Source organism: Acinetobacter sp. IRS14 (genome assembly GCF_034650275.1).
Taxonomy (GTDB): Bacteria; Pseudomonadota; Gammaproteobacteria; order Pseudomonadales; family Moraxellaceae; genus Acinetobacter; species Acinetobacter oleivorans.
In genome coordinates this window covers 1-57671 of sequence record NZ_JAOVFN010000010.1, presented here as the reverse complement: position 1 = coordinate 57671, position 57671 = coordinate 1, and the positions used below count along the sequence as shown (strand labels likewise).

Sequence of the window (57671 nt, the reverse complement as noted above, 5' to 3'; positions counted from 1 at the left end):
AAACTTTCACAGTGGAACAATGTCATTCCATCGGATGTGCTGGGACAAGTTCAAGAAGGCGCCAATCAAACCATACATGACGGTATAAACCGCTTTCCAGATTATGCGAATCTGACCATTGAAGATCAGGTTGTGCGCCCTTCTATTTCAGTCGTTATGCCACTCTATACAGGCGGCTTAACCAGTAGTGCAAAAAAACTAGCAAATATTCAAGCACAGCGTTCAGAGCTTTCAAGCCAGCAACAACAAGATATACAGCGGTTTGAAGTGGTACAAAGTTACTTTAATGTTCAATTACAGCAGCAGCTGGTCGCAAGTAGCTTATTTAACTTTAATGCAATGCAAAAACATTACGGCAATGCCCTAAAGCTCGAACAACAGGGATTTATTAGTAAAGGGCAACGCATGCAATTTGAAGTCGCACGTAATAATGCAGAACGTACTTTACAAAATACTCAAGCCAACTTAAATGCCAGTCGCTTTAGCCTTAATAATCTTTTACATCAACAAAATAATGTAGATTTAAGTACACCTTTATTTGTAAACAACACTCCAAGCCAGTCTCTAGAATCACTTTTAACCAGTTATTCACAAAAATCTAGCCTTGTACAAAAAATGCAGATGGATACTCAACTGGCTAATGTAAATATTCAAGCTCAAGAAGCTGCAAAAAAACCAAGTCTTTTTGCATTTGGTGAATATGCTCTCGATAAAAATGAAAACTGGATTGTCGGTGTAATGGCAAAATACAACTTATTTTCAGGTGTAGATAAAAATAAGAATATTCACGCTGCCGAATTGAAGCGCTATGCCTCTGAACTCATGACTGAGCGAACTAAACAAGAGATTGAAGCTCTTTTGAATAAGTCATATAACGAACTTAACTCTGCTCAACAAAGTCATCAGCTCTTACAAAGAAACGTAAATGCCGCTCAAGAAAACCTACGTATCCAAGAACTTTCTTTCCGTGAAGGAATGGGAACAGCAACCCAAGTAATTGATGCACAAAATGCATTAAGCGCGTTAAAAACTGAAATGGCTTTAAATGCTTATAAATATGTCATGTCACTTGCGACCTTACTACAAAGTCACGGCTCAATTGATGAGTTTAAAGCATACGTTAATCAACCACATACCGACTATATTCGTTAAGGGGAGTATAAAATGAATCAAGACTCAGCTCATTCAGAACAAGATGCTCCTGTTGCGGATACGGCAGAAACCAGCCAAGTTCAAAAAGATGATCAAGTGAGTGATCAGCAAGAATCAAGCACAAATAAGAGTGAATCCAAACCACCTAAAAATTCAAAAATTAAACTGATTATTGGTGTAATCATTATTGCCCTATTAGGTTTAATTATTTTTGGTTTGTGGAAAAGTTATCAACCAAAGCCTATTGAATTACAAGGCCGAGTTGAAGCCGAAACTATTCACGTAAGTACAAAAGTTCCGAGTCGTATTGAAGAAATTTATGTACAAGAAGGCCAGAAAATTTCTAAAGGTCAACCGCTTGTCCGTTTAGTTAGCCCGGAAATAGAAGCTAAAAAGCAACAGGCTTTGGCTACCTTACAATCGGCTTTAGCATTTCAATCTACGGTAGATCGTGGTTCTCAACAAGAGAATATCGATACACTTTATGCCAACTGGCAAAGCACAAAAGCACAAGCAAACCTTGCAAAAACCACTTACCAACGTGGTGAAAATTTATATAGACAAGGTGTCATTTCGCGTCAAAGACGAGATGAAATGCTTGCAGCACAAACTTCTGCTCAAGAATTAAGTGAAGCTTCTTATCAACAATATGCTCGTGCAAAACGTGGCAGTACGAGCCAACAAAAATCTACAGCAGATGCACAGGTTGAAATTGCAAAAGCAGCTGTAGGTGAAGCAAAAGCACTAGAGGAAGAAACACGTTTACTCTCTCCTATTTCAGGTACAGTTTCAAAAACTTATGGCAAACCTTCTGAGTTAGTCGCTATGGGTGTACCTGTTGTCAGCATTTTAGAAGATGATGATTTATGGGTAAGCTTAAACGTGGGTGAAAATCAATATGCCTCTGTTTATAAAAATAAAATCCTTGAAGGATTCATTCCAGCACTTAATCAGAATGTGAATTTTAAAATTAAAAATATAGATGCTGAAGGTGAATTTGCCACCATAAAAACGACTCGCCAAACTGGAGGCTATGATATTCGCAGCTTTAAATTGCATCTTGTGCCTGAGCGTCCAGTGCAAGATTTAAAAGTTGGGATGAGTGTTCTATTTAAAATTAAAGAAGAAAAATAAAGCATGTTTGCAAGTATATTACGTGAACTAAACTATCTAAAAAGCAACAAATGGGATTTGTGTATGGTGACACTCATCCCCGCTTTTATCATTTTTATGTTTAGCAGCATGTTTTACGCAGGTAAAGCTGAACACTTACCGATTGCGATTATTGATCAGGACCAAAGTGAACTCAGCCGTAATATTGAAAAGTATCTTTCTTTAAATCATACAGTAGAGATTAAAACAGTTACGGCAAGCTCCACAGAAGCGGAGCAACTACTCAATGAAACCAAAATATGGGGATATGTTTTCATTCCAGACGGCGCCGAAAAGCGTTTTGTGAAAGCCCAAGATGCTCAAATCAGCATTGCATTTAACCAGTCTTTTTTTAGTGTCGGTAATACAATTTCTTCAGCAATGTTGGTCAGCACCCTCAATGCTTTAGCTGACTACGCAGGTCAGAGTTATCTCGCAAATAATATCCCCTATTTAGATGTACCAACTGCGCATGTCAAAATCTCAACGCTTTATAACCCAAGCATGAGCTATGAGTTTTATTTAGAACCCTTCATGGTTCCAGCCGTATTGCATCTATTGCTATGCTGCTGTGTTGCCTTTGCCATTGGACAAGAACTGAAACGTGGCACATTAACCATTTGGGTAAACCGAGAAAGTTTTATTCAAGGCTTATTAGCTAAAAATTTGCTCTATAGCCTTATTTTTTGTTTCTGGACATGGTTATGGATGTTTTGGCTAGTCGAAATCCGAGGCTGGTTTGTAGCGGGTTCTCTTAGTTTATTGCTATGCGCACAATTCCTACTTTATTTTGCCTATGCTTTGATTAGCAGCACAGTGATTTTAGCAACCAAAAATTTAAGCAAAACTTTTGGCTTTATTGCCGTTTATGGTGGGTCATCTTTAAGTTTTGCAGGCGTTACTCTGCCTTTAAATAATGCACCGATTTTCACTAAGTTTTGGTCACTTATTATTCCCTATACCCCTTATGCCAAACTGCAAACTGAACAATGGGTCATTGGAAGTCCAATTTTCATTTCAATCACTCCATTTTTAATACTTATGGGTTATTGCCTTATTTATTTCTTCTTAAGTTGTCTGCTTCTTAAAAAACTAATTCAGGGAGCAGCACAATGAAAGAGTTTTTAAAGGCATATTTGCAAACTTTTAAAGATATTGTAGGAAACAGTTCAGTTTTCACAACTCTGATTTTATCGGTCATTCTTTATAGTTTTTTTTACCCGACCGCCTATAAAGCTGAGCGGGCTGAATCAATTCCAATCGTGATTGTTGATGAAGAACAAAGCCTCTTAACTTCTCAATTAATCGGTCAAAGTGCAAATAGTCCGCATGTTCATATTGTTACTGTTACAAGCAATTTCTTACAAGCGGAACAAATGGTTCGCGAGCAAAAAGCAGATGGTATTTTGCTTTTGCCAAGTAACTTAACACAGAGCCTACGCCGCGGAGAAACAGGCGGAATTGGCTTATATTTAAGTACAACCAACTTTTTAAAAACTAAAGAAATTGGTTTAGGCTTAGCTACATCCATCGAAGCGACCTTAAAAGAATATGTCGAAAAATTTGGAGAGCGCACTCATTTCCAACCCGCGCTTTCTATTCATCAGGTTCCTTTATTTAACCCCCTTTCAGGCTATGGAAGTTATATTTTTCCGGCTGTTGCATCTTTAATTATCCATCAAACCATTGTGTTAGGTTTAGCGATGCTGATTGCAAGCTACCGTGAACAACACCAAAAAATTACAGCTATTCGCTTCGCTGGAATTTTTGCCAGCCTGTTTACTATTGGTTGTTTAAGCAGTTTTTATCTTTTTGGTTTTACCTTGTGGTTCAACGACTATCCACACGGTGGAAACTTCACTGGTTTACTAGTCGCTGTTCCTATTTTCATTAGTTGTGTGATTGGATTAGGCATGCTGATCGGTTCACTTTTAGATATGCCAGAACGTGCCGGACATATTATTGTGTTTAGCTCTGTACCCTTATTCTTATTAACTGGCGCTGCATGGCCACATCAAGCAATGCCCGAATGGTTACAATGGTTTGCATGGTGTTTACCATCGACACATGGGGTACAAATGTTTGTGCAACTTAACCAGATGGGTGTTCCTTTAGCCACAGTTGTACCAAAACTGATATTTCTTGCGACAATCGGTCTTATTTTTTTAATCTGGGCATATTCACGTTTAAGAGCCTCCAAGTGAAAAGTTTTCTAAACTTGGAGCATAAATTATATTTTTATTTACTATAAAATCTGATAGTTAAAAGTCATTCCTTAAAAACTATTGACCATAAAAATATAAAAAAACCAATAAATTCAAATTATTAATTAGTAACAATTGTCATAAAACCTTAAAAAAACTTTAAGTTGAAATTAAGAAAATTTCTCCATAGTAAAACTGTTTAGTTTTTCAGCAGCCTAAAAGGGTAACTCTGCTACCCTGCTCTATGACGGAATTTGATATGGCAAAGGTATGTTATTGCGCAGATGACTTTGCAATGAATGCAGAGATATCTCATGCAATTATTCAGTTAATTGAAAAAGGGGCTCTTCAAGCGACCTCATGTATGACTCAATCTGAACTCTGGGAAACAGCTGCTGCCAAACTCAAACATTTCTCGAATCAAATTGATATTGGTCTACACTTAAATTTCACTCATGCTTTTACTTCAGGTAATACAGTCTTCTCATTACCTGCACTTATGTTTCGCGCATGGTCATCAAATCTTAACCGTGAATTAATTACCCAATGTATTGAAGAACAATGGGATGCTTTTGTTTCAGTCATGGGAAAGCAACCTGATTTTATTGATGGGCACCAACATATTCATCAATTTCCGTTTATACGGGATATTTTGCTACAGCTTTTAAAAGAGAAAAATTTCACTGGTTGGATACGTAATTTACAACATCCAATTTATCTACCCCACTATCGTTTTAAAACTCATATGCTTTCTGCACTTGGCTCAAATGCCTTAGCAAAGGCATGCCAAACCTACCAGTTTAGCCAAAATGAATATTTCGCTGGTATCTATGACTTTAAACAAACTGATTATGCCGAACTGAATCAATATTGGCTTGCTCAAGCAAAAGACCACTTACTGATTATGTGCCATCCCTCACTTTCTACACCAAGTGAGCAAGACCCAATCCAGCATGCACGTATCCAAGAATACCAATATTTTTCTTCTGATCAGTTCCCTCTTGATTGCCAGAAAAATGGCATCCAACTTACCAGACTAGGGGCAATGCAATGAGCACAAAACCTTTTTTATCCTGCGTTGTTCCCGCTTATAACGAAGCAGAGAATTTAAAGACATTTATTCCAGCTTTAGCAAACAGCTTAAAGCAACAAAATCTTAGCTATGAAATTATTGTGGTCGATGATGGCAGTAAGGACGATACCATTCCGATCTTGCAAACGATGATCGAAGATTATCCTTTAGTTGTGCTGGAATTATCACGAAATTTTGGTAAGGAAGCTGCTTTAAGCGCAGGTTTAGACCATGTAAATGGTGAAGTTGCGCTTCTCATTGATGCTGACTTTCAACATCCTTTTGAAGCAATACCGACCATGATTAACCTTTGGAAAAATGGTTATGACATGGTTTATGGCATTCGTAATCGTACTACTGAATCATGGCTAAAACGGACTCTAACCCAAGGTTACTACCGTATTCTAAACTTAAGCTCTCCTATTGATATTCCCGAAAATGCTGGTGATTTCAGACTTCTTGACGCAAAAGTTGTTGAAGCAATTAAACAATTACCAGAAAAAAATCGCTATATGAAAGGCCTTTATGCATGGGTCGGTTTTAAAAGTATCGGGATCAATTTCTCTGAGCAAGATCGTCAACATGGTCGTTCTAGTTTTAACGTGAAGTCATTATTCAATTTGGCAATGTCTGGTTTAACTGGGTTTTCAGATTTACCTTTGCGAATTTGTATTTATCTAGGTGCCCTATTGGCTTTAGGTGCTATGAGTTACGGTGTTTGGATCATTATTAAAACCCTGATTGAAGGAATTTCTGTACCGGGTTGGGCAACTCTTGCAGCAGGTATGACGCTATTAGGCGGCATTCAATTGTTATTCATTGGAATTTTAGGTGAATACATTGGCCGAATTTATGCAGAAGTTAAAAATCGACCTAAATATATTGTTTCAACCGAACATTCTCGTATTAAGCAAGAACACCCAATCACTCACTCAGAAAATACGTTCTCTAGTTTCTAATGTTTGCACATATTTTTCAGCTCGCGCGGTTTACCACGACTGGGGCCGCGGCGGCACTTACGCACTACAGTATTGTCATGCTCTTGTTTAAACGAAACATTGCATTGCAGTATGCCAATTTAGTCGCCTTTCTGCTTGCCTATTGGGTGAGCTATTTTGGGCATCGTATTTTTACTTTTAAAGCCCAGCATATTTCTCATCGACACACACTACCCAAATTTACGTTAGTCGCTGGATTAGGTTTTTTATTCAATGAGAGTTTTCTCTTACTTTCTAATCTTTACTTCAGCGCCCCTGTTTCAACATTGGTTTGTGTAGCTATTGTCCTGACTTCAATTGTGACTTTCTTGCTTAACCGTTTTTTTGCATTTCAACATTAAGGATTATGTATGCAGCAATGGCTTCGTAGTTCCAAATTCTTATTAATATTTTTGCCGATTTGGCTGTTTGTTTTGTCTTGGATAAGACCCCTCTCTGTGCCAGATGAAGGACGCTACGGAGATATTAGTCGATCTATGTTTGAGTCGGGGGATTGGTTAATTCCCCGTATCAATAGCTTGCCATTTATGCATAAGCCCCCTCTATTACACTGGTTAAGTTCTATATTTATGGAACTTTTCGGTATGCATATTTGGGTATTGAGGTTCGTTCCCGTACTAGCAGCTACACTCATGCTCGTCAGTCTATTCTTATTCGTTAGAAAGCACATTTCAGAACGTGTAGCACAACTTACTGCCATTATTTTAGGCACCAATTTACTGTTTTTTGGTAGTAGTGAATATATTAACCATGACCTACTGCTTGCTTCATGGATTACCGTCAGTGTTTTATGTTTTGTTGATTTCACAATTTCAGCACGTAAATCTATTTTATTTTTAGGATATTTTGCAGGTGCGGCTGCGTTCTTAAGTAAAGGCCTGATTGGTGTGTTAATTCCCGGTATGATTCTCTTACCGTGGTTGCTTTACACCAAACAATGGAAAAAAATTCCTTCATTACTTAACCCTTTGGGGATTCTGTTATTTATATTACTGGTTAGTCCATGGCTCTATGCAGTCCAACTTAAATATCCTCAATTTTTGCATTATTTCTTTATCGACCAACAATTTAGTCGATTTAGCTCAAAAGAGTTTAATAATAAGCAACCATGGTGTTTCTATCTGATTATTTTAATGTTCAGCTTTTTACCATGGATTCTGTCGAGTAGATTTGGATCTATTAAAGCCGTATTTCAAAATTACAAGAAGTCCGCTTTACTAGCCCTGCTTATATGGTGGTTTATTTCTGTTACGGTTTTCTTCTCTATTCCGCCTTCTAAGCTAGCTGGCTATATTTTACCAGCTGTGCCCCCACTCGCTGTTTTCTTGGCTCTTGTTATCAACCAAGTACTTGAAAGTGACTATAAAACCAAATTACAGGTTTGGGGTTTACCTATATTTATTATACTTGTCGGAATAGGTATTGCTGCTACACCGCATTTCATGCGTGCACATCAACCTTTTTTCCAAAACCAAGCGGTATTTATTTATATCATTGGCACGCTATTGGTTATGCTTCCACTGGCTTTAGTCTGGTTATATAAAAAGCAGAAATTAAACTATTTGAACTATATTTTTATCAGTTTAATTGTTCTGTGTAGTTCAATCCCATTTGCCGTTCGTATTTTAGATACTAAAAATAATGTGGGACAAACGAGTTTTTCTGAATATATGACACCATCAACAAAAATAGTTTTCTACAATTACTATTTCTATGATGTGCCTTTCCTTTTACAGCTAAAACAACCTGTATATATTGTGAATCAATGGGATACAGTACACTCAGATAGTGCTTCTTTAGAAATTAAAGATGGTTTATTGTTTGAACCACAACGCAAAAAATACTTATGGAGTGAGCAACAGCTTCAAGATGCTTTAACGCAAAAGCAAGATTTGATTGTCGTAAGTCAGCCTAATAATTTTGCAACTAAAGATCCATCTGTTAAAACACTCCATTATCGAAATTATGATGTATTTATCTTCCACTCAAACAAATAAATAACCCAATAAAAAAGGAAGCTCATGCTTCCTTTTTTTATTTAATTAAGACTTACTCTTCTGACACATCGTCATTCGTAGAAACTGCATCTTCGCCATCTACTTCTGAAGTATCAACTTCTCCTTCGAGAAACTCTTCTTCATCTTCGACAGCTTCAATAGACACAACGCCCACTAAAGTTTCTTCTTCGCTTAAACGAATCAGACGAACACCTTGTGCATTACGACCAGTCATTGCAACTTCAGCAGCACGCGTACGAACTAATGTACCGCCATCAGAAATAAGCAACAGCTCTTTGCTTTCATCAATAGATACTGCACCTACAAGCTCACCATTACGTTCACTTGTCTTAATCGCAATAACGCCCTTACCACCACGTTTTTTGGTTGGGAAGTCATTTACAGGAGTACGTTTACCATAACCATTGGCACTCGCACACAACACTTCGCCCGTTTCAGGAACAACAACAAGCGATACGATACGACTTACTACATTTAAATCTGCTGAATCTTCATTATCATCAGATTCATCATTTTCAACTTCGGCATCTTCTTCACTTAAAGTGCTGCTTGCAAAGCTAACACGCATACCACGGACGCCTTTAGCAGTACGACCCATTGAACGCACGTCAGTTTCTGCAAAACGAATTGCCTTACCTTCATTCGAGAACAACATGATTTGCTGATTACCATCAGTAATCGCAACACCAATCAAGGTATCTTCTTCATTCAATTCAATTGCGCGTAAACCATTTGAACGAATGTTAGCAAACTGCTCCAAATCAACACGTTTAACCGTACCCGAAGCTGTCGCCATAAATACATAATGGTTTTCTGGGAACTCAGTTAACGGCAAGATAGCTGTTACTGTTTCATTCGCATCTAAAGGTAACAAGTTTACAATCGGACGGCCTTTAGCACCACGTGATGCTTGAGGCACTTCAAATACGCGAAGACGATACACTTTACCTACGTTAGTAAAGCAGAGTACAGTCGCATGGTTTGAAGCCACAATCAGATGTTGAATAAAGTCATCATCTTTCATTGAGGTTGCAGACTTACCACGTCCACCACGGCGCTGAGCCTGATAGTCTGAAAGTGGTTGAGTTTTTGCATAACCTGTTTGTGAAACCGTTAATACAACTTGTTCTTCAGGAATTAAATCTTCACGGCTAAAATCAATACGTGATTCAATAATTTCTGTACGACGACCATCACCATACTGTTGTAGTACTTGCGCTAATTCTTCACGAATTACAGCCATCAATAAATTGAAATCATTAAGAATTGCCGTAAGTTCAGCAATTTGACCTAAAATTTCAGTATATTCTGCATGTAATTTGTCTTGCTCAAGACCCGTTAAACGATGTAAACGCAATTCTAAAATTGCACCCACTTGCGTTGGTGATAAACGGTAAATTGATTCAGTTAGACCAAATGGACGATCTGGGTTTTCACCTTCGATTTCATCTGGGCGAACAGAAATAGCGCCAGCTTTTTCAAGTAAAGAAATAACGCCACCACCAGCCCACTCACCCGCTAGCAAACGCTCGCGCGCTTCGGCTGGGTTAGCTGAAGTTTTGATGGTTTCAATAATTTCATCAATATTGGCTAAAGCAACAGTTAAGCCTTCTAAGATATGACCACGTTCACGTGCTTTACGCAATTCGAACATGGTACGGCGTGTCACTACTTCTTGGCGGTGACGAATAAATGCCGCAATAATATCTTTCAGATTCATCAATTTTGGTTGTCCGTTATCAAGACAAACCATGTTGATGCTGAATGAGTTTTCAAGCTGTGTATTTAAGAATAAGTTATTTACAACGACTTCTGCGTTTTCACCACGTTTCAAGTCAATCGCAATACGCATACCATCTTTGTCAGACTCATCACGAAGCTCTGAAATACCTTCAAGTTTTTTCTCTTTAACTAACTCGGCAATACGTTCAATAACTCTTGCCTTGTTGACTTGATATGGAATTTCAGTAAAGACGATGGTTGTACGGCTTGTCTTTTCATCTTCTTCGAAATGGTATTTACCACGAATGTGCAGTCGGCCTTTACCTGTACGGTAAGCATCAACAATGCCTGATTTACCGTAAATAATACCGCCTGTAGGGAAATCAGGACCTGTAATGTATTCCATCAACCCTTCAATCGAGATATTCGGATTGTCAGCATAAGCTAAGCATGCATTCACAACTTCTGTCATGTTATGCGGTGCCATGTTAGTTGCCATACCTACGGCAATACCAGCAGCGCCATTAATTAACAAGTTAGGAACACGTGTTGGAAGCACCTGAGGAATACGCTCAGATCCGTCGTAGTTATCTTCCCAGTCAACTGTGTCTTTTTCTAGATCTGCAAGAAGCTCGTGCGCTAACTTAGTCATACGGACTTCGGTATAACGCATTGCAGCCGCGCTATCACCATCGATTGAACCGAAGTTACCCTGACCATCTACCAATAAATAACGTAAGCTAAAATCCTGAGCCATACGTACAATAGTTTCATAAACAGCTGAGTCACCATGAGGGTGATATTTACCGATTACGTCCCCAACAACACGTGCAGATTTCTTGTAGGCTTTGTTATAGTCATTGCCTAATTCGTGCATGGCAAATAGCACACGACGGTGAACAGGTTTCAGACCGTCTCTCACATCCGGCAATGCACGAGATACGATTACACTCATTGCGTAATCTAAATATGAATGCTTGAGTTCATCCTCAATGGCAATCGGTCGGATTTCCGATACGCTCATGCATACTCCTTCTTACAGATAGAAATTTCCATCTGCTAATATGTCTTGATCTTGCAAAAAATTTAGTTCTGAAAACTGAACTAAAATCGAAAAAAATATAGCTGTATAGTATAGCACAAACTGCTCGTTAACTGGGAGTTTAGCAATCTGAAAATAGCATTTTTTTACAATAAAAATTTCATTAGAATTAATAAGTTAAAATTAGAGAATTCTAGTTTTAAATGTATTTCTTAAAACTCAACAGTTCGACCAAAATATAGACAACACAAAAGTGCTCTCTTTAGAGCACTTTTCATCTAATCTTAAAAACAAAACTTAGTTTATTAGCCAAAATAAATAATATTTAGCTTAAATATACTTGCCTTGTTGTAAACCTATTATTCTTTTAATAATAGGTTTGAAATATCATTTTGTAGGCCGATATTGAGCAGGAATCCACTGATATCCTTTTGAATCTTTACTAATATGCCCAATACCAGGAAAAGCAACATGCGCAGCTCCCACCCACCATTGGTTTTTATAGGCTTGTTCAAAAATACTTTTACGAACAGCTATAGCCTGATTCGAGTGAGTATCAGGTTTGTAGCTTGCATCAGGATAAGGAAACTGTACTGCACCATAGTGAACAACATCGCCTAGGCCTAAGAACTTTTGACCGTTTTGTCCATCTACTAAATATGAAGAATGCCCTTCAGTATGACCATGAGTAACGATGAGTTGAACATTCGGTACGTTAAAAGAAGTTTTGGTAAAAGCGACGAGTTGCCCTGCCTTTTGATATGGCTGCAATGCATCTCTAGTCATTTTAAATATTGGCTTAAAAAAATCGGTAGCTTTTGCTTCATTCGCTGGCGATATCCAAAAATCGACATCTTCTTTAGCCAGATAAACTTTTGCATTCGGATAAGCCATTTTGCCATCGAGTGTAATACCGCACAAATGATCAGGATGGGCATGTGTAATCAAGATGGTATCTATTTGTTCAGGCTGTACGCCTGCGTTCTTTAAATTTTCACGCACATGCCCCAAGGTTGGACCAAAACATTTTGCAGTGCCAGCATCAATTAAAATATTTTGTGTGGGTGTTTGAACAAGATAGGCAGAGAAATCTGTAACAATCTGATTATTTTCATCTACAGGAACAAAGTTTTCTGCAAATAGTTGATTGGCTTTTTCAGCAGAAATACCCAATAAATCACTACGAGGTAATCCCAACTCGCCATCAAACAATGCTGTTACCTTAAGGTTTCCTACTGGTTGTAAAAAGTAACCATCGACTTGATGTAAACTTGGCGTTTGTTCTGCATGTATAACTGTACTGGCACTCAGTAGCAATAATATCGTAAGTGATTTTAATGATTTCATCATAGAGTCCTTCGTATTTTCATACTTTAACTCTATTGGTTTTTATCTATTTAAATCGCTCAATAAGCGATAAGAAACGCTCAAATTGACTTATTCGGCAGCCAGAACAGCAGGATCTATACCATAACGCTCTACAAAGCGATCACGAAAAATAGCAACAGACTGGTACCCCGATTTTGCCGCAATAGTTTTCATAGGTAATTTTTTCGAATACAACAGCTCAAGTGCAAAAGTAAGCCGTGCGTGGGTAACCGTTTCTCTTAAGGTTGTGTCTTCATGGCTAAGCTTACGGCGAAGTGTAGCACTGCTCAAACCTAGTCGCATTTCAAACTCACTAGACTGCCAATGGTGCTGTGGATTCTCTATTACCCAATCATGAATGATTTTTGTCAGTTTAGGTGGCGGTACAATTAACACATCTGAACAATGCTGTTGGCATAACTGTACAAGTATAGCGGTAATACATAAACGTGCTTTCACCACATCATGATTAAATAAAGCCGTTTGCCACTCAGCTAAAGAGGTAGCGAAATCATCAATGGAAAACTTTAATATTGCTTCAGTTCTGTCTACAACTGGCTTAGCCCAAATCATTTGTGCAGCTTGAATGACTTCGTCACACATAGGCACCAGAATAGTGAGATATTCACCCGTTATAGGGTCAGGCAGATTAACTGAATCGATAACCGTATCGGGTTTTATAATGTATAGATCGCCGGCACTAAAATTGATTTGTTTTGTTTGAAGATTTAATTGTTGTTGCCCATATAAAATAAATCCCATGTGCAACTGACTAACTTTAATATTGGATAGTCCATGCTGATTTTTCGAACGAATACATAAATAATCTCGTGCCATATCTGCCCGTGCCAATCTCACAAGTGATTGATGCAATTGGTGGGCCTCTATGGAAGCGGAATAATTAATATTCATAATGATGATCTAAATAAAAAACGCCCTTGGCTATTTATAGCACAAGGGCGTTTTTCGAATAAGTGACAAGCTGTAAATTACAACTTGCTTACTAACTCTGGTACTACAGTGTTCAAATCACCAACTAACCAGTAGTCAGCAACACTATTGATTGGCGCTTCTTCGTCTTTGTTGATTGCAACAATAACTTTAGAATCTTTCATACCAGCTAAATGCTGGATCGCACCAGAAATACCTACAGCAACGTAAAGGTCAGGCGCAACGATTTTACCAGTTTGACCTACTTGGAAGTCGTTAGGTACGAAGCCCGCATCAACTGCCGCACGTGAAGCACCTTGTGCTGCGCCAAGCTTGTCAGCTAATGGATCAAGTACTTTATGGTAGTTTTCACCAGAACCTACACCACGACCACCAGAAACTACGATACGAGCCGCAGTTAATTCTGGACGATCAAGCTTAACGATTTCTTCAGATACAAAATGAGAAATACCTGCATCTTTCGCTTCACTTACCGCTTCAACCGCAGCAGAACCACCTTCAGCAGCTACTGGATCAAATGCTGTACCACGAACTGTACCCACAATGATTGCTTCGTCAGATTGAACAGTCGCAATCGCGTTACCTGCATAAATCGGACGCTTGAATGTGTTCGCAGATTCAACAGAAATAATGTCTGTGATCATGCTTACATCAAGAAGAGCAGCAACACGTGGAAGAATGTTCTTACCAGTCGTTGTAGAAGCAGCTAATACGTATTTGTAACCTTTAGCTAAATCAGCAACTAAAGCAGCTACGTTTTCAGCTAACTGGTTTGCATAAGCAGCATTGTCAGCAAGTAAAACCTTGCTTACACCAGCAACTTTAGCAGCAGCATCAGCAACTGCCTGAGCACCAGAACCAGCAACTAATACAGTAATATCACCACCGATTTTTTGTGCTGCAGCAACAACGTTTAAAGTAGCACCGTTAAGTACTTGGTTGTTGTGATCAGCGATAACTAAAATACTCATGATTTTATCCTTCCGTATTAGATCACTTTCGCTTCATTTTTCAATTTTTCAACAAGCTCATCTACAGATTTCACTTGTACGCCAGCTTTACGTTCTGCTGGAGCTTCAACTTTAACAGTTTTAAGCTTAGTACCAGCTGTAACGCCATAATCAGCAGGAGATTTAGTATCAAGTGGCTTCTTACGAGCTTTCATGATGTTAGGCAATGCTGCATAACGTGGCTCATTCAAACGCAAGTCAGTTGTAATGATTGCTGGAAGTGCCAGTTCAACAGTTTGTAAACCACCGTCAACTTCACGAGTTACTTGTACTTTGCCGCCATCAACTTTCACTTCAGAAGCGAATGTACCTTGGCCCGCACCTAATAATGCGCCAAGCATTTGACCGACTTGGTTAGAGTCATCATCAATTGCTTGTTTACCAAGAAGGATAAGTTCTGGTTTTTCAGCGTCAACAACACCTTTTAAAATTTTAGCAACTTCTAAAGCGCCAATTTCATCAGTGGTTTCAACTAAAATACCACGGTCTGCACCCAAAGCCATTGCAGAACGGATTTGTTCTTGAGCTTCTTTAGGACCCACAGAAACAACAACGATTTCTGTTACTGTTCCTTTTTCTTTTAAGCGAACCGCTTCTTCCACTGCGATTTCACAAAATGGGTTAATTGACATTTTAACGTTAGTTAGGTCAACCCCACTATTGTCCGGCTTAACACGAACTTTGACGTTGGCATCAACCACGCGTTTTACAGCAACAAGAGCCTTCATGTAATCCTCGGCTGTTCTAGCAAAAGTAAATGTTGAGAAAAGTATATTAACTCTTCAATTAAAATTTTTTAGGTACCCTATCTTGCAATGTGTTTGGCATTTCGGTCAAGTCACAATTTTCGCTACTGCTATAAAAAAGATGAAATGCCCAGTTCACTAATTCAAATTGCTTATTCGCTCAATGAATTTAGCAAATAAGCCAAACAAATTTTAAACCTTGAATTTCTTAATATTTTATAAAATATGGTAGCTTAAAATCCTTTAATTTTAGAGGGGAAAAAAACAACAAAAACACCATTTTCTCCCCGTATGAGAGCACTCACGGTACTCTGAAAAATTGGCAATTAGGTAAGAACATCCATAAATAAATGTTGAACAAAATAAAAAGCTACTTACTGCTAATTACTTAATTTCTCAGCATATATTTCTATTAAAAACAAAATATTAAGTTACCATTTAAACATAGGCAAAGGACTCCAAGGCTTTTGTAAAAAACGCTTTAATCCTAAATAAACTAGCGTTTTATGAAATCCAGCATTTGGATATTGACGCGTTAACTTTTTGAACTCAATTTTTGGAATATTTGAACGTAATAAGCCTAAAGAGAAATCCGCATAGTCAGCTTGTCTAAAATATTCAACCAATGGGTATTCTGAAAACTTTGTCGTTGTTAATTTATGATGTTCTGTAATCATTAATGTTATTTCTATTTGCCAATCTAATAACCGATGCAAAGTCAGATAACTTAACATCACTTTGACGGATGGCTCTAAATAATCAATTGTTTTACTTGTCCATATCCCAATATCATGAAAGGCAACTGCAATAGCTACTTTACGTATAGTCTCTTCATTACTATCTTGGCTTAATATTAAACAGCATGCTGCCACACGTTTACAGTGATTTAAGTATCCTTGATAATCTGCATCAATAATATTTTGATATTCCTGTAAAATTGTCTCAATCAAGATACTACATTGTCTAAATGCACCTTGATCAAGTGATAAAATCAAACCTTCTTTAGTATTCATTCTTTTGTGCTCTCGGATGAGCTCGATCATAAACTTGTGCCAAATGATCAAAATCAATATGTGTATAAATTTGTGTGGTAGACAAATTACTGTGGCCTAACATTTCTTGTACTGATCGCAAATCACCACTACTTGATAACATATGGCTAGCAAAACAATGCCGTAATAAATGAGGATGCAAATCTACATTCACACCTGCTCTTTGTGCTTGAAGCTTTACACGCTTTTCAATTTGCCGTGGGGTTAACACACCGCCTCTTTGAGAAATAAAAACGAAAGCATTTTGATCAAAATGGCCTTTCCAGATTTTATAAATTTTCAGCCAATTCAATAAGCTTTCTTTCGCCTTTTTCCCAAATGGTACAATTCGGGTTTTATTTCCTTTACCCGTAATACGTACGAGTTGACGGTTAAAATCTATATCTTTAATTGTTAAGCCTTGCAGTTCAGCCAGACGCAAACCGCTTGAGTAAAGTAACTCGAGCATGGCTTTATCTCTTAACCATAATTGCTGATCAACTGGTTTTTCAGGCATTGGCTGATCTAAAATTTGATTAACCGTTTCTATGTCGATCATACCCGGCAAGGGTCTAGGCTGACGTTTTAACTTAAAATCATCAGTAGGGTTAATTTCTAAATATTTCCCTTGCTCAGCCCATTTCATAAACTGGCGAATTGACGTGAGATGACGCTGCATGCTGCTTGAACTTAACTGGTCTTGCTCAACACGCTGGGCCAAATATTCACGTAAATCTGAAGCTTCAATATTTCTTAAATCAATTTGTTTGAGCTCGCAGAACTCAAGAAAGCTTTTAACATCTCTTTCATAAGCTGTAATCGTGTGCTCAGACTGGTTCTGAATTTTTCTTTCTTTTAACCACATTGAGAGCAGCTGTAATGCAAAATCCAAATTGCTCTCCATTTATTTGCTCATTTTATTTTTTCAGTGTATCAAAAAGTAGTTGTTCAGGAAATTTAAGATCGTACAGCATAACAACTCACTACCTTATATATTACACTTCATTTTAAGTATTCGTCGGAACCCTGCTGTCATGACTACCATACTCATTCCCTACTTAATTGCCATTACTTTACTTACGCTTACACCTGGTCTGGATACGACTTTAATTATTCGTACCGCTACTCTTGAAGGCAAGTCGAAAGCATTTCAAGCAGCAGTAGGTATTAGCCTTGGCTGTATTGCATGGGGAATTGTGGTTGCTTGTGGTCTAGGGGCTTTACTCATGGCTTCTGATCTAGCCTTTAATATTCTGAAATGGATGGGGGCTGCTTATTTAGCTTGGCTGGGTTTGAATATGATTTTAAAACCGCGTAGCCAACTTGCAGACATGCAAGAAACCAACTCCAATATCCCTTCTTCACAGAATTGGTTTATTAAAGGTTTTTTGGGTAACTTACTTAATCCCAAAGTCGGTATTTTTTATATTTCATTTCTTCCACAATTTATTCCACCACAAGCGTCGGCTGTCACTTGGATTATGGGGCTTGTGATGATTCATGTGGTGATTGGAACCTTATGGTCAATTTTATTAATTTTGGCTATGCAGCCACTATCACGTTATCTGAAACAACCCCAATTTGTGAAATATATGGACCGGATTACGGGCAGTATTTTTGTGTTGTTTGCTTTAAAATTGGCTTTGAGTAAAAGATAAATTTTAAAAAGCGTGCTAACGCATAGCACGCTAAATAATAGTTAAAGATTTACATTATTTTTTTAAGTAGTTTTCTATTTGGACTGAAACTTCATCGGCATGTTTTTCTGCTAATTGATGGTCCCCACCTTTCACAACATATAACATCGAATTTTCAAACTTTTGATTTAAATATTGACCCACTTGAACGGGGCTCACTGGATCGTTATCGCCCCAGATTAACAAAGTTTCAATGTTTATATCTGATAAAAACTCTTCGTAGTTGGCATTGGTAGTAATAAACCAATCTGGATATTTTAAAAATGCTTGGCGATATGCTTCTCGCCAGTCTTGTACATTAAATCTTTCAAGGTTAATTCCACCAGAAGTTGCAATCAAAACCAGCCCTTTCACCAGTTGAGGTTTTTGCAACGCTGCCGCAACAGCAAAAATGCCACCCATAGATTGCGCAATAATTACAGTTTCTTCATTAATTTGATCGACCACATGATTTGTTAGGTCTTCAAAACTTTTGACCTCAAAGGATTCAGCTGTATCGCCGAAACCGGGGTAACCAATAATTTTTGTCTGGTAATGCGGAGGTAATTTTTCAATTAAGGGATGCCAAAATGTCGTACTCCCTGATGCACCAGGTAAGAAAATTAAATTATTCATATTTTTATAAAGTAATAAAATTAAAAAATTATTGTATATAAAAGAAAGCCTCTTTTATCATTTTAGTTAATAAAAGAGGCTTCTATTTAAGTAATGCTATTAACCTTGGAAATAACGTAAATCCAAACGCCCATCATATACATGAGTTGTTGGACCAGTCATCCAAACCACATCGCCTTCTTGCCATTCGATTTGTAGCTTACCACCAGCAAGTTCAACTTCAACTGAATTACCCAATAAGCCACGGCGCATACCACTTACCGCCGCCGCACAAGCTCCTGTACCACATGCAAGGGTTTCACCTACACCGCGTTCAAATACACGAAGGCGCACATGCTTTTCATCAATGATTTGCATAAAGCCAGCATTCACACGTTCAGGGAAACGTTTATGTGATTCAACTTGCGGACCAATACCCGCAACATCTGCTGTGAGCACATCAGGAACAATCGTTACGGCGTGAGGATTGCCCATATTGACCACATCAATACTAATGTTTTGGTCATTGGCTAACTCAAGTGTATATAAAGCTTCTGGTTGTTCAGCAATGAATGGAATTTCATTCGGCAAGAATTTCGGGTAGCCCATATTCACGCGAACCCAACCATTTTGCCCCAGTTCAGGTTTGACAATCCCTGCTTTGGTTTGAACAGTAATACTAGTTTTCATTGTTAAATGACGCTCATGTACAAAGCGAGCAAAACAGCGTACACCGTTACCACATTGTTCAACTTCAGAACCATCTGCATTAAAAATACGATATTTAAAATCTGCTTCCGGTAAATCTGGTGGCTCAACAATTAAAAGTTGATCAAAACCAATACCGAAATGGCGATCGGCTAAGCGTTGAATTGTTTCTGTATCCAAATAGGCACGTTGGCTGATCAGATCAACCACCATAAAGTCATTGCCTAGGCCATGCATTTTAGTAAATTCTAACAACATTTCATTTACTCCTCAGGCAATAAACTTTCTTTTTCCCACAGGGATTCAACTGTTTCACGTTCACGAATCAAATGGGCTTTATCACCAGACACCATTACTTCTGCGGCACGTCCACGTGTGTTGTAATTTGAACTCATCACAAAACCATAAGCGCCAGCGCCAAGAACAGCTAACAAGTCATTTTCTTTTAAAGCCAATGAACGATCTTTACCAATAAAATCACCTGTCTCACAGATTGCACCCACGAGATCCCAAGTTTTTTCTTCAGTATCTGAACTTGGTACCACAGGTTGGATATCCATCCAAGCTTCATATAATGCAGGGCGAATTAAATCATTCATTGCTGCATCAATAATGGCAAAGTTACGGTGGCTCGTTGGCTTGAGCAAATCCACTTTGGTTAAAAGCACACCTGCATTTGCACTAATGCTACGACCCGGCTCCATATAAACCTTGAGACCTAGTTTTTCTAAAGCAGGTTTCATTGAGTTAGCATATTCTTCAACACTTGGTGGTGTTTCATCTTTATAACAAACACCCAAACCACCACCGATATCGATGTGCTTAAGATTGATACCAAGTTTTTTCAATTCTTCGATCATCAACATGACACGATCTAAAGCGTCAACAAACGGTTTAGTCTCGGTTAATTGCGAACCAATGTGGCAGTCAATTCCAATAATCTCAAGGTTTGGTAAAGATGCAGCATATTGATAGGTTTCATAAACGGTATCACTTGGAATACCAAATTTATTTTCTTTAAGGCCTGTTGAAATATAAGGATGTGTTTTTGCATCTACGTCTGGATTTACACGTAAAGAAATCGGCGCTTTTTTGCCTAGACGAGCTGCAACTTTTTGAAGACGATCTAGTTCGGCATAAGACTCTACATTAAAGCAAGCAATGCCTACATTTAATGATGTTTCAATATCGGCTTCAGTTTTACCTAAGCCAGAAAAAACAACTTTAGATGCATCTCCACCCGCTTTTAAAACACGTGCAAGCTCACCACCTGATACGATATCAAAACCAGCACCAAGTTTTGCCAATACATTAAGAACAGCTAAATTTGAGTTAGATTTCACCGCAAAACAGATTTGATGATCAATAAAATCAAAAGCACGATCCATATCTAAGTAATGTTTTTCAAAAGCTGCTTTTGAATAAACATACAAAGGTGTGCCAAATTGCTGCGCAAGCTGCTCCATAGAACATTGCTCTGCGTGCAATACTCCATTAATGCGAGTGAAACTCATGAATGTGTCCTTATTTCAAAGCTTAAGGTGAAGTTGTTTGGGTTGGGGCTGATGATTCAACTGGCTGATCAGCTTGTTCATCCTGTTGCACAACTTGTTTCTGTTCTTTATTACGATAGAGCAAGTATTTCGCGCGTTTGTCATAATTCGGATCAGAAGGTAGCTGTAATGCTCCTGACTGACCGCAAGCGCTTAGCAAAATACTGCTGCTCAATAAACTGATGAGGCAAATGACACGACGCATCTGAGCACCTGATTTAAACAATTCGATGCAGTATACCGTGATCATGCAGGCGGCTAAAGAGTAAACTTAAAGAGAAAAACAATATGCATAAAAAACGCCAGCTTTTCAGCTAGCGTTTAATCATAACCAAATAAATTTAATTACTTTTTATGACGCGGTTTATAGAAGAAGAAATAACCAATGATCAAGATAATAAACCAGATTGGGCTGACTTTAAGCGCTTTAAACGTATCTGGCTCTAAAGACAACACGTAAATCATACCAATAAAGAAAATAATCGTGATCCAACATGTAAATAGGCCACCCGGCAATTTAAATGTTGATTTTGCATGCAGCTCAGGACGTGTAGTGTAGTAACGGATATAACTCCAGATAATGAGTAACCACACACAAATGAACAGAATCGTTGAAAGTGTTGTTGCAAGTGTAAATGCTTCAACGGTATTTGGTACAAAATACTGTAATGCTGCACCTAACAATAAACACGCAGCAGAGAAATACAATGCATTTGCAGGTACCGCACGTCTGTTCAATTTACCAAAAGCTTTTGGCCCCTGATCTTCACGTGATAGACCAAACAGCATACGGCTTGTTGAAAACACGCCACTGTTCATTGATGACATCACTGATGACAACACAACTAAGTTCATTAAGATTGCTGCTGCCGCAACGCCTGCTTGACTAAACAAGTTTACAAACGGGCTGATCGCCGGATCAATTTTATTCCATGGTGTTACTGACATGACAATAATTAATGCGAACACATAGAAAATAATGATACGAATTGGAATTGAGTTAATTGCTTTAGGCAAATTACGTTCAGGATCTTTAGTTTCCGCAGCTGTTGTTCCGACAAGTTCTACACCAACGAAAGCAAAGATCGCAATCTGGAAGCCTGCCAAGAAGCCATGTACACCCGTCGGGAAGAAACCACCATTTGCCCACAAATGAGTAAAGGATGCCACTTCACCTGTAGTCGAGGTAAAGCCTGTAAAGATCATCCATAGACCCACAGCAATTAAAATAATAATTGCTAGGATTTTGATAAGCGCAAACCAAAACTCCAACTCACCAAACAGGCGAACTGTTAACAAGTTCAAGCCCATAATGAATACGATGGCTGCAACACTGATCATGGCACCTTCAACTGGTGAGAAAGGTAGACCATTATTAAAGAATTGTAAGTAATAGATAATTGCAGAAAGATCGGCAATACCAATGGTGATCCAACACAACCAATAGGTCCAACCTACAAAATAACCTGCCCATGGGCCAATTAAATCTGTTGTGAAATCAATAAATGATTTATAGGCAAGATTTGAAAGAAGTAATTCGCCAAGCGCACGCATGACAAAAAACACCATCACACCAATAATCAGGTAAATAAATAAGATTGAGGGGCCAGCAAGACTAATCGTTTTGCCTGATCCCATAAACAATCCCGTACCAATTGCACCGCCAATCGCGATCAGCTGTAAATGCCGATTTGAGAGGCTACGATGGAGCTCACCTTGTTCATGAGGCTCATTCAGATTTTGATTCGACATCTTATCAATACACTCCAGTAATTTTTTTTAGTCCGTTAGCTAAAATCAAAAAGACGATATCGCACCATTTGCAGGTATCTTTTAAATGTATATTTTTTGATAATTTTTCAGCTAACCGATTTTTATCTGTATTGCTGATGATTTCAAGCTACATACAATTAAATCTGATAATACGCACAAGCCCATAGCAATACAACGCACTTTACGGTCTAAAAACATGACTTGAACTTGTCTGATTTTTAAATTAAAAAGACGACTCAATTGACCATTTTCTAATCTTTAATTTCATTTCAGTCCTTCATCTGTTTATTAAAAACACCCCTGCTCGACCTTAATCTTTTAAATTAACTAACACATGACAATGACCTAATATTTTCGTTGTTTTAAATTAAGCAAAATGTATTCCACTTCAAAACTGATTCTCTATTTTGGTTTTGTTATACTCCGTTTCTACTATTAATTAAGAAGTTTTTAACTGAAGTCGAATATGAGCAAAGTCAAAACTGTTTACCGTTGCGAACAATGTGGTGCCGATCATCTTAAATGGGCAGGTCAATGTTCAGAGTGTGGTGAATGGAATTCTTTGACTGAAGTCAAACTTGAGCCAACCACCGCTCACCGCGCACGTCCAAAAGTTGGGGGCTATGCTGGTCAAGCTGCCAATATTACAACTCTAAATAAAGTCACTTTTTCCCATGAAACACGCTTACCCACAGGCATCAGCGAATTTGATCGCGTACTTGGCGGAGGCTTAGTTACGGGTTCAGTGGTATTGATTGGTGGTGACCCCGGTATTGGTAAATCGACTATTCTTTTGCAAACTGCAACCTATATGGCAAGTGCAAAAAGCTCTGCACTTTATATTACCGGTGAAGAATCGTTATCTCAGGTTGCACTTCGCGCTCAACGTCTTGACTTACCTACTGACCAGTTAAAAGTCATGGCAGAAACCTGTGTTGAACGTATTTGCGAAGTCTTAGAACAAGAAAAACCTGTCGTGGCGATCTTAGATTCGATCCAAACGCTTTATACAGAAACACTTCAATCGGCACCGGGTGGTGTTTCACAAATTCGTGAATCTGCTGCTTTATTAACTCGTTATGCAAAAAATAGTGGCACTGCACTCTTCATTGTTGGTCACGTGACCAAAGAAGGTGCACTGGCAGGTCCACGTGTTTTAGAACACATGGTGGATTGTGTACTTTACTTTGAAGGCCAATCAGACTCACGTTATCGAATGATTCGTGCTGTTAAAAACCGTTTTGGTGCGGTGAACGAGCTTGGCGTATTTGGCATGACAGATAAAGGCTTACGTGAAGTTGCTAACCCTTCTGCCATTTTCTTAAGCCGTTATGATGAAGCAATTCCCGGTTCAATTGTCATGATTAGCCGTGAAGGAACTCGTCCTCTTTTGGTGGAAGTCCAAGCTTTAGTTGATGATGCTCAAGGACAACCTCGTCGCGTAGCATTGGGTCTTGAACAAAACCGTTTAAACATGCTGCTTGCTGTAATGCATCGTCATGGTGGTGTTCAAACCACAGGTCAAGATGTCTATGTCAACATTGTCGGTGGTTTAAAGATTACCGAAACAGGTTCGGACTTGGCTGTTTTGCTGGCTTGTGCTTCAAGTCTACGAACTAAAGCTTTGCCTCAGCAACTTGCCGTTTTTGGAGAAGTTGGCCTTTCAGGTGAAATTCGTCCTGTACCAAATGGCCAAGAGCGTTTAAAAGAAGCTGCAAAACATGGCTTTAAGTATGTCATTTTGCCTAGAGGTAATGCGCCGCAAAAAGCAATTCCCGGCGTACAAGTCATTGCGGTTGCCCGTCTGCATGAAGCATTGACTGAGGCAATGCAACTCAGTGATGAATTGACATAAAAAAACATACTTTTATGGTTGAAATTTAGCGTAAATACCTTCATAAATACTATTACAATTTAATTTTAGACAGGAATTTCCTATGGAAGTACACCAGCGTGGCTTGATTACCGGTATTTTAATGGCTGCTTTAGCAATTTCGCCTCTTGCTGAAGCTAAACGTGCAGGTGGTGGTAAAAGCCACGGTATGGCACGCTCTACTACTTCAAGCCAGTCTTATCAACAACCTCGTCAAGTGACTCCTGCTCAACAACCTGCTACTGCACCTCAACGATCAGGTCCAGGTGTTGGTTCAATGGTTGCAGCTGGTGTGGCTGGTGCTGCCGTAGGTGCTGTTGCAGCAAATGCTTTAGCTGATGACAAACCAACATCAACTGAACATCAAGCAACTCAAGCTGGAACAGAACAAGCTGCTCAAGCGCAACAAGAAGAGAAAAAAGGTGGAATTCCTAGCTGGCTTTGGGTATTACTTGCAGCAGCTTTAGCCTTTTTTGTTTTCCGCAAATTGGGCGCAAAAAAAAAATTAGCAGCTAATAATCCTTACGCACCAAATAACGACGGTCAAAACCCATTTGGTCGTTCTGCTGCACCACAAGCGACACCACGTAATGCTGGAGATAATACAAATATCTTTGGTCAATCTGTGGGTGGCGGTGCAGCAACCCAAGCTCCTTTTGGCGGTGCAACAACGAGCAATGGCAATCAACTTCCAGATGGTAGTGAACCTGCTGCTTTCTTACGTATTGCACGTCAACGTTTTAATCACATCCAATCGATGAATACTGCAAGTAACATTGAAGAAATTCGCCGTTACTTAACACCAGAACTTTATAGTTCTATGTATAACGACATAATGGAAAACCAAGATCAAGACGTTGCTGAATTTAGCAATCTGAATGCGATGGTTGTAGACAGTGCGACTGAAAATGGTCAATACGTTGTAAGCGTACGCTTCACTGGTACTGTGAGTGAAGATTTAAACAGCTTGCCACAACCATTTACTGAAATCTGGCACTTCGTTAAACCGGCTGGTTCTCAGCAAGATTGGGTTGTTGCAGGTATTCAACAAGCGTAAGCTAAATAAACCCTCAATAAAAAAGCCACAATATTGTGGCTTTTTTATTTGTCAGTTTTAAGCAATTTCAGCGGGGAATGTAATGACTTTTTCAATTTTGACCTGATCCATTGCAACCATAAGTAAGCGGTCTATACCTAAAGCAATTCCTGAACATTCTGGCATATGAGGCAGTGCTGCTAACAAGTTTTCATCTAAAGGCATAACATGAAGGCCTTGCTTAGCACGCTCTGCATTGTCTGCTTCAAAACGTGAACGTAACACGGCTGCATCGAGCAATTCATCGTAAGCATTGGCAAGCTCTAAACCTTCAATATAAACCTCAAAACGTGCTGCGACCTCTTCCCCATCTTCATCCACTTTCACTTTTGCCAAAGACGCCATTTCTGGTGGAAAATCAGTTAAAAAGACTGGCGCATCAAATCCTAAACTTGGTTCAACAAAATGAGAAAATAATAAATCCATGTAAGCTAGACGATCATCGCCTAAATCAAGATTTAATCCCACACGATTTGCAGTATCTTTGAGTTGCTTCAACGTTGCTTGCAATGGGTTAATATCAAGACGATCTTGAAAGGCATGTTTATAACTTAAAATAAACGGACGAACTTCCCCAAAACGATATTGCAAACAGCTTTGCAATAAATCGGCGGTTTCATGCATTAAAGCTTTTAGATCAAAAGCCGGACGGTACCATTCGAGCATGGTAAATTCACTATTGTGTTTACGCCCGTGTTCATCATCACGAAAAACCTTACAAATCTGATAAATCGGCCCACTGCCACTCGCCAACAAACGCTTCATGGCAAACTCAGGCGAAGTCTGTAAATATTGAGTCTGCAATTTGCCATTAATATGACGTAAAGTCTGAACAGATGCTAAATGCACATCGGTGACACCTGCTTGTGAAACAATCGGTGTTTCCACTTCCATGACATCACGTTCAGCAAAAAACTGACGAATCTGGTTATAGAGTTTGGCACGTGCTTTTAAGGCATCAATTGAACAAGTTGGTTGATAACTTAAGCTCATGCCTGTGGCCCTCCATGTGCTGCCCATTCACGGCGCAGCGGATAATTCTTACGTAATAAATCAAATGCTTTTTGCTCTACTTTGCCCTCTTTAATACAGGCACGGATGTTGGCATAATCTTGAGCAATATCATAAATCTGAGCTAATTTTTGCTTTAACACTGCTTTTAAATCATTTCCTGAAAAATAATCATCACATGCAGGCAATTGAGTCTCGAAACGCTTATTTATATCGAATCCGAACTTTTGGCAGAATGCTTCATAAATCATTTGCGTACCGCGTGCCTTACCTTCCAAGCTATAACCAGCAATATGCGGTGTGGCCAAAGCCAACATGTCTATAAGTTCTTCAGATATGACTGGTTCATGTTCAAATACATCGAGCACAACTTGACGTTTGGTACGCTGAATATCTTCGATTAAAGCAGCTTCTTTAACGACTGGACCACGCGCACTATTAATTAAAATCGTGTTCGGTTGAAGTGCAGCAAATGCTTGCTCATCAAACAGATGATACGTCGCATGTTCACCATTTTTGGTTAAAGGCACATGAATTGAAATTGCATTGGCTTGTTGCAAAAGAGTTTCTAAACTTACATTTTTAATTGAATCTAACTGCACATATGGATCAAAGCCAATCACATTCCAGCCAAGCAACTGGGCCATATATGCCAAACGCTTACCGACGTTTCCAAGGCCAACGATGCCTAGGGTAAATTTTTCTTGTTTTTCTAAAAGGCTAGCATCTAAATGAAGTAAAGCAGTAATGACATATTCAGCAACTGCCTGCGCATTACAACCTGCCGCATTTGCCCATGTAATTCCTTGTTTTTCTAAAGCAGGAATATCTAAATGATCGGTTCCGATTGTGGCACTACCCACATATTTTAATGCTGTATTTTCGATTAAGCTTGCATTCACCGCAGTGACTGAGCGAACCAATAATGCTTCTGCATCTTTTACATCTGCATGAGTTAAGGTACGTCCCGCATGGTGTTGAATATCGCCAAACTCTGAAAAAAAGTAATCGGTAAATGCCAAATTTTCATCTGCGACAATTTTCATTATCTGCAACTCAAAGCTTATAAAAACGTTATTATCCTTTGAGTTGTAGCAAAGCACAATGTTAATGCCTTTAAATTCACGATTCTATATCTTGCACTTTTAAGGCTTATAAACCGCCGCCAAAATAGAAATAGGCCATTACCGCTAGCGTTACCCAAACTAAAATAATTAACACAGCGACCAAATAATTTTGAGGTCTTCGCTCCTGCTGTTCTAGCCATTCATCAGCTTGTTGTTCTGCATCTAAAATGACTTGCTTAGGCGTAAAGCGAACAGCTAACCAAATAAGAATGGGCAAAATTAAAGCATCATCAACAAAACCTAAAATAGGAATAAAATCTGGAATTAAATCGATGGGGCTAAAAGCATAGGCAACAGCAATCACAGCCAAAATTTTAGGCAATATCGGCATTTGAGGATGCTTTGATGCAAACCAAAGCATAATAATTTGTTTTTTTAGACGTTTTGCCCAATCTTTTATAGACTGTAACCAAGACATTTGGACAGACTCTGAACTACATAACTCTGATCATAAAGTATAAAGTTCGTGCTTAACTTAAAATTAGGCAAAATAGAAATGTATATTTCCATTATGTTTGATCATTCTTAGCATTTGAGCTGATCTGATCAATATTTCAATGCATGACCCTTATGTATATAAAACGAAATCATCTCCACGACAAAAGCTTGCTAAAGTTAGGCCAGAAGTTTTTGCGAGTCGAATAGCCATACTGGTGGGGGCAGAAATTGAAGCCAATAAACCAATATTAAGCTGAGCGCATTTACGGATTAATTCGTAGCTTGCACGACTGGTCATAACAACAAAACCCAAACTGGTTTCGTAGTTTTCTTGAGCTAAATAACCCAGTAGTTTGTCTAAGGCATTGTGACGGCCAACATCTTCAAACAAAGCTATGATTTTGCCTTGAACTACCCAAGCAGCGGCATGAGCGCCACCCGTTAAGGCAGTAATTTTTTGTTGATCTTTTAATTGAGAAATCGCGACTGGAATTTGTTCGAGCCACTCTTTGGAAGGTTCGATGGTAATTTTAGAAATATCGAGCTGAAGCTGCTCCAAACTTTCAATGCCACACAAACCACAGCCTGTACGACCCACTAACATCCGTCGCCTTTCTTTTAACGCAGCAAATGCTCTAGATGAAATGGTCATATTCACTTCAATTCCCAATTCACTTTCATGAACCTCAATGGCATACAACTCTTTTAAGCTCGTTAAAATTCCTTCGGACAGACTAAAACCTTTAGCAAACACACTCACATCGGTAGGTGTAGCCATCATCACTGCATGAGAAATGCCGTTATATACCAAAGCAATCGGATGCTCTTGAACAATATTATCTAAAACACTTTCAGATTCGGTTTTCTTAAACCGCTTTACTTGTAATGTTTCAACCCCATAAGAATGTGGTGTCAAAATAATTTCCTTTATCTTGAAATGGCGCTTGTTAGAGCGCCATTTGTTTGAATTACATTTTTAATATCGCTGTTAATTTAAAGGTTACTTACTTTCTTATCAGCATCTTCAGGATCAACTGCTGTTGCCAAATTAAAGTGTGCAGGTGCATCACCGGGATGCAAAATCACAGGAACACTTTTTGAAGCTGGAATTTTGGCGTATTTATCATGACTGCTTAACGCCACCAAGGGATTGGTCTCTGGATAGTACGCAGCTAAACTGCCACGTGGAATGTTGTACGGCACAATACGGAAACTATGCACAATACGTTTAACACCATCTGAGAAAACACTTTCAATATCAACCCATTGATTTGCTTCAAAGCCCGCTTCATCAATATCGGCTTGGTTCATAAATAACACACGGCGCTGTCCGAAGACCCCACGGTAGCGGTCGTCGAGACCATATAGCGTCGTGTTGTATTGATCATGAGATCGAGTGGTCATTAAGGTATAAACTTTGCTCTCGGTATAAGCGGCAGCATATTGATTTTCTTTATCGCCATAGACTTCACTCAGAGGTGTAATCATAAACTGTGCTTTACCACTTTTTGTGTTCCAGATGTGCTGATTAGCCGGATGCTCTAGATGGAAACCACCCGGGTTATAGACACGTAAATTAAAATCATGGAACTCATCAAAGACCTCAGCAATTGAGTCACGAATACGGTCATAACTTTCAATGTACCATTTCCATTTGATCTTGCTGTCTGGCAGCACCGCTTCAGCCATTCTTGCCACGATGTCTGGTTCAGATAAAATATTTTCAGAAATTGGGGTATTACGCCCCGCCGACAAATGAATATTACTCATCGAATCTTCGACTGAAATGGCCTGCGGACCATGAAGCTGCTCATCAATTTCGGTACGACCCAAACAAGGCAAAATCAGTGCCTCTTTACCACACACCAAATGGCTACGGTTTAACTTGGTTGCAACATGAACGGTTAAATTACACTTTCTAAGTGCTTCTTGGGTATACGGTGTATCTGGCGTCGCAACCGCAAAGTTTCCGCCTAGGCCAATAAAGACTTTGACCTCGCCTTCAGCCATAGCTTTAATCGTTTCAACGACACCATGCCCATTTTTTCTAGGGGATTTAATCCCAAACACGCGGTCAATGTTGTCGAGTAATTTCGGGCTAGGTAACTCATTAATGCCCATGGTTCGGTCGCCTTGTACATTACTGTGTCCACGAACTGGGCAAAGCCCCGCACCCGGACGACCAATTTGTCCACGAGCCAATAATAAATTCGCCAACATATGTACATTGGCTGTTCCATGGCGATGTTGAGTAATACCCATTCCCCAACAGAAAATTGAGCGTTCAGACTCTAAAAAGAGCTTAGCAAGTTTTTCTAAATGTTCAGGCGATAGGCCCGAGTGTTTATAAATATCTTCCCACTCAGTTCGCTCCACCTCAGCAATCATTTCATCAAAACCGATTGTATTCACCGCAATAAAATTTCGGTCAAAAACACTTGGTTTACCTGAAGCTAGCGCTTTTTTATCCCACTCATTTAGGTGCTTTAAAATCCCTAACATGAGTGCATAGTCACCACCAATTTTAGGTTGGAAATAATAACGACTAATGGGGGTACTGCCGTTAGTCATCATTTCAAGTGGTGCTTGTGGGTCTTGGAAACGCTCAAGACCTCTTTCTTTAATTGGGTTAATCGCAATAATGTTACCGCCGCGTTTAGACACTTCACGTAAAGTACCTAACATACGCGGGTGATTGGTTCCGGGGTTATGCCCAAAACTAAAAATTGCGTCGGCTAAATCAAAATCTTCTAGGGTGACTGTGCCCTTTCCTAAACCAATCGAATCAAGTAACCCAACGCTTGTGGTTTCATGGCACATGTTCGAACAATCTGGAAAGTTATTTGTTCCAAAGCTTCGCACAAACAATTGATATAGAAATGCTGCTTCATTACTTGCACGGCCAGAGGTATAGAATGCAGCTTGATCTGGGTGATCTAACGCATGTAGATGCTTAGCAATAATCTGAAATGCTTCATCCCATGAAATTGCTACATATTTATCGGTTGCAGCATCGTAGCGAACTGGGTCAGTTAAGCGACCTAGGTCTTCTAGAAAGAAATCACTTTGTTCTGATAACCAACTGACGGTATGGCCTGCAAAATATTCGGGAGTCACTGTTTTACTAGTTGCTTCAAATGCAACTGCTTTTGCGCCGTTTTCACAAAAGTTAAAGGCATGAGCATTTTTCTTTTCTGGCCATGCACAACCGGGACAGTCGAACCCCGTAGGCTGGTTAATATTGAGTAAAGTAATCGAACCTTTTTTTAAAATATCTTGCCGCTTTAAGTTTCGAGCGACACTGAGTAATGCTCCCCATCCGCCCGCAGGATGAGTATAGGGTTCAATTCGTGCAAAGCCGTTATTTTCCTGAATATGCTTTTGTTCTTCTGAATTATCCACTTTGTCATCCTCTTATTACTTTTTACGCATTCTATAGGTGCAATAAATCACAACTTAATTATGGTTATATCTACGCTATTTGCTGTTTATCTTAATAAGTAAAAATCCACTTTTATCTTACTCATGATATTTAGAGGCAGCCTCAACGCTACTTATAATATGTGCCATATTTTTTATAATTACAATCATTCAGCCAAAACCAAAAAATTATTTAAATTAAATAATAACAATACCTTAAAAACAAAACGACCTATTTTTTACAGATAAAAACATAATTCACTTTATATTTTTAAAAAATAGAAATGATGTAATGAGCTGAAATTTACGTCATTTAAAGTAGGTTTTTATTGCTTTAAGCAGTATAAATTAATTGGAAAAAACAGATTCAGAGAACTTATGAAGGTTGTGATTGCGCCAGACTCTTTTAAAGACAGCTTATCGGCTTCGAGCGTCGCTCAAGCCGTTGCCAAAGGATGGCAAGAGGTTTTTCCAGATGCTGAAACACAGTTATGTCCAATGGCAGACGGTGGTGAAGGAACCATTGAAGCGGTGTTAGAGGTCTGTGACGGTGAATGGCGTGAAAAAACCGTAATGGGGCCATTAGGTCAGCCTGTTCAAGCAAAATGGGGTTGGTTAGAAAAACAAAAAATAGCTATCATTGAAATGGCTCAAGCGAGTGGCATACAGTTAGTTCCACCGTCTGAGCGTGATGCTTGCCACAGCACAACATTTGGCACAGGCCAGCTCATTCTGGATGCTTTAGATGCAGGTGCAAAAGACATTATTTTAACCGTGGGCGGTAGTGCAACCAATGATGGCGGCACAGGACTACTCAGTGCTTTAGGTGCTGTTTTGTTCGACGCCAACCACAACGTTTTACCCCTCGGTGGACTTGCTCTCAAGAATCTATCAAAAATTGATTTAACACATTTCGACCCACGTATTCAGCACACACGTTTTTTACTAGCTGCCGATGTGACCAATCCACTTTGTGGCCCAAACGGCGCATCTCATATTTTTGGTCCACAAAAAGGTGCTTCACCTGCTCAAGTAAAGTTACTTGACCAAACACTTGCCCATTTTGCCGATGTCTCGGCACAACTTTTAGGTTTCGACAAACGAGATGAAGCAGGCTCTGGCGCTGCTGGCGGTTTGGGCTTTGCAGCCAAAAGTTATTTAAATGCAGACTTTAAAGCTGGCGTTAAAGTCGTGGCTGAACTGAATCAGCTTGAGCATAAAATTTCTAACGCAGATTGGGTCATTACGGGTGAAGGTAAATTTGACCAACAAACCTTAAGTGGTAAAACAGTTTTTGGGGTGAGTCAAATTGCCAAAACCCACAATGTTCCGGTCATTGTGATTGCTGGGACATTAGGCGAAGGCTACCAAGCGCTTTATGAGCACGGCGTTACGGCTGCTTTTTCGCTAACTAATGGCCCCATCAAATTAGAGCAAGCCTGCGAACATGCGGCAGAACTTATTTATGAAAGAACAGTCGATATTGCGAGGTTAATTCAATTTAGCCAAACCAGTTTGAGAGATAAAAAAGTTTAATCGGCTAACTTTAAAAGGCTTTCTTTACAGCTTTCCAATATTTCATCGCTAAGGTTTGATTGGTCTGGGCATGCGCGAGACAATGCAATTGCCCCTACAGATTGGGCAAGAATATTAATGGCTTGCTTTCTCAACTCTGGCGCATCCAAAGAAACTTGTTTTGCTCGTTCGTTCATAATGAACTGAATAAGTTGCTCAATACCCTCTTCAAATTCGACTTTTACTTCGTCTGGCTGTCTTGCAGCATCACAAGATAACGCTGTTAAGGTACATCCCAAATCTCGGTTGTCTCGATGAGTGCGGGACACATAAAGCTGAATAAATTGAGTTAAGTTTAAACCTTCTATTCTTTTTAAAACCTGCTCAAGTCCATGTTTAACGGTAATTGAGACAAGGTCGGTCTTCGAAGTGAAATGTTTATAAAAGCCGCCGTGAGTAAAGCCCGCGCTAGACATTAACTCGGCAATCCCAACTCCGTCATAGCCTTTGTTACGAAAGAGTTGAGTCGCCTTTTCAACAATTTTTTCTCGGTTTTCTTTTACCTGAGTTTTACTGACTTTCATTTTGGCGCACCCACTTTTATTCACCCTACTGGTCATAATTATACATTGATTATGGTTGACATCAAAACTCGCATATTTTAGATTATAGTCATCATCTAAAAATTAAAGCGTGGAGACATCACATGTCAGCTCAATCAAAAGTACTTATTACAGGAGCTTCGTCTGGAATTGGTTCTGTCTATGCAGACAGATTTGCTCAACGTGGCCATAACTTAATCTTGGTTGCACGGGACACCAAGCGCTTAGATAAAATCTCAAAAGACCTTCAAGAAAAATACGGTGTACAGGTCGAGTTCATTCAAGCCGATCTATCAAAAGATCAAGACATCACTAAAATTGAAGATGTACTCAAAAACGATGCTGATATTGAAATTTTGGTAAATAACGCTGGGATTGCACTGAACGGAAACTTTTTAACTCAAGATATTAAAGACATTGAAAAACTTATAACTTTAAATATGACCGCAGTTGTTCGGTTGTCTCATGCAATTTCGCAACCTCTTCTACGCAAAGGGAAAGGCGCGATTATTAATTTAGGTTCAGTGCTTGGATTAGCTCCTGAACTTGGTTCGACCATTTATGGCGCAAGTAAATCTTTCATCCAATTTTTTAGCCAAGGTTTATATTTAGAATTAAAAGATCATGGCGTGCATGTTCAAGCCGTATTGCCATCTGCAACTAAAACCGAAATTTGGGAACGTTCTGGCATCGACTTAAGCCAAGTCCCACCATTAATGGATGTCAATGATTTGGTCGATGCGGCTCTGATTGGTTTTGATCGTAAAGAAACGATTACAATTCCTGTGCTGAAAGACGAAAATCAATGGAATAATTTTGAAAAATCACGTATCACATTACTACCAAACTTTTCTTCGGCTGATGTAGCCCAACGTTATAAAACTAACTAATACTGCTACCCAATTCTCAAGTAGGAAAATCTTATGAATGTTATTGATGCCATCCGTAACCGCCGTGCAGTTAAACGCTTTGACCCTGCATTTCAACTTTCTGACGATAATAAAAAACAGTTATTACAAGAAGTTTTAGCAAATGCTCCAAGTGCGTTTAATTTGCAGCACTGGCGCCCTGTTGTGATTGAAGATGCTGAGTTAAGACAACAAATTCGCACCATTGCATGGGATCAACCACAAGTTACCGAGGCTTCTTTACTGATTGTGTTATGCGCAAAAGTAAGCTCGTGGGAAGCCGATGCTAAACGCGTGTGGGATGGCGCGACTCCAGAAGTGCAAAATATTATGGTAGGTGCGATTGATCAATATTATCGTGACCGCCCGCAAACTCAACGTGATGAAGTGATGCGTAGTGCGGGTATTTTTGCTCAAACCTTGATGCTTCTTGCTCAAGAGCATGGTTTAGACAGTTGCCCAATGGATGGTTTTGACTTTGACGCAATGGCAAAGCTGATTAACTTACCTGAAGATCATGTGGTGTGTTTAATGATTGCAGTTGGTAAGTCAGCATCTCAGCCTTACCCGCGTGTGGGCAAACTTCCTTACGACGATGTCATTATTCAAAATACATTCTAAGTTTTTAAATTTTAGGCCCTCATACCATTTACAACGTGAGGGCCTAAAACTGTTAATGACATTCTGTCTTGTGAAACTATTTTCCTGCTGAGCTATTTAATCTATTCGTTAAACGACGAACTAAAAGAAAAAATAAAGGCACAAAGAAAATAGAAAGTAGAGTTCCCGAAATCATTCCACCAGTGACGGCGATACCAATTTCTTTTCGGCTCACAGCTCCTGCTCCTGTAGATACAGCCAATGGTAGAACACCTGCAACAAAAGCCAGAGATGTCATAATAATTGGCCGTAATCGCTGACCCGCACCTTCAATAATGGCGTCCATTAATGCCTGACCAGCCTCCAATTTGGCTGCCGCAAATTCAACAATCAAAATAGCATTTTTGGCAGAAAGTCCAATCGTGGTAAGCATAGCGACCTGAAAGTAAATATCGTTAACAAAACCTGCCAGACTTGCCGCAACTACAGCGCCAATAAGACCTAAAGGAATAACCAACATGACAGAAACAGGAATAGACCAGCTTTCATAAAGTGCTGCCAAACATAAAAAGATAAAGATGATTGAAGCCAAATATAACCAGATCGTTTGGCCACCCGCTAACTTCTCTTGATAAGACAATCCACTCCACTGAAGATTAAAGCCTTGTTGCTGGTCAACTAACTGCTGCATTTTATCCATAGCCCCGCCAGAACTTTCACCTGTTGCAGCAGAGCCTTGAAGTTGGACGGCTGAAAGACCATTAAAGCGTTGCAGCATTTGAGGCCCCATTTGCCATTTCACAGAAGAGAAACTAGAAAATGGTGTCATTTGACCAGTAGCGCCACGAACATACCACTGCCCAATATCTTGAGGTAAAGAACGATAGTTCGCTTCGCCTTGTAAATAAACTCGCTTAACACGTCCCCTATCAATAAAGTCATTAATATAAGATCCGCCCCAAGCAGAAGATAATGTATTACTGATATCAGCTTGGGCTAAACCAAGAGCGCTGGCTTTTCGTTGATCGATATCGACTTGTAACTGGGCTTTATCTTCTAAGCTATTCAAACGTACTGCTGCTAGGCCAGAATCAGCATTTGCTGCTTTTAACACATTATTTTGTGCAGCAATTAAAGCATCTCGTCCTTTATTTTCAGCATCTTGCAACCAAAGTTCAAAACCACTTGATTGCCCAAGGCCTCTTACAGCAGCGGGTGAAAGTACCTGAACACGTGCGTTACGCAGTGACTTAAAATGTGCATTTGCACGAGCAATCACAGCTTCGGCTGTATTTTCACTACCTTCTCGGTCATCCCAATGTTTGAGTCCAGCAAATGCCATTCCCACATTTTGCCCACTGCCTGCATTATTTCTACCCATCACCATGAAAATCACATTGAGATTATTCTTTTCTTTCGTCAAAAAGTAATCTGCAATCTGATTACCAACCCTTTCTGTTTCAGCTAATGTCGTGCCTACAGGCGTACTAAATTGAACCATAACCGAGCCTTGGTCTTCTTGGGGTAAAAACCCCGTATTCATACGCGTATATTGCCAACCTAACAAAGCTGTAATACCCACGAATATGATCATAAATATTTTGGGTTTACCTAAAACAGCAACTAGCTTTGTACGGTAGCCTGATTGACCTTGCTCTACTTTACGGTTGAACCAAGTAAAAAATTTTCTCTGCTTATGCTTTTCATTTGCAGGTTTGAGTAATGTTGCACATAGCGCAGGTGAAAGTGTTAAAGCAACAATTGCAGAAAGTACCATAGCCGATACGAGCGTTACCGAAAACTGGCGATAGATAATCCCGACGGAACCACCAAAAAATGCCATAGGTAAAAATACCGCTGCGAGTACCATGGCAATACCCACGAGCGCACCAGATATTTCTTGCATGGAAATTAGGGTGGCTTGCCGAGCATCAACATTTTGCTCATGCATAACCCGCTCGACATTTTCTACAACGACAATCGCGTCATCTACCAGTAAACCAATTGCGAGTACCATCGCAAACAAAGTCAGTGTATTAATGCTATAGCCAAGTATGCTCAACACACCAAATGTTCCTAACAATACAACTGGGACTGCAATTGCCGGAATTAAAGTCGCACGCCAGCTCTGCAAAAATAAGAACATGACAATAATCACGAGAACAATTGCTTCAGCTAAAGTTTTAATCACTCCATTTACAGAAGCTTCTACAAATGGAGTACTGTCGCGTGGGTATGCAACTTTTAAACCCGCTGGCATAGAGGCAGTTAATCGTGTGACCTCGGCTTTAACTCGTTCAGCGGTTTCTAATGCATTGGCACCAGATGCAAGCTGAATAGACATACCCGAAGCTGGCTTTCCATTCAGACGTGTAGACGTCTGATAACTCTCTGCACCCCGCTCGACTCGGGCAACATCTTTAAGTAATACAACCGCACCATTTGTTTCTGTCCGCAAAATAATATTTTCAAATTGGCTCACGGTTTGTAGCCGAGATAATGCTGTTACTGTTGCATTTAGAGCCTGCCCATCACGCGTGGGTAATGCGCCCAATTCTCCTGCTGTAATTTGAGTGTTTTGTGCTTCAATTGCGGTTCTAACGTCTGATGGCATTAATCCATAACTGTTTAATTTATGAGGATCAAGCCAGATACGCATTGCATATTGAGCACCAAATACGGTGATTTCACCTACTCCATCGACCCGACTTAATGGGTCTTGAAGTGTGCTCACCATATAGTCAGATATGTCGACAGAAGATCTAGTCCCACTTTCATCGTAAAGCGCAAAGACCAGTAAACTATCACCCTGTGATTTTGTTACAGTGATCCCTTGCTGCTGAACCTCTTGAGGCAATCGACTCAGTGCCTGATTCACAGCATTTTGCACCTGTACCTGCGCAGTGTCAGGATTGGTATTTTGATCGAAACTAAGACTTATCCGTGCTTGTCCTGCCGAACTACTACTCGATGAAAAATAAAGGAGACCATCAATACCCTTAATTTGTTGCTCCAAAATCTGGGTGACACTGTCTTCAACAGTTTTGGCCGATGCTCCCGGGTAATTCGCAGTGACATTTACACCCGGTGGTGCAATGTCAGGATATTGCTCAATGGGTAACGTTAAAATCGAAATCGTCCCCAATGCCATAATACAAATAGAGAGGACCCAAGCAAAAATAGGTCGTGCAATAAAAAAACTCGACAACATAGGGAATCCTCAGCTCATTGGGGTAGGATCAATCGTCATGCCGGCACTTAAACCTTGCAGACCATCAACAATGACTTGATCTCCCGCCTTCAAGCCAGAGGTCACTAACCAACGATTATCAATCGCACTCCCTAAAGTAGTTTTTCGTTGTTCGGCTTTATTATCTTTTCCAACAACCCAAACAAGTGCATTTCCTTCTGCATCTCGGAACAGCGCACCTTGAGGAATTAAGATGCTGTTAGGACGTGTGCCCGTTCCAAGTTCCGCCCGTACATATATTCCCGGTAATAAAGCATTATTCGGGTTAGAAAACGCAGCACGTAACGTGACACTTCCAGTGGCTTCATCTACTGCAATATCACTAAATTTAAACGTTCCTTGTTCCGCATAGTTCGTGCCATTTTCAAGCTTCAAACGTACTGAAAGTTCATTCGGTTTTATTCCATTTTCAGTAAGCTGTTTGCGCAGCGCCATATATTCATCACTCGACTGGGTTAAATCGACATACATCGGGTCAAGTTTTTGAATCGTTGCTAAAGGATCTGTTTGAGCCGAAGTGACTAAAGCTCCACGTGTAATCGAAGAACGCCCTATCCGTCCTGAAATAGGCGCAGTAACTTGTGTATAACGTAAATTGGTTCGTGCCATTTTCAGTAGGGCTTCATTTACTGTCACGGTGGCTTTTGCTTGTTCATATGCACTTCGAGCATTATCAAGCTCTTGCTGACTCACGCCATTTACTTTAATTAATTCTTTATAGCGCTCAGCTTGTAAACGAGTCGAATTGACTGTTGCTTTAGCAAGTGCAAGGTTACCAGCGGCCTCGTCAACGCTATCCCGATAAAGTGAAGAATCAATTTTATAAAGGGGTTGCCCCTTATTCACCTGAGAGCCTTCTTTAAACAATTGCTCGACAACCACGCCATTTACTTGTGGCCGCACTTGAGAAATCTCAGAGGCAACTGTTCTTCCAGCCAATTGATAAGTAGATTCAATCGTCTCTGGTTTTATAGTGATAATGCCCACCTGTTGAATATTTTTGGTCGCAGGCTGGTCAGCATCACAGCCATTCAAGAAAAGCAACAAAGGCAATAAACACAAAGTATTACGATGAAAAAAATTAAAAACAAGCATATCTGGGACCCCAGACTTATAGACAATTTATTTACTTTACTGTAAAGTAAATAAATAAGATGTGCAAGAAATCCTCATATGTTAAAAAAATCTCCAGGTCGCCCTTCTCGAATTCGCCCTACTATCCTTGCAGCAGCACGTGCACTATTTCTTGAGCATGGATTAGAAGTTCGTTTAGAAGCTATTGCAGCTAAAGCCGGAACAAATCGACAAACTTTATATAACCATTTCCCAACTAAGACGGCTCTACTTATTGAAGTTTTTGATCATTTAAAAACAGAAATGGAAGTGCCTTTTGTTGAACAACATGAATTAAAAAATAAGCGCCTAGATCAATTACTCTTAGAAATTGGGCAGGCTGTACAAAATCATTTTTATAATATTGACGTCATTCGTCTGCAAAGATTGCTGATTATTGCATTAGTTGAAATGAAGGAAATTCTTCCAAAAATTCAACAGCGTACTCAAGGAAATATTAAAAGATCGTTAACCGATATCCTTGCAACAGCACACAATGCAGGCATTGTTAAAATTGATCAGCCAGAGGAAGCAACAAAAGCATTCCTCGGTGCTGTAATGGGATATGCATATCCTGCTACGCTGATTAGCGGAAACATTCCGACTCCTCAAGAGCTACAGCAGTTAAATGCAGAGGTTTGCCGAACCTTTTTAAAAGCATGGCAATATAAAGAATAGATTTTATAAAAAGCCCTTTGATAAGAAGGGCTTTTCTATGAAATAGCTAAACTTGAAAACGATGAACGATACATATTACGCCGCTTTAAACTGCTTCAAAAAACATTCTAATATCATCTCTCTATTCCCTACTTGACCCGAGCTTAAAAGCTGAATAATCACACCTTCAATCATATATAAAAATAGTTTGGCATCCTGAAAGGAAACATCGGTTTTTAGTTTTATAAGTTGGCTATAGATTTCATTCAGTAACCACGTTCTATACCTCACTGCGATTTGATAGGCTTTGGGATAGGTCAGCTTCGTTTCAAAAATGGCTTTAAATAATAGGTAGTACAACCCTTCTAAACCGGTATGTAAGAAATAAAGGTTTTTGAGTTTATCAATCACGCCCGCGTCGTGGTCGTAGTCAGCAATTGAAACTACTTTTTCTTTTAAGCGTTCTTTTTGCACAGTCATACAGATTTCGATAAACCGCTCTTTAGAGTGAAAATAATGATAAAAAGTCGCTTTTGGAATTTGAGATTCTTTCACGATTCTGTCTATTCCCACAGTGTGAAATCCGTGGTTGTGAAACAGATTAATCGATTTATTTACGACTTGTATGGCACGTGGGGAGATCACTAAATGTCGCATAGTTTTACCGTTATAAAATTCTTGTTGTAGATAAGCGAGATACTTTTTTGGGAGAAAAAAAGGCATAGCAAAGCCGTAAAGACTGTGCGTGGCACATCTCAAGTTTTATTGTTGATTAAGTTTTTTGGTCGTGACGATTTAAAGCCTGAAAAGCCCAAGGGCCATCAAACTGCTTTAAAAGTTTAAGTTGTGTCGATATAGACTTTGGCAAAGGCTGCCAAGAAATTAAGAATGTGCAAAGCCAACTCCTTTTTATTGGGAGTTCCGCCAGACATGAATAGGAATTATGGTGGCAGAACGAAAGGGGGTTAGCAGACTGGCTCAAGACCCAGCACACCCGAAGGTGTCCCCCTTCCGTCCTACCGCAACAAAAGGGAGACGAACGAGTTCACATTAAAAAAACGAGTTTTTTCAATGCTCTTGAGTACGGTCTGCTAAAACCGACTGGCAATGTAGGCCAGCAGGCAAAGGATAGTGCTCCGCCCTTTTGCAGTCAAGCACACAAAATGACATTTGTTTTAAATTAGATCATTAAAAAGTAAGGATAAATAATGAGTGAGTTATTGTTAATGAGGGGTTTATAAAGGAGAGAAAAACAATCTTAGGAGGCTATTCAACTCATTTAGGATAGAAACAGAGTCTTGAAAAAGAGTATATTCTAATATTCCTAATAGATATCTACAGGAACTTATAGATATGAGTAAAGCTACATATCTAATTTATTTTAAGAAAAAATAGGATTAATTATGAAACCTGAAGATTTTATTAATAAACTTAAAGATAGTGTTCTTGATGATTCTATGAAATTTTATATAGAAACACTCAACACTAAAGACATACCAGATAATACAATTCAATATTGGAAAGATGCTTTAAATCTATTTAAAAAATTAGAGGAAAAAGAACAAAAAATTCTATTGTCAATTATTCAGCAGACTATTATTGATACAACGAGTACAATTTTAGGAATTATAGATGGATCTACTTCTTTAGATAAAGAACAGGGTAACCTTTGTTTAAAATACATAGATGAAAATGATAAAGAAGTAGTTATAGGAAGTAATTTATTAGCAGACTTTTGTACTCTACTCGACCAAGAAAATAAAAATTAGTTTCAATATATTCCTAGTGTAAAATGCAATATGATGATAAAAAAATTATAGTAAATTTTATATATAGTTTTCAAACAAATAATAGGATTTTTAAAAATGAAAACAATAAATCATCTTCTTAATATTTTAGTTAACATCCTATTAGTTCTATTAACTTATTTTTATCTAAAAATTCATTACTATTACTACAATCTGAGCGAATAGGACTGGAGTGATGATAGGTATATTCTATCATTACTATTTATATATATAATTTTCTTTATATCTATCACCTCATTATTTTTATATAGCATTTACAAGATAAAAAAATACAAATACATTAGATGGACTATATACCTTATCTAATTTTCATCCATAGCGAGTGTTTTTATTAAATATCTACCCCAAAAATATATTTAATGGTAAAATATTTTTTTAAAATCAATATAGGTTGTAAATTTCACTATTAAATAATTAATTCAGAAAAAATTATTTTACAACTTAAAAGCAGGAATTTAAATGTTAAATACAATTTTATTTAGTATTATATTAGGAGTGTTCAATTCTTTATTCTCAATTTTTCTTACAGAAAAAATAACAAATATATTTTTTAAGAAAAAAGAATTTTCTGAAAACTACATAATGTTTTCAAAAGTATTCTATATTTTTTTATTTATGGGTTGCTCAATTATTTCCTCTATTTTTATAGGAAAAAGCTACTCAATTTATTTTGAAGAAAGCTTAAGACATATTTTTATAAAAGGGTACTTCTCAACCTATTTTATAATTTTTTTCATGTTTGCTTTTCGGAAAGGTACTTAATATTTTCTGATAATAAGTTTTAGTAAAAACCCAATTAGCAGTAAATAAGAATGTATAAATTATTTTATTTGATTCCGAATTTAGAAATAGAGTACTCAATAGACTAATAAATACTGCCTCATTAGATAGCGAGGCAGCATTTGGATATAGGATCTATTTTAAAGAGGTGTTCCACAAATATCTGTGGTGCCTGTTGGATAAGTAAATTGTAGTTTTGAATGATCAGATACTATTTCATATGATATTTCTTTACCTAAAGCACTAGAGTTGGAAGCATAAAATCCCTCTTCAATTGCAATAGCAAATTTCATTTTGCTTAAGGGAGTTGTATAACTCCATGTGTATCCCCTATCTACGCCATTTACAATATAGCCAATTTTCTTGCTGATTTGATTGTAATAAATCCCAACTCTCACTGTTTCATTTGCTAAAACTTCATTTTGTGTCTGAGTCGGGGTTATGTTTCCAGAAATAGAACTCATAAATATATTTTGCTGTGAACCATATGCACTTCCAAAACTTGGTGCGGCAAAAACAATACCATCAAAATTACTTGTTCCTGTGATAAACCCTGAAGCTAGTTCATTTGAATTTAGATTTATTGGTTTTTTGAAAATATATTCAAAAGCAATCACATTAGACTGAGCAATATTGGTATCAGATTTAGTTTTTATGAGTGTTCCTATGTTTATATTAGCCAAAGCCTTAGTTAACACTTTCTGCCCAGTTATTGTTATATAGTTGCTTGGATTTGGTGTCCCTTCTGGTGTTTGTGAAGCGCTTGGATCAATCTCTAGATCACCAATTTTACATTCAGCCCAGCTCTGTACACTGACAATTAATAAGCTAAGAATCAATATATTTTTTTTCATTATTTCACCTTAATTTTATTGTGATTTTTGATTGTATGGTAAAAATTTAAGGTTTAAAAATTTTTCAGATAAAGAGACAATAGATTAAACTCTATAGTAATTTATTAGATAGATGTTGTTCTAAAATCAAAATAATAGCTATTAAATAAAAATAAGATTACTTACCAAAGATCAGCAATATTTATTTATGAAACTAAAAATTTATTAAAACTACATCTGTAACTCTTCTAGTACTATTTTTAATGTCTTAACGGCTGAAGCCCTAAATATAGTATTACCATCCATAGACTTATTTTTATCTGTCCATGCTATTGCTGCAAGACATTGAATACCGACATAGCATAAGAACTCCCTTTGAGGAACTTCTTCTCCATAAGTCATTTCCCAACCTCGTAGAAATGAATTTCTTAATTCTAAATCAGAGAAATCTATATCTACCCAAACCATCTTCGCTAGATCATAAACCGCATCTCCAATACGAGCAGCCTCAAAATCTAAAACACCAGAGATTTTATTATTGCTAGCTGCAAGAAGGTTCCGACCAATATAGTCACAATGCAAAAGACTTAACTGCTTTGGTTCTCGTAAATCTTTGCAATATGAAAGCAATACATTCAATTCATAACTAAATTCTTGATAGTCAGCTTTTGAGGGATCAATACGGGACATCCACTTTGATGTCATTAATTTTAGATGTTCGCTCCATAAAGTTGGATCTTCAGAAGAATTATCTCGTCCCTTCCAGAAATTCATCTCAAGTAAACGACAAGAATTAATCGCTCGATGAAAAATTCCTAGAGATGATCCAGCGGATTTTAACAATAATAATTTTTCTGTTCTCGAGCAATTTTTTAAAATATTGTTTACTGACTGTCCTTCTAAAGCACTCATTACAACAATAGAATAATTTTCCCATTCAAATTTATTTAATAATTTTGGGCCTAGGGAAAATGCCTTAAGCTCATTCAATATTTCACAATATCTATCATTATCTACTTTTCGTGTATACGCCTTTACAAAGACCTCTCCTTGAGTAGTTTGTGCTTTGTATACAGTAGCTCCATCTCTGTGAGTAACTAAACTCAATTTTTCTGCTTGAATTCGTTTAAGTAAGCCATCTAAATTTTTCATAATATTTTATTAAAAATATAAAGTTATAAACTCCATTCATTATATGATAATGAATACATGAGAGGCCCTGTTTTATAAGGACTATTAGAACTTCGAAAGCTCTAAATAAACAAAAGCTAAGCCATATTTCATATAAACTGTATTTGTATTTCAGGAAAATTTTAAATTATAAAGATAAGGTCAAAGTAGGTGAAGATAATCTTATTCGTATTGAGTAGTGTACTTGTAGCACTTACAGCTATTTATTTCATTAATAAAAAAGAATCTGAGATATCTCCAAAAGAATTTGTTCTCAATTGGGGAGAAAGAATGAAAAACTCACCCAATGGTGGCCCAGGAAGAAATTGCTTCCCTACCGCTTACTCAGTAATTCGATACCCTGAATTAAAAGAAGAATTATTAGAAGCTAGAAAACTTAATATGTTTCATGAAGATCAATCAGGATATGGACTTTTACAGATTCCTTTAAAAAATTGTTTTAGTGAAGCAAAGCTTGTTGAACTAAAATTTGATAAATCTAGAAATATGGCTTGGGCTGTCTATCGCTGTGAGAAAGATGGAATGGGGCTAGAAGTAAAATTATCTAGCTATGAGGACTGGTGTAGCTATACTACTTATTTAACAAAATGGAATTTTCCTATAGGAAAATATACTCCTATTTCTATGCCTTAGAATTTTTTTTATCCAGCCATTTGTTATAATTCCACCACTAATACAAGATAAAATATAACGATATGTAGGAGAGTGTTTTCTCCTACACGCTATAAACAATAAAATTTAATGAGAAGTTATGGATAACTAGAAGCATATCATCACCGCCTTTGTTATGACGATTGTTGCAACCATATTAATCCCTTTACTTTCAAGGTTTAACTCCCTAAAACTTTCTTTAGCTTGTTTCTTGCTTTCCAGTTTAGGCTTTGGTGTAGCAGCTACCTATGGCCGTAAATCTAATAATTGAGGAATAGATGGTGATTGGGGAGCACATGGCTTATGGAAGATAGAATCTTTCATTACAATTTGAGCTTATTTCATAGTCTGACTACTCTTAGAAATTAAACTCCCTTAAGGAAGCTGGATCATATTTTTCTAATAATTTTCCAATTCATGCTCTAAATCATTTAGTACCTGTCCTATCTATTTAGTTATGCCATTGTTTGAAGGACGGTAAATCAAAACAGCCTATTGATGATAGGCTGTTTTTTAAGCTAGAGAGATTTTTTATCAGGTGCAGTATGTTAATTTTAGAAATAGTTTGACAAGCGATTTCTAATAATCTTTGATTGTCTCTTTTGAAGAAAAATTAAAAATCTCCAATAACATAGACCAGGAAATAATATAAAAATAATAAAAGATATATCGGTGTACATCATCCACCATTTTAGAGGTGCTTCTCCCTCCATAGATTCCATATAATTTATTTTTGGAGAAATTTCTCCTGTACAAAACCATCCTAAGAAAAAGAAAAATAGCGAGGTTATAACTATCGAACTAATACAGATAGTCCACACATTAAGATAATTATAATGATTTAAAAGAATGGAAAAAACAAAGCTAAAAGGTACAGTCAAAATACAATAAGTTAGATAAACAAGGCTATAACTTACAATACCAAGAAAAAAAGCAAAAATGTGATCTAAGTTAAACTTGACTATATCCACATTCATGAATTTAAAAAAGAAATGCCATAAAAGTAATGGCAATGGAGTAAGCAATAAAGCTTTTTTAATTTGTTCACTTGAGTATTTCATTAACTTGATATTCTTATATATTCAACTATCATATTGCTATTATATATATTAATATAAAAAGTTAGCATCAATAATTTCACGCTTACGCAGTTATTTTTACCTATACTGGCCTATCCTTATATGTAATAGTTGGCATAAATTTGATTTATCACGTTCATTATCTACAAATGAAGAGTGTGATGAGATCCTAAAGAAATATAATCAAAAATAGAAATATGAATGACTGTATCCTACATAAATTTTCGAAAATGATTAGAATTGTATAAGGATATATTAAATTTTTTCATCGTAGAGCACATTTATTTAATATAATCTGTTTTATAAATAAAAAATAAATTCCAATTAAATAGTTATTTAAATAAACTATTGTATAGAGTTATAGATTAGCTTTTAATCGGCTCTATTCTCTAAAGTGATAAAATTTAATTTTCAGGTTCAACTTTTATGCACCAACAAAAAAAAGCTAGGCTTTTATGAACTAAATAATCTGATAAAATTTATTTTCTTGTATCTATAGTTAAATTTTTAAAGGACTTCATGAAAATTATACTTATTCTAATACTATGTACTGCTATATTCAGATGTACTGATTCATCAAAAACAGCATCTCAACATTCATCTGAAAAATCTAATATCAAATATTATAAAGACATATCGAAACAAGGGGATTTAGTCATTTGGGGTATTTCTTCGGATTTAACTATAAAAACAGTTGTAGGAGATAAAAATAATATTGCGCAAGGTACTGTTTTGAAGAGCCCTTTTCTTGGTCAGTTTCCTATTAATTTTACTCCTAAAATAAAAACTCAAAGTAAAAATAATACAATCGAAAATGTTACAGATCCTGAAAACCCTATGCAGTTTAACTTACTTTTGAATAATGCTAAAAATATAGAAATTAATAATTTCTATGATATAAGTCATCAAAACCAAGTAAAAGTATTAGTAAAAAATTTTAGTACAGCTGATCCAATATATTTGAGATATAAAAAAACACCACGAGAGTGGATAAATTATTTTACATCTCAAGAAGTTATTAAAGATGAAGATTTATTCAAAAAATTTGACTTAGAATGTTACTCACTTAAGAATTTGAAAGCTCATATTTCTCGTTTTTATCATTGTATAGGAAATGCATCAGACCCCTACCATTCTGAATTTTTAATGACAATTGCTAAACAACATGAGAGAAATAATCAAATTGTTGTGACTACAGAAGTTGAAACACCTCTATATCCAAATATAAGTATAAGATGGACAATACCTTACGAATCATTAAAAGATTGGAAAAAGGTAGATAAAAATATCTGGCGTTTATTAAAAGCTTGGAATGTGCATAAATGAACTGACTCCTAATTTTTACTAGATACAACCCAATTTAACATTTAGGTAAAAATTTTACTTGAGCTTAGAGCAAACTCCAACCTTAGAATCATTATAGTATTTAGCAATAAAGGTACTATTTGATGAAAGTAGTTTTCACTATCGTTGTATTTTCTGTGTTCATTCTTTTATTTCATCATAAAAGAATCGAAACAAAGATTGTTATAAATCAACCAATAAATTATGTTTGGGAAGCTTTCACATGCACATCATCGTATCTGAAATGGAATACTTTATTTGGTATTGATAGATTTCCCACCCATGTAGGTCAACAAATTAGTGTAGATTTATATGATGAAAATAAGAAAGTGCAATTTACAATGCGACCAGTAATAAAAAAACTTGAGAAATATCACTTAGAGTGGGAAGGTAAATTATATATAAATGGATTGTTTAATGGTCGACATCAATTTATTTTAACTAAAATTGATGCCAATACAACTCAATTAGTTCAAGCGGAAGATTTTAATGGGCTGCTTGTACCTATTTTAAATTACTTTGTTATTCAGCCTACAAAGTTCAATTTTGATAGAATGAATAAGTCTTTCAAAAAATATATTGAAGATCAGAATGTTAAAAAAGATATCTGTAAAATATCCTAGGTAAAACAATAAAGGTTGTTGAATGAATATTAGTCAATTTTCAAAAAAATATGTTCTATCGTTAGATACTTTACGCTTTTATGAAAAATGTGAAGTATTGATTCCCGATCGATTAACAAATGGATATAGACATTATCAGGAAATACATGAACAAAAAGTTAAGTTAATTATATGCTTAAAAAATATTGGGTTTACGCTTGAAGAGATTAAACAACTCATTGAACTTGAGACAAAGCCTCCTTCTGAAGAATGCAACATTATTTCCAATCAATTGATTGATAAAAAAATAGAGGTGATTAGTCAGCAAATTAAGTTGTTAGAATACGGAAAAGATACTCTTCAAGATGTTAAAAAGCATATTAAAGATAATTCTTTTGTTAAAAATCAGGACATAATTCAAGAGATGATTGAAAACCTGTATAAGCTTTCAAGAAATCAAACTTAAAAATACTCTTAAAATTTTCATTTTTATATGTAGACTTATCTCTATAGATAGTCAACTCTTTTCGTATAAGGGGTATTATCTTAATTTTAGGAAGAATATTTAGTCTTGTAATTTTTCATAATCATGTAAAAAGTAAATAAAACACTTATCCAAAGTAAATAATCAATAAAAAAATTGAGAAAAACAAACTGATCCATGCCAATAAGAATAAATATAGGATCGATACTTATACTACCAACCGGAGAAGTTTCACCATCTATTAAGAATTGTAAAGGAAATCCCCCAGCCATGACTTTGACTTTTTCAAGCTTATCTACGACTATGCGGTCAACTAATATATATTTTTGATATAGTAAAGACATATAAGTCAAAATAATTGCTAAGCAATTAAAATATAATATTTTTATCATGAATTATTATCCAAAACATCAATGCCGCAAAAAAATCAATGGTAAAAGAGACAGTAATAAGGCTTTTATTATTTTTTCTTTTGAGTATTCCATTAACTTAACATGATCATTTATTCAACAGTTAAATTATTTCCACTAAATATATAAATTATTGGAAAGAGCTATATGAAATTCTAACTTTAATTTAATCATTGAAAAAATAAAGGTCACCCTCTCCTAAAAAATATAAAAAATCATAATATTAAAAAAAATATTGATTTTTCAAAAGATACAGACTAGTCTGTAGCTGTTTTTTTGACCACAATAAATTAGCCATGAATCAAATAGTTAAGAACTTAGAAACGTATCATCTTCATCTTTCTTCCGAGGTTTCTCATTTAATTAGTGAAATGTCATATGAGTTAGCATTATTAGGAGGTCCAGATTCTTTATATGTTCAAGAAAAGATTCCAGCTTTTAAGGAAATACTCAACGCAAAATTAAATTCATACGAAAAAAGTATTATAGAAAAATACATTCGTAGAGAAATACCTTACTTAGTACTTGAAGGTCTAAATATTAGAAAATTAGATCGTACTAAAATCGATATTACCCAATCAACTCATCTACCATCCCTTGAAATACTCGAAAAAGATATAGATATATTAACATTAGCTTCTTCTGAACAAATAATATTGGCACTTCTTGAGGAAGATGCTTTTGCATTTGATATTGATAATTTAGGTAAAATTGTTAGAGTTGTTGCAAACTTAAAAGGCGGTGGAATTACAAAGATCGAGAATGAAAATCCTGATAAAAGTTCACATTCAGGTATAGAGTTAACTGCACATACCGAAGCCCCATACCATACAGTTACAAAAGTTGTTAATAATCATTCACCAGCTCCTTCTTCCTTAATTTTAACAGGACGATGGAATCCTTTAAATGAACCTACTAGTTTAATTCCAATATCAAGAGTATTAAGTCAATTAACTCTTGAAGAAACACTGGCTTTAACAACAGAAAGCTTTAATTTTACAAGAAGTGAAACATTTAATGAGGGCCAAGGATCTGGAGGTGAAAATGTTTCTATCCTAGAAGTAGATAAATATGGCTATAAAGCCATGAAGTACAATTCGTATAGATTCACTCCGAATGAGAATGCCTCTATAAAAATTAAAAATGCTTTTTATAAATTTGAATCAATTGTTCGACAAAATAGTATTGTTGATTCAATTAATTTAAATCCTAATACAGTTTTAATTATTAATAATAGTCTGTGCTTGCATTGTCGAGATATTATTAAAGATAACCGAAGAACATTAGTTCGTTTATTTGGTTATAGAAAAAATCTTGATTATATTGTATTGCAAAAAAATCCTCTTATTGTTAAAGGCTAATAAATTGAATCTTGAACTCCTACTTATCTTAGGCTTAGTGGCTATGGTAGCAGGATTTATTGATGCTATTGCAGGTGGGGGTGGCTTAATAACTTTACCTGCACTGCTCTTATCAGGTGTCCCTCCTGTATCTGCAATAGCGACCAATAAATTACAAGCTGCTTCTGCTACACTTTCAGCAACTATTAGTTTTGCAAGAAAAGGACTAATCGAATGGCGTAAAGCAATCCCTATTGCTTGTATGTCTTTTTTAGGTGGAACACTAGGGGCACTTTCAGTTACCCTCATGCCTAAAAATGTACTTTTAACTATTGTTCCAATACTTTTAATTTTAGTAGCCTTATATTTTATTTTTTCTCCAAAACTAAGTGATGTAGATAAAAAACCACTTATTCCTTATTTTCTATTTGCACTTCTAGTAGCACCGTTACTAGGGTTTTATGATGGAGTTTTTGGTCCTGGAGTCGGTTCATTTTTCATCGTTGCCTTTGTACTATTATTAGGTTTTAAGTTGGTAAGTGCTTTATCTTATACCAAGTTAGCAAATGTGGCATGTAACCTTGGTTCTTTATCTATCTTTATCATTAAAGGATATGTGATTTTTCCAATAGCTTTAGTAATGGCTTGTGGAGCCTTTATTGGTGCTTCGATTGGAGCAAAATTTGCAGTAAGATTCGGATCAAGAGTAATTAAACCTTTGCTAATACTGATAAGTTTGTGTATGGCTCTAAAATTATTATTGGATCACAAAAATCCAATTTTTATATATTTTAGCCATTTCTTTTAATTTATTTAATTACATATTTTTATCTTAATAGTGTATTTTTTGATGGCTCTTACATGTGTTAAGAACTCGTCCTGAAACAAGATATACACTATAAAAAAAGCCCCTGATTGCACAGAGGCTTTTAGAATTTTCAAAAGCTCTAAATAAAAAAGCTAAGCCCCGATTACTGAGGCTTAGCTTTAAAATAATTTTAAATTAAAAAAATTACTTATTTGATGTCAGTAAACTCAGAAACAGGTTTGTTAACTTCAACTTTTGTACCCGCAAATTTTTCGCTCACAAACTTTTGTACTTTAGGTAAGTGGTAAAGTTCACCCAATTTCGTATAGATCGGGTCATTTTTATTCGCTTCAGCCACACCTAATAAGTTCACATAAAGCTTTGTAGACTGGTCAATAGGTTCACGGAAGATAGAATCTTTCAGTACGTTTAAACCGCCTTCAAGTGCTAATGTATTACCCAATACAATTGCATCTACGTCGTTTTTAACACGAACTGCTGTTGTCATTTGAATTGGTTTTAATTTTAAACCTTTAGGGTTTTCAGCGATGTCATTCGTTGTCCCTTTTACAGGGTCAAAGTCTGGTTTAAGTTTAATAAGTTTAGCAGACTGTAATAATGTTAATGCACGCGCTTCGTTAGCAGTATCGTTTGGAATCGCGATTGTAGCGCCTTGTGGGAACTCATCAACAGTTTTAACTTTATTTGCATAAAGACCCATTGGTTCCAAATAAGTTGTCGCAACAGCAGCAACTTTAGCTGTATTTGAAGCGTTGTAAGCTGCTAAATAGTTAAATGACTGGAACGCGTTTACATCTTGTTCGCCACTTGCTACAGATGTGTTCAACACAACGTAGTCAGTCAAGTTAGTCACTTCGAGTTTAATGCCCGCTTCTTTAGTTTCAGGAAGCGTTGCAACATATTTCCATACGTCAGTGTCTGAACCTGTTGAAACAAGTTTAATTGTGCGTACTGACTCAGTTTTGTCTTTAGCTGGTGCTGAATTTTCAGTTTGTGCAGGTTGTTTATTACATGCAGTCAGTGTGAGTACAGATGCACTGAACAGGACACTAAATAATTTTTTCATAGATACATCCTAAAATAGGAAATGCTTACTCTACAAAAGAGCGAGGCATTCCCAACCATTGGGTCGAAATGCAATATTTGGCTGGAAGTAATTCCAGATATATAAGGGTTTAGAAGCCTGAATTCAGCCTTATTTCTTCCTTGATCTTGCTCGCTGAACAACAGAATTATGTTTTGAATCAGTTTCTAAATATTGGATCATCATATATCAATAAGTGAATATTCTACAAATAACTTGTTCGATTTTGATATATATATGCGCTCTTGGTAAGGCACTGATAATAAAAAATATATTATATAAATAAAACAGTTTTGATTAAAATGTGTACTTGTTTGATTTATATGAAATTTTCAGGATTTGTTAGCAATATTTAAGCTAACTATGACTGTAATTTATGCCGTATGCATAAAAAAAGCCCCTGTTTTCACAAAGGCTTTTTAAATTAGTTAGTTAAGCCCAGTTTTAATTACTTATGAACCCAAGGCACAGCTGGTGAGCCAATCCACGCAGATTTAGCAGGAATATTTTCACCTTTCATCACCAAAGTTAAAGGTCCTAACACTGCATGATGGTTAACGTTGGCGTTATATAAAATAATACTACGTGAATTTACAACCACATCATTTCCAATATTGACTTGTCCAATTTTCATAATACGATCTTCAAACAAGTGGGTTTGTGGGCCTGAGAAGCTATTAAACTCTGCACGGTCACCAATGCTTACACAGTCGAACTCAGTGATATCAGCCGTATCCATGTAAACATCTTTACCAATTTGAACACCCAAAATACGTAAGAAGAATGGCAGCATTGGCGTTCCTCTTAAGTAGTTTAAGAAGTTAGGAATCGCAACTGATTCATATAAGCTGGTAATCCCTTCACTTAACCACACAAACATGGTCCACATTGGCGCTGAACGTGGTTGATAACGACCAATTAAAGTCCACTTCATCAATGCAACAATAATGAAACAGCCAACACCATAGAGTAAACCAGCAAGCGTTAAAGCCAATAAACCAGTTGGGATGTTGTATTTATTAATAACATCGATAACTTCAAGCACAATCATATAACCCACACCAATTGCGAGCGCGGCTGGCAATACAACGCGAAGTCCTTCAATAAAACCACGCATGAAACGGCGCTTGAAGCTTGGTTTAAACGTTAAGTGGTCAGGATATTTTTCAGCAGCTTCACGTGCAGGCAATAATAATGGCGGCGAACCAAACCAAGTTTGACCATCATACATTTCAAGGTTATCTGGTGTTTTTGACTGTACGCCAATTAAAACGTTATCTGGTAAAACAGTTCCATCAGCAATATAAGCACTGTTTCCGACAAAGCTACGGTTACCGATTTTGGTCGATTTTAATGTCATCCAACCGCCTTTGATCTCTTCATCACCCAACATTACCGCATCGGCAATAAAGCTTTCTTCTCCCAAAGTCAGCATTTCAGGAATAACACCATTTGCGGTAGAAATTTCGGTATTTTTACCTACTTTCGCCCCTAACATACGGAACCATGTAGGTGCATAAATCGTAGCAAACAGGCCGTGCAATGTTTGTAAGCTTGTTTCTAAAATTTGAGATGCAAACCATTTACGATAATAGGTGCTGCCATGAACAGCGTAGGTTCCAGTCTCAAGACGAGGCAATGCAATTTTGCGTATTGCTGAAGAAATGACAGCAGTAATCATCATCATCATTGCACTCGCTGGAATCGCTAAAGCAAAATAATAAAGTGCGATTTGCAGGTGGTTATTCGGATTGATATTAAATACGTTTACATCTAACCAATCGACCAAAAGGAAACTTGGGAAAATTGGAATAAAGAACAGACAAGCAATGATTAACGCACTAACACCATAATATCCATATTCAGCAATCTTACGAATAAACGATAATTTAGGACGTTCTGGCATTTTAGCGTGTTCATCTACATGCCCTATTTTCTTAGCTGGCGTACCATCCCAAATTTCTCCTGCCGGTACAACCGTGTCATATTCAATTGAAGTTAAAGCATTTACATGAGCTTGTTTTTCTAACACTGTATTTTCTTCTAATACAGCATATGACCCTACATAACTATCTTCTTTAAGATGAATTGAACCCAACACCAAATGTCCATGTTCGACTTTGGCATTTTCTAAATTCACTTGAGAGCCAATACTCACACCATCTTCAACAGTTAATAAAGATGGCATGCGAATATGAACTGAACTAATGGTGACATCATGTCCAATTTTTGCGCCGAGTGCTTTTAAATAGAGGTTAAGTAAAGTTGAACCTGACAATAAATAAACTGGTGAAATATTACTAATACGGTCTGCTAACCACCAACGGAAATACGTCATTCCCCAAAGTGGATAACGTCCTGCACCAATGCCCAGCATTAATAATCGTTTCACCGTAATTGAAAGTACAAAACTACTAATAATAACGCTGATATAAACCAATAGAGACAACGCGATTGCATATGGAATGCTGTCTCGAGTTCCACCTGTAAAATAGTGATAGGTAAAGAATGGTGCCAACCACTGCAAAATATTAATCGAAATTAAAACTGGAATGGTCGCAAGCTGCGCAATACCACATAACCATTTATAAGTTTGATTACGCGGGTTGTCTTGCCCAATCTGACTATCAAATAATGTTGGTTCTGGCTGTTCCAACATTAAAGCAGCAATTGCCCCCACTCTTCTCGCTTGATATAAGCTTTGAATTGTAAGATGGCTATATTCTTGATGTTCACGCAGGTTTGAAATTAAAACGGCTGCTAACAGCGAATGACCACCTAAATCATCAAAGAAATCCGAATCTAGTTTAATCGACATGTTCGGAAACAGGCGGTTCAAAATTTCAAATAAAATTTCTTCGGCTGGATTTTGCGGCTGATCAGATTCACTGCGGTCAATCACACTCGTAAGCGGTCTTACTTTTAACGCTTTACGGTCAATTTTTCCAGATAATAAACGCGGTACTTCTTCAATAATCTCAAAACGATTCGGCACCATATAAGGTGGTAAACGTTGAGCTAGAGTATGACGAAGTTGCTTAATTTCTATGGGCTGTTTGGCATCAAGCTCAGCTGCAATAAAAGCAATCAGCTGATCAATTCCGTCTTCTTGACGCAAAATTACCGCTGCGGTACCAATGCCGTCAATATCACAAAGCGCCGCTTCAATTTCACCGAGTTCAACACGGAAACCACGAATTTTCACCTGATCATCAGCACGACCTAAGCAATGGACTTGACCAAATTCATCAATTTTTGCCAAATCACCAGTACGGTAAAGTAACTCTTCATCCGCACTCATTGCCCAAGGGTTTTCAATAAACTTATCAGCCGTTAAATCAGGTCTGCCTAAATAACCTGGTGCCACACTCGGACCGAAAATACACAGCTCGCCTGTTTCACCTTGAGGCAATAATTCTCTTTCAGCATTAATGACCAACATGCCATAGTTTGGTAGAGGTTTACCAATCGTGACGGGTTTACCACGTTCTAACGACTCAAGGCTTGCAGTAACCGTAGTCTCAGTTGGGCCATAGGTATTAAACATTTGATGGTGAGGTAATGCCCAACGGTCCACCAGTGAGTCTGGACACATTTCCCCACCTAAGTTAATAATTCTTAAATTAGGTACATCTTCAGGGAACAAAGCCAGTAAGGTTGGAACAGCATGTAATACAGTAATTTGTTCCTGCTTTAATGTTTGGCATAAACGTTCAGGGTCACTGACAAGCGACTTAGGTGCAATCCACAAAGTTGCACCAACCAAATAAGACAGCCAGATTTCTTCAAATGACATATCAAAAGCGACAGAAAAGCCTTGATAGACTTTATCTTGCTCTTGAATATCTAAAATATTATTTTCACTACGCAGAAAGTGACAAATATTTTTTTGAGTAATTACAATCCCTTTCGGCTTCCCTGTTGAGCCTGACGTATAAATAATATACGCAGGTTGATCGGAGGTCGTTCTAGCTAAAGGAATATTTTCACTGAGTGGCTTTTGAAGTTCAGTATTTGTCCATTTTGTTTGTGGCACTTCAGCTAAGTGTTCATACCATTCATCGGTAGTAATCATCCCAACAGCTTCAGCATCTTCAAGACAAACCGCAATACGGTCGGCTGGCGTATCCATATCAAAAGGAAGCCAAGCTGCGCCACTCAAACAAATCGCCAATTGGGCTTTTAAAAGTTCAATACCACGAGGTACCCATAACCCAACAATATGACCTGGCTTTACCCCTCTTATCGTCAAATGTTGAGCCATAATTAAGGCTTGCTGATATAACTCCCCATACGTCAACGTTTTATTTGCTTCAATTAAAGCTGTTTTATCTGAGAGATTTTGAGCAGTTTGAATAAAAATATCCGCGAGTACTTCATCTTGCAAAAATTCGGGGTGAAATTTACCACGAATAATATTCTTCGAACTTGTTACGAATTGGTTCATTTTTTATAACTCACTTTAATTTTTTGATTTAACTAAAATAAAGTCACGTTTGAGTTTTTCTGACCTATTAAAGAAATCAATTGCTATGTAATAAATTAAAGAGTTGAACTTAAATGAAGATTAAAGTTTTTATTTTAAGAATGGAGAGTGAACTATTAAATGAGAAGAACAATCGATTTTTATTACTTATAAATCAAACTAAGATGACAATAAGAAAAAATATAAGCACATATTTTTATAAAAATTAAATAGCGTTATTCAAAATTGATATAAGCAGAGCAATAAAATAACAGGCATAAAAAAAAGCCCTCGTCATTAACAAGGGCTTTTTAAGAATTTGGCGGAAGCGGTGAGATTCGAACTCACGGAGGACTCACACCCTCGTCGG

At 37.3% G+C, this 57671-nt stretch carries 50 protein-coding genes (1 of these 50 running past the window's edge); 23 read left to right on the top strand and 27 right to left on the bottom strand.

Annotated features, from left to right (window positions below):
* The 8 genes from ODQ17_RS11165 to ODQ17_RS11130 form a co-directional block, all read left to right on the top strand.
* Positions 1-1152 carry the 3' portion of a TolC family protein gene (locus tag ODQ17_RS11165; RefSeq protein ID WP_322903666.1) on the top strand. Its footprint begins 336 nt before the window's first position, so only the last 1152 of its 1488 coding nucleotides appear in the window; its start codon lies off the left edge, out of view; it ends in the stop codon at positions 1150-1152.
* Between the two features lie 12 nt (positions 1153-1164).
* Complete coding sequence (locus ODQ17_RS11160) at positions 1165-2286, top strand: HlyD family secretion protein (RefSeq protein WP_322903665.1); 1122 nt, start codon at positions 1165-1167, stop codon at positions 2284-2286.
* 3 nt (positions 2287-2289) lie between these two features.
* Positions 2290-3420: an ABC transporter permease gene (locus ODQ17_RS11155; protein WP_322903663.1), complete on the top strand. Its 1131-nt coding sequence runs from the start codon at positions 2290-2292 to the stop codon at positions 3418-3420.
* Entirely contained in the window at positions 3417-4508 is a 1092-nt protein-coding gene (locus tag ODQ17_RS11150; RefSeq protein WP_322903661.1) for an A1S_2622 family ABC transporter permease subunit, read from the top strand. Before ODQ17_RS11155 ends, ODQ17_RS11150 begins: the two co-directional genes overlap by 4 nt.
* A 259-nt stretch (positions 4509-4767) precedes the next feature.
* Positions 4768-5562 (top strand): ChbG/HpnK family deacetylase, encoded by a 795-nt coding sequence (locus tag ODQ17_RS11145; protein WP_322903659.1) that lies wholly within the window; start codon positions 4768-4770, stop codon positions 5560-5562.
* Positions 5559-6539 carry a glycosyltransferase family 2 protein gene (locus ODQ17_RS11140; protein WP_005307620.1) on the top strand — a complete coding sequence of 327 codons (981 nt, stop codon included), beginning with the start codon at positions 5559-5561 and terminating at the stop codon, positions 6537-6539. The genes ODQ17_RS11145 and ODQ17_RS11140 overlap by 4 nt, the downstream gene beginning before the upstream one ends.
* Entirely contained in the window at positions 6539-6919 is a 381-nt protein-coding gene (locus ODQ17_RS11135; protein ID WP_005307623.1) for a GtrA family protein, read from the top strand. The genes ODQ17_RS11140 and ODQ17_RS11135 overlap by 1 nt, the downstream gene beginning before the upstream one ends.
* A gap of 9 nt (positions 6920-6928) precedes the next feature.
* Positions 6929-8575 (top strand): ArnT family glycosyltransferase, encoded by a 1647-nt coding sequence (locus ODQ17_RS11130; protein ID WP_322903654.1) that lies wholly within the window; start codon positions 6929-6931, stop codon positions 8573-8575.
* A 52-nt stretch (positions 8576-8627) separates the two neighbouring features.
* Here the strand turns inward: ODQ17_RS11130 and gyrA are convergent, their stop codons facing one another.
* The 7 genes from gyrA to xerA all read right to left on the bottom strand — a co-directional run bounded on the left by gyrA (position 8628) and on the right by xerA (position 17331).
* Positions 8628-11342, bottom strand: a complete 2715-nt coding sequence (gene gyrA / locus ODQ17_RS11125) for a DNA gyrase subunit A (protein WP_322903652.1) — start codon at positions 11340-11342, stop codon at positions 8628-8630.
* A gap of 405 nt (positions 11343-11747) precedes the next feature.
* A complete protein-coding gene (locus tag ODQ17_RS11120) occupies positions 11748-12707 on the bottom strand; it encodes an MBL fold metallo-hydrolase (protein ID WP_322903650.1) in 960 nt (319 codons plus the stop codon).
* A 90-nt stretch (positions 12708-12797) separates the two neighbouring features.
* The gene (locus ODQ17_RS11115) at positions 12798-13640 is read right to left on the bottom strand and encodes an AraC family transcriptional regulator (protein ID WP_322903649.1); all 843 of its coding nucleotides are present in this window, start codon (positions 13638-13640) and stop codon (positions 12798-12800) included.
* A 77-nt stretch (positions 13641-13717) separates the two neighbouring features.
* Positions 13718-14650 (bottom strand): electron transfer flavoprotein subunit alpha/FixB family protein, encoded by a 933-nt coding sequence (locus ODQ17_RS11110; protein ID WP_004790587.1) that lies wholly within the window; start codon positions 14648-14650, stop codon positions 13718-13720.
* Positions 14651-14667: 17 nt separating this feature from the next.
* Positions 14668-15417 carry an electron transfer flavoprotein subunit beta/FixA family protein gene (locus ODQ17_RS11105; RefSeq protein WP_133747167.1) on the bottom strand — a complete coding sequence of 250 codons (750 nt, stop codon included), beginning with the start codon at positions 15415-15417 and terminating at the stop codon, positions 14668-14670.
* Between the two features lie 449 nt (positions 15418-15866).
* Positions 15867-16448: a phosphohydrolase gene (locus ODQ17_RS11100; RefSeq protein WP_322903647.1), complete on the bottom strand. Its 582-nt coding sequence runs from the start codon at positions 16446-16448 to the stop codon at positions 15867-15869.
* Positions 16438-17331, bottom strand: coding sequence for a site-specific tyrosine recombinase/integron integrase (gene xerA, locus ODQ17_RS11095; protein WP_322903746.1), 894 nt, complete (start codon positions 17329-17331; stop codon positions 16438-16440). The genes ODQ17_RS11100 and xerA overlap by 11 nt, the downstream gene beginning before the upstream one ends.
* Positions 17332-17500: 169 nt before the next feature.
* On the opposite strand from xerA, the gene ODQ17_RS11090 reads away from it, so the two are divergent.
* Entirely contained in the window at positions 17501-18124 is a 624-nt protein-coding gene (locus ODQ17_RS11090; RefSeq protein ID WP_322903646.1) for a LysE family translocator, read from the top strand.
* Positions 18125-18178: 54 nt separating this feature from the next.
* Here the strand turns inward: ODQ17_RS11090 and ODQ17_RS11085 are convergent, their stop codons facing one another.
* The 5 genes from ODQ17_RS11085 to ODQ17_RS11065 all read right to left on the bottom strand — a co-directional run bounded on the left by ODQ17_RS11085 (position 18179) and on the right by ODQ17_RS11065 (position 22770).
* Entirely contained in the window at positions 18179-18778 is a 600-nt protein-coding gene (locus ODQ17_RS11085) for an alpha/beta fold hydrolase (protein WP_322903644.1), read from the bottom strand.
* A 99-nt stretch (positions 18779-18877) separates the two neighbouring features.
* Positions 18878-19723: a diaminopimelate epimerase gene (gene dapF, locus ODQ17_RS11080; RefSeq protein WP_322903642.1), complete on the bottom strand. Its 846-nt coding sequence runs from the start codon at positions 19721-19723 to the stop codon at positions 18878-18880.
* Positions 19724-19728: 5 nt separating this feature from the next.
* Positions 19729-20979, bottom strand: a complete 1251-nt coding sequence (gene lysA, locus ODQ17_RS11075; RefSeq protein WP_005307652.1) for a diaminopimelate decarboxylase — start codon at positions 20977-20979, stop codon at positions 19729-19731.
* Between the two features lie 22 nt (positions 20980-21001).
* Positions 21002-21223, bottom strand: a complete 222-nt coding sequence (gene lptM / locus ODQ17_RS11070; RefSeq protein ID WP_004790575.1) for an LPS translocon maturation chaperone LptM — start codon at positions 21221-21223, stop codon at positions 21002-21004.
* 140 nt (positions 21224-21363) lie between these two features.
* Positions 21364-22770, bottom strand: coding sequence for an amino acid permease (locus ODQ17_RS11065; protein WP_005307657.1), 1407 nt, complete (start codon positions 22768-22770; stop codon positions 21364-21366).
* Between the two features lie 487 nt (positions 22771-23257).
* Here ODQ17_RS11065 and radA point away from each other — a divergent pair, with 487 nt between their 5' ends.
* On the top strand, positions 23258-24646 hold the full coding sequence (gene radA, locus ODQ17_RS11060; RefSeq protein ID WP_013197043.1) for a DNA repair protein RadA: 1389 nt from the start codon (positions 23258-23260) through the stop codon (positions 24644-24646).
* An 82-nt stretch (positions 24647-24728) separates the two neighbouring features.
* On the top strand, positions 24729-25721 hold the full coding sequence (locus ODQ17_RS11055) for a Tim44 domain-containing protein (protein WP_013197042.1): 993 nt from the start codon (positions 24729-24731) through the stop codon (positions 25719-25721).
* Between the two features lie 57 nt (positions 25722-25778).
* On the opposite strand, the gene epmA is transcribed toward ODQ17_RS11055, so the two are convergent.
* From epmA to ODQ17_RS11030, 5 genes are all read right to left on the bottom strand, one after another.
* Positions 25779-26753 (bottom strand): EF-P lysine aminoacylase EpmA, encoded by a 975-nt coding sequence (epmA, locus tag ODQ17_RS11050; RefSeq protein ID WP_322903634.1) that lies wholly within the window; start codon positions 26751-26753, stop codon positions 25779-25781.
* On the bottom strand, positions 26750-27817 hold the full coding sequence (locus tag ODQ17_RS11045) for a 4-phosphoerythronate dehydrogenase (RefSeq protein WP_322903632.1): 1068 nt from the start codon (positions 27815-27817) through the stop codon (positions 26750-26752). Before ODQ17_RS11045 ends, epmA begins: the two co-directional genes overlap by 4 nt.
* 106 nt (positions 27818-27923) lie before the next feature.
* Complete coding sequence (locus ODQ17_RS11040) at positions 27924-28316, bottom strand: YkvA family protein (RefSeq protein WP_322903630.1); 393 nt, start codon at positions 28314-28316, stop codon at positions 27924-27926.
* Between the two features lie 150 nt (positions 28317-28466).
* A complete protein-coding gene (gene fdhD, locus ODQ17_RS11035; RefSeq protein ID WP_322903628.1) occupies positions 28467-29252 on the bottom strand; it encodes a formate dehydrogenase accessory sulfurtransferase FdhD in 786 nt (261 codons plus the stop codon).
* Positions 29253-29329: 77 nt separating this feature from the next.
* A complete protein-coding gene (locus ODQ17_RS11030; RefSeq protein WP_322903626.1) occupies positions 29330-31738 on the bottom strand; it encodes an FdhF/YdeP family oxidoreductase in 2409 nt (802 codons plus the stop codon).
* A gap of 396 nt (positions 31739-32134) precedes the next feature.
* Between ODQ17_RS11030 and ODQ17_RS11025 the strand changes: the two genes are divergently transcribed.
* The gene (locus ODQ17_RS11025) at positions 32135-33292 is read left to right on the top strand and encodes a glycerate kinase (protein ID WP_322903624.1); all 1158 of its coding nucleotides are present in this window, start codon (positions 32135-32137) and stop codon (positions 33290-33292) included.
* On the opposite strand, the gene ODQ17_RS11020 is transcribed toward ODQ17_RS11025, so the two are convergent.
* Positions 33289-33855, bottom strand: a complete 567-nt coding sequence (locus ODQ17_RS11020) for a TetR/AcrR family transcriptional regulator (RefSeq protein ID WP_322903622.1) — start codon at positions 33853-33855, stop codon at positions 33289-33291. The two genes, ODQ17_RS11025 and ODQ17_RS11020, sit on opposite strands and share 4 nt — an antisense overlap.
* 122 nt (positions 33856-33977) lie before the next feature.
* Here ODQ17_RS11020 and ODQ17_RS11015 point away from each other — a divergent pair, with 122 nt between their 5' ends.
* Complete coding sequence (locus tag ODQ17_RS11015; protein WP_322903619.1) at positions 33978-34763, top strand: SDR family NAD(P)-dependent oxidoreductase; 786 nt, start codon at positions 33978-33980, stop codon at positions 34761-34763.
* Positions 34764-34796: 33 nt separating this feature from the next.
* The gene (locus ODQ17_RS11010) at positions 34797-35402 is read left to right on the top strand and encodes a nitroreductase family protein (RefSeq protein WP_322903617.1); all 606 of its coding nucleotides are present in this window, start codon (positions 34797-34799) and stop codon (positions 35400-35402) included.
* Between the two features lie 76 nt (positions 35403-35478).
* Here ODQ17_RS11010 and adeE read toward each other — a convergent pair whose 3' ends face one another.
* Together adeE and adeD are read right to left on the bottom strand one after the other, a co-directional pair.
* Complete coding sequence (adeE, locus tag ODQ17_RS11005) at positions 35479-38592, bottom strand: multidrug efflux RND transporter permease subunit AdeE (protein ID WP_322903615.1); 3114 nt, start codon at positions 38590-38592, stop codon at positions 35479-35481.
* A gap of 9 nt (positions 38593-38601) precedes the next feature.
* Positions 38602-39726, bottom strand: a complete 1125-nt coding sequence (gene adeD, locus ODQ17_RS11000) for a multidrug efflux RND transporter periplasmic adaptor subunit AdeD (RefSeq protein WP_322903613.1) — start codon at positions 39724-39726, stop codon at positions 38602-38604.
* 78 nt (positions 39727-39804) lie between these two features.
* Here adeD and ODQ17_RS10995 point away from each other — a divergent pair, with 78 nt between their 5' ends.
* Positions 39805-40422: a TetR/AcrR family transcriptional regulator gene (locus ODQ17_RS10995; protein ID WP_322903612.1), complete on the top strand. Its 618-nt coding sequence runs from the start codon at positions 39805-39807 to the stop codon at positions 40420-40422.
* A 75-nt stretch (positions 40423-40497) separates the two neighbouring features.
* Here ODQ17_RS10995 and ODQ17_RS10990 read toward each other — a convergent pair whose 3' ends face one another.
* The gene (locus ODQ17_RS10990) at positions 40498-41058 is read right to left on the bottom strand and encodes a TetR/AcrR family transcriptional regulator (RefSeq protein ID WP_322903744.1); all 561 of its coding nucleotides are present in this window, start codon (positions 41056-41058) and stop codon (positions 40498-40500) included.
* A gap of 746 nt (positions 41059-41804) precedes the next feature.
* On the opposite strand from ODQ17_RS10990, the gene ODQ17_RS10985 reads away from it, so the two are divergent.
* Together ODQ17_RS10985 and ODQ17_RS10980 are read left to right on the top strand one after the other, a co-directional pair.
* Complete coding sequence (locus ODQ17_RS10985; protein WP_322903610.1) at positions 41805-42170, top strand: hypothetical protein; 366 nt, start codon at positions 41805-41807, stop codon at positions 42168-42170.
* 498 nt (positions 42171-42668) lie between these two features.
* Positions 42669-42971 (top strand): hypothetical protein, encoded by a 303-nt coding sequence (locus tag ODQ17_RS10980; protein ID WP_322903607.1) that lies wholly within the window; start codon positions 42669-42671, stop codon positions 42969-42971.
* Between the two features lie 158 nt (positions 42972-43129).
* On the opposite strand, the gene ODQ17_RS10975 is transcribed toward ODQ17_RS10980, so the two are convergent.
* Positions 43130-43843 carry a DUF4882 family protein gene (locus ODQ17_RS10975; protein ID WP_322903604.1) on the bottom strand — a complete coding sequence of 238 codons (714 nt, stop codon included), beginning with the start codon at positions 43841-43843 and terminating at the stop codon, positions 43130-43132.
* Positions 43844-44053: 210 nt separating this feature from the next.
* Complete coding sequence (locus ODQ17_RS10970; RefSeq protein WP_322903602.1) at positions 44054-44974, bottom strand: aminoglycoside phosphotransferase family protein; 921 nt, start codon at positions 44972-44974, stop codon at positions 44054-44056.
* Between the two features lie 189 nt (positions 44975-45163).
* On the opposite strand from ODQ17_RS10970, the gene ODQ17_RS10965 reads away from it, so the two are divergent.
* A complete protein-coding gene (locus ODQ17_RS10965) occupies positions 45164-45646 on the top strand; it encodes a hypothetical protein (protein WP_322903600.1) in 483 nt (160 codons plus the stop codon).
* 572 nt (positions 45647-46218) lie between these two features.
* Here ODQ17_RS10965 and ODQ17_RS10960 read toward each other — a convergent pair.
* On the bottom strand, positions 46219-46725 hold the full coding sequence (locus ODQ17_RS10960) for a hypothetical protein (protein WP_322903598.1): 507 nt from the start codon (positions 46723-46725) through the stop codon (positions 46219-46221).
* A 537-nt stretch (positions 46726-47262) separates the two neighbouring features.
* On the opposite strand from ODQ17_RS10960, the gene ODQ17_RS10955 reads away from it, so the two are divergent.
* The 3 genes from ODQ17_RS10955 (at position 47263) to ODQ17_RS10945 (ending at position 49155) form a co-directional block, all read left to right on the top strand.
* Positions 47263-48069, top strand: coding sequence for a hypothetical protein (locus ODQ17_RS10955; protein WP_322903594.1), 807 nt, complete (start codon positions 47263-47265; stop codon positions 48067-48069).
* 122 nt (positions 48070-48191) lie between these two features.
* Positions 48192-48710: an SRPBCC domain-containing protein gene (locus tag ODQ17_RS10950; protein WP_322903592.1), complete on the top strand. Its 519-nt coding sequence runs from the start codon at positions 48192-48194 to the stop codon at positions 48708-48710.
* A 22-nt stretch (positions 48711-48732) separates the two neighbouring features.
* Positions 48733-49155 carry a MerR family transcriptional regulator gene (locus ODQ17_RS10945; RefSeq protein WP_322903590.1) on the top strand — a complete coding sequence of 141 codons (423 nt, stop codon included), beginning with the start codon at positions 48733-48735 and terminating at the stop codon, positions 49153-49155.
* A gap of 86 nt (positions 49156-49241) precedes the next feature.
* Here ODQ17_RS10945 and ODQ17_RS10940 read toward each other — a convergent pair whose 3' ends face one another.
* A complete protein-coding gene (locus ODQ17_RS10940; RefSeq protein ID WP_322903588.1) occupies positions 49242-49565 on the bottom strand; it encodes a hypothetical protein in 324 nt (107 codons plus the stop codon).
* A 314-nt stretch (positions 49566-49879) separates the two neighbouring features.
* On the opposite strand from ODQ17_RS10940, the gene ODQ17_RS10935 reads away from it, so the two are divergent.
* On the top strand, positions 49880-50944 hold the full coding sequence (locus ODQ17_RS10935) for a hypothetical protein (RefSeq protein ID WP_322903586.1): 1065 nt from the start codon (positions 49880-49882) through the stop codon (positions 50942-50944).
* Between the two features lie 43 nt (positions 50945-50987).
* The gene (locus tag ODQ17_RS10930; RefSeq protein ID WP_322903742.1) at positions 50988-51731 is read left to right on the top strand and encodes a TSUP family transporter; all 744 of its coding nucleotides are present in this window, start codon (positions 50988-50990) and stop codon (positions 51729-51731) included.
* A gap of 208 nt (positions 51732-51939) precedes the next feature.
* Here ODQ17_RS10930 and ODQ17_RS10925 read toward each other — a convergent pair whose 3' ends face one another.
* Both ODQ17_RS10925 and posA read right to left on the bottom strand, forming a co-directional pair.
* A complete protein-coding gene (locus ODQ17_RS10925; protein WP_005307722.1) occupies positions 51940-52818 on the bottom strand; it encodes a MetQ/NlpA family ABC transporter substrate-binding protein in 879 nt (292 codons plus the stop codon).
* Positions 52819-53284: 466 nt separating this feature from the next.
* Positions 53285-57283 (bottom strand): delta-poly-L-ornithine synthetase PosA, encoded by a 3999-nt coding sequence (gene posA, locus ODQ17_RS10920; RefSeq protein ID WP_322903583.1) that lies wholly within the window; start codon positions 57281-57283, stop codon positions 53285-53287.
* Positions 57284-57671: the final 388 nt, after the last annotated feature.

Bases quoted from the DNA above. Each gene is read 5' to 3' on its own strand.
- ODQ17_RS11160 (WP_322903665.1), top strand. From the start codon at position 1,165: ATGAATCAAGACTCAGCTCATTCAGAACAAGATGCTCCTGTTGCGGAT.
- ODQ17_RS11155 (WP_322903663.1), top strand. From the start codon at position 2,290: ATGTTTGCAAGTATATTACGTGAACTAAACTATCTAAAAAGCAACAAA.
- ODQ17_RS11150 (WP_322903661.1), top strand. From the start codon at position 3,417: ATGAAAGAGTTTTTAAAGGCATATTTGCAAACTTTTAAAGATATTGTA.
- ODQ17_RS11145 (WP_322903659.1), top strand. From the start codon at position 4,768: ATGGCAAAGGTATGTTATTGCGCAGATGACTTTGCAATGAATGCAGAG.
- ODQ17_RS11140 (WP_005307620.1), top strand. From the start codon at position 5,559: ATGAGCACAAAACCTTTTTTATCCTGCGTTGTTCCCGCTTATAACGAA.
- ODQ17_RS11135 (WP_005307623.1), top strand. From the start codon at position 6,539: ATGTTTGCACATATTTTTCAGCTCGCGCGGTTTACCACGACTGGGGCC.
- ODQ17_RS11130 (WP_322903654.1), top strand. From the start codon at position 6,929: ATGCAGCAATGGCTTCGTAGTTCCAAATTCTTATTAATATTTTTGCCG.
- gyrA (WP_322903652.1), bottom strand. From the start codon at position 11,342: ATGAGCGTATCGGAAATCCGACCGATTGCCATTGAGGATGAACTCAAG.
- ODQ17_RS11120 (WP_322903650.1), bottom strand. From the start codon at position 12,707: ATGAAATCATTAAAATCACTTACGATATTATTGCTACTGAGTGCCAGT.
- ODQ17_RS11115 (WP_322903649.1), bottom strand. From the start codon at position 13,640: ATGAATATTAATTATTCCGCTTCCATAGAGGCCCACCAATTGCATCAA.
- ODQ17_RS11110 (WP_004790587.1), bottom strand. From the start codon at position 14,650: ATGAGTATTTTAGTTATCGCTGATCACAACAACCAAGTACTTAACGGT.
- ODQ17_RS11105 (WP_133747167.1), bottom strand. From the start codon at position 15,417: ATGAAGGCTCTTGTTGCTGTAAAACGCGTGGTTGATGCCAACGTCAAA.
- ODQ17_RS11100 (WP_322903647.1), bottom strand. From the start codon at position 16,448: ATGAATACTAAAGAAGGTTTGATTTTATCACTTGATCAAGGTGCATTT.
- xerA (WP_322903746.1), bottom strand. From the start codon at position 17,331: ATGTGGTTAAAAGAAAGAAAAATTCAGAACCAGTCTGAGCACACGATT.
- ODQ17_RS11090 (WP_322903646.1), top strand. From the start codon at position 17,501: ATGACTACCATACTCATTCCCTACTTAATTGCCATTACTTTACTTACG.
- ODQ17_RS11085 (WP_322903644.1), bottom strand. From the start codon at position 18,778: ATGAATAATTTAATTTTCTTACCTGGTGCATCAGGGAGTACGACATTT.
- dapF (WP_322903642.1), bottom strand. From the start codon at position 19,723: ATGTTGTTAGAATTTACTAAAATGCATGGCCTAGGCAATGACTTTATG.
- lysA (WP_005307652.1), bottom strand. From the start codon at position 20,979: ATGAGTTTCACTCGCATTAATGGAGTATTGCACGCAGAGCAATGTTCT.
- lptM (WP_004790575.1), bottom strand. From the start codon at position 21,223: ATGCGTCGTGTCATTTGCCTCATCAGTTTATTGAGCAGCAGTATTTTG.
- ODQ17_RS11065 (WP_005307657.1), bottom strand. From the start codon at position 22,770: ATGTCGAATCAAAATCTGAATGAGCCTCATGAACAAGGTGAGCTCCAT.
- radA (WP_013197043.1), top strand. From the start codon at position 23,258: ATGAGCAAAGTCAAAACTGTTTACCGTTGCGAACAATGTGGTGCCGAT.
- ODQ17_RS11055 (WP_013197042.1), top strand. From the start codon at position 24,729: ATGGAAGTACACCAGCGTGGCTTGATTACCGGTATTTTAATGGCTGCT.
- epmA (WP_322903634.1), bottom strand. From the start codon at position 26,753: ATGAGCTTAAGTTATCAACCAACTTGTTCAATTGATGCCTTAAAAGCA.
- ODQ17_RS11045 (WP_322903632.1), bottom strand. From the start codon at position 27,817: ATGAAAATTGTCGCAGATGAAAATTTGGCATTTACCGATTACTTTTTT.
- ODQ17_RS11040 (WP_322903630.1), bottom strand. From the start codon at position 28,316: ATGTCTTGGTTACAGTCTATAAAAGATTGGGCAAAACGTCTAAAAAAA.
- ODQ17_RS11025 (WP_322903624.1), top strand. From the start codon at position 32,135: ATGAAGGTTGTGATTGCGCCAGACTCTTTTAAAGACAGCTTATCGGCT.
- ODQ17_RS11020 (WP_322903622.1), bottom strand. From the start codon at position 33,855: ATGAAAGTCAGTAAAACTCAGGTAAAAGAAAACCGAGAAAAAATTGTT.
- ODQ17_RS11015 (WP_322903619.1), top strand. From the start codon at position 33,978: ATGTCAGCTCAATCAAAAGTACTTATTACAGGAGCTTCGTCTGGAATT.
- ODQ17_RS11010 (WP_322903617.1), top strand. From the start codon at position 34,797: ATGAATGTTATTGATGCCATCCGTAACCGCCGTGCAGTTAAACGCTTT.
- adeE (WP_322903615.1), bottom strand. From the start codon at position 38,592: ATGTTGTCGAGTTTTTTTATTGCACGACCTATTTTTGCTTGGGTCCTC.
- adeD (WP_322903613.1), bottom strand. From the start codon at position 39,726: ATGCTTGTTTTTAATTTTTTTCATCGTAATACTTTGTGTTTATTGCCT.
- ODQ17_RS10995 (WP_322903612.1), top strand. From the start codon at position 39,805: ATGTTAAAAAAATCTCCAGGTCGCCCTTCTCGAATTCGCCCTACTATC.
- ODQ17_RS10990 (WP_322903744.1), bottom strand. From the start codon at position 41,058: ATGCGACATTTAGTGATCTCCCCACGTGCCATACAAGTCGTAAATAAA.
- ODQ17_RS10985 (WP_322903610.1), top strand. From the start codon at position 41,805: ATGAAACCTGAAGATTTTATTAATAAACTTAAAGATAGTGTTCTTGAT.
- ODQ17_RS10980 (WP_322903607.1), top strand. From the start codon at position 42,669: ATGTTAAATACAATTTTATTTAGTATTATATTAGGAGTGTTCAATTCT.
- ODQ17_RS10975 (WP_322903604.1), bottom strand. From the start codon at position 43,843: ATGAAAAAAAATATATTGATTCTTAGCTTATTAATTGTCAGTGTACAG.
- ODQ17_RS10970 (WP_322903602.1), bottom strand. From the start codon at position 44,974: ATGAAAAATTTAGATGGCTTACTTAAACGAATTCAAGCAGAAAAATTG.
- ODQ17_RS10960 (WP_322903598.1), bottom strand. From the start codon at position 46,725: ATGAAATACTCAAGTGAACAAATTAAAAAAGCTTTATTGCTTACTCCA.
- ODQ17_RS10955 (WP_322903594.1), top strand. From the start codon at position 47,263: ATGAAAATTATACTTATTCTAATACTATGTACTGCTATATTCAGATGT.
- ODQ17_RS10950 (WP_322903592.1), top strand. From the start codon at position 48,192: ATGAAAGTAGTTTTCACTATCGTTGTATTTTCTGTGTTCATTCTTTTA.
- ODQ17_RS10945 (WP_322903590.1), top strand. From the start codon at position 48,733: ATGAATATTAGTCAATTTTCAAAAAAATATGTTCTATCGTTAGATACT.
- ODQ17_RS10940 (WP_322903588.1), bottom strand. From the start codon at position 49,565: ATGATAAAAATATTATATTTTAATTGCTTAGCAATTATTTTGACTTAT.
- ODQ17_RS10935 (WP_322903586.1), top strand. From the start codon at position 49,880: ATGAATCAAATAGTTAAGAACTTAGAAACGTATCATCTTCATCTTTCT.
- ODQ17_RS10930 (WP_322903742.1), top strand. From the start codon at position 50,988: ATGGTAGCAGGATTTATTGATGCTATTGCAGGTGGGGGTGGCTTAATA.
- ODQ17_RS10925 (WP_005307722.1), bottom strand. From the start codon at position 52,818: ATGAAAAAATTATTTAGTGTCCTGTTCAGTGCATCTGTACTCACACTG.
- posA (WP_322903583.1), bottom strand. From the start codon at position 57,283: ATGAACCAATTCGTAACAAGTTCGAAGAATATTATTCGTGGTAAATTT.